Here is a 57,671-nt window from a genome sequence, read left to right on the forward strand (position 1 = left end):
CTTATATTCCTCCTTAGGTACAAATATAGGTAATTGTGAAATACCTATTAGAATTTCGCTATATAACAATAAATCTGAATAAGGCTTCTTTATAAAAATCGATAAAATAAGAATTAAAGTAGCGAGAATCATTGTTTTGATTTTTTTACCTTTACGATATTTAAATGGTAGAGGTTGTTTTTTTGTTATCCTAGGTGCATAAATTAGTAAAATAATTAAATTCAAAATAGCTAGACCTATTAGAATTCGACTATCAGGTCTAAAACTAACTATTAAATAAGGCACTAATATAAATGATACTATATTTTGAATATGACACAGTATTGCAGATTTTGCATGTGCGCCATGGGCAAACAACTTTAAAATAAAGTAGGTAATATGAACAGTGAGTGTATAGAAGAAAATGTTGCAAAGGAGCGAAATACCATAGGTTACAATACCTTTTGAGATATTATTATATGCAACTTGTATGCCTAACTTAACTTTCAAATAAGTAATATAATCTAAGTTATTTCGATTTCTGAGATAGCTAGCAAATTTTTCTATACCATTATCTATAAACTTTGCCATAGCGTTTCTCTCCTTACTCTAATTATACGAATTAAAGTAAGAACTGTGCATTTACATGCTTAACTGTTCATATTTAATTCCTAACTGTTATTAAAATATTTTCCTTATTGATTTTAACATAAAATAGAATACAGTTTAGAATAAAAAATTACGAGTTAGGGATTATGTGCCCACAAGGGTTGGCACCGTGTTTTAATAAAGATGTATCACAAAGAGATGATACAGAGTTACTTGAATTTCTAAGTGTAGACAGCGCTACTGATACAAACTAGGAATCAATACTCGAATCGTTCGGTTGTAACTGACTCTTCGTATAGTTTGAAATGAGAACGATATCATTTCTTTGAATATTTAACAAGGAGGTACAGGTTTATGACACAAGATATCGTAGAAACAGTAACTAAATTTGTTAAATTAATCGCAGAAACAGTTAAGAAATTCACTAAGTAAGCATTGATAATCCCTATTAAGACTGTAATATTGCTCAGTCGCAAGTCAAGTGTCATTACATTTGCTTAAGCAACAGCAAACAAGTATTAACATGTAAGCTATCGTAACATCATTCAATTTATCATTATAATAATCGGTAAATTCACTAAATTTTTTCATAATTAATAACATCCCCAAAAAATAGATAAAGAAAAAATAACTGTAAAACATTCCCTTAATAATCAAGCCGTGAGTCCCTCCCAAGCTCACGGCTTTCCCTATGTCTGAAGATGTTTAATCTGTGTAGTGTCGTTACCGATTACTATGATTTCTACTTATAAAGTTCCTTTCTTAAGTTCTCAAACACGGGTATAGTTTTCCGTTGTTGAGCCACTTCTTCCATATTTAAATCTAACTCAATTTGTCCTTCTTCGTGTTCTAATTCTGCTAATATTTCACCATTTGGATTAACGACAATTGAATGGCCTGCATATTCTGTTGATCCATCATTGCCACAACCATTGCTTCCTATGACGAACATATCATTCTCAATCGCCCTCGCTTGGAGTAGGGCACGCCAATGTGCTTTACGTGCTTCTGGCCACTGTGCGACATAGAAAGCAACTTGTGCACCTTTACGTGCTGGATAGCGTAATAGTTCAGGAAATCTCAAGTCATAGCAAATAATCTGAGTTGCTGACACATTGTCAGTTAGTTGAAATGCCTCAGGTACTTTGTCTCCAGCTTCTAGATAGTCAGGCTCTTGTAACATCGGCACAAGATGCACTTTATCGTAGTTATTGATGATTTCTCCTGATTGATTAACAGTAAATGCAGTATTGTAAACTTTATCATTTTTAATATTTGAGACAGATCCAGCTACAATTGCGACATTATACTCTTGTGCGAGTTGAGCAATAAATTGCAGACTACGTACTAAGTTGTGATCTGCTAGGTCATTGAGTTTTTCTAACGCATAACCATTGTTCCACATCTCTGGTAGTACAACGCATTCTGTGTTTGCTGTGACGTGTTTATCAAAGAGCTGTTTGATTTTACTTTCATTTTGTTGTGCATTTGCGGGTTCGATTCTAAATTGTAATACAAGCACTTTCACTTTTATCAGTCCTTTTATAAAAGTAATTATACATAATATACTAGAAAATGATAGCGTTTTCAAAATATAATAAATTCGACTTTGTTGAAACCATTGTGTTACAAAGATTTTACGATAAAATTAATTTTTTAAATTCATATTCAAAAAGTACTATTAACATAATAAAATATGTTAAGTTACAGATAAGAGCAACGTGAAAAATGGTAGAAAGAGAGGTGAGCGAGATGAAAAAATGGCCGCATAAATTGATTGCGACAGGTGCAATACTCACGTTAAGTACGTCGTTAGTAAGTAAGCAGGCGCATGCTGAAGGTGTGGCGGATCATCAAGTGGAAAATGCGCAAAATAATGCAAATGTGGTGAATCAATCATTATTTAAAGCAGCAGGTCAAAATGATTTAACTGAAGAGGGACAGGTTAGCGATAGACCAGCGACAAATGGAGCGGCTTACCATGATGGAGAAGTAATTGCCAATGAAAACGAGCAACTCGGATTTGAAAGCGAGCAGGCTGAAGGTTCGGCAACAACAGGAAATAATGAAAACCAAGATAATCATAATCAGCAATCTGCTACAAACTCGAAGGAAGAACAATCAAGTGATGAAAATCAAAACCAGCAAGGCGAAGATAATTCAGAAGAAATTTCTGCTGATAATCAAGAAAATGGTTCAGTTGATAATGAAAATGAGAGTCACAATGGCGAAGTAAATCAAGATCCAACTGATGATGAATCATCTAATGATGGTAGTCAAGACGAGGGCCAGCAAAATAACTCTGGTGACAGTAATCAGCAAGAGGATAATCATTCTAATAATGGTGCCGGCAAAGAGCAAGATGATTCTCAAGGTAGTGACAATCAAGATGGTTCTGATGACAATCAGAAAGGTTCTGACGAGGAGCAAAACGGCGACGATAACCAAGGCTCAGATCATCAAAACGGCAATGACGACCAAAACGATTCAGATCAGCAACAGGGCGGCAATCAGAATGATGGCAAACAAGACCCTGACCACAATTCACAAGGCGACGACCAAAAAGATGACAACCCTGATCCTGACAAAGATCAGAAAGACGACGACCAGCATAACAACTCAGGTAAAGATCAAAATGGCGATGATAATAATGATGACAATCATCAAGACAATCCTGGTCAAGGTGGCGACGATGATAACGGTGACAACCACCAAGACAATTCTGGACAACACCAAGGCGATGACGATGATCAAAAAGGCGATGATAACCAGAAGAACCATGATCAACCCGGAGATGGTAAACATGATGGCTCTTCTGATGATGATCCACAAGACCCGTCTGGTGGTCAACATTCTGGCGATGACCCTTCTCGTCCTGGAGAAGATCTGGGTCAAGGTAGTCAAGATCAGCCAGGTCAAGGTGGACATAGTGGCGGTCAAGACAAGCCAGGACAAGGAGATCAACCGGGGCAAGGCGGTCAAGGCAAGCCGAGTGACAAGCCAGGTCATGACAAAGATGATCGACCAAGTGACAAGCCAGGACAAGGAGATCATCAAGGTGGACAAACCGATCCAGATCAACCTTCTGATCCTTCACAACAAGGTGGTCACTCAGGAGGACAAGATCCTCAACCTAGCCAACCTTCTCAGGGCGATAAGCCGTCAGGTTCAGGTTCGCAAGGATCACAACAACATCCTAATCAACCATCTGGACAGCAAGGTGGGCAAAGTGGCCATGATGGACAACAGAAACCATCTTCACAACCTGGTGGACAGACAGGACAAGCGCATCAATCTGGACAAGGAACGACTAACCATCCACAAGGTGTGCCTCCTGCGCAACAACATCACAATGAACCAACGCGCGTAAATCATCAGCTGTCACATCAACAACGCCCAGATTATCAAGGCATGGTTCCACCTGCACATCATAATTCAAATCAGCAGTGGAGTTCTAATCAGAATGATTCAAATCGTAACCACTTCAATGGCGCAAACTTCACGTCATCAGCTAACCGTCCAACATCTCAGAACACACAACAGGATTCTAATCAACAACGCAGTCATTGGTACGATCGCTTTACAGGCCAACGTAATCAAGATTCGCAAGATAGCTCTATTCTTCAACGTTTTAAGTCTATGGCGACAGGTTCGTTAAAATACAACCCATTCGTTGTGGATCAAGTAAAAGAGTTGCACCATAACGATAATAAAGTGAGTAATAATGAAATTAATAATATCCTTAAAAAACAAAACTTCTCTGATAATCATTATTTAAACTCATTACAGAAAGAAACGCGATATTTTAAATTCCAATATTTTAACCCGCTCAAAGCATCACACTATTATAAAAACTTAGACCAACAAGTGCTTGCACTGATCACAGGGGACATTGGTTCAATGCCAGATTTAAAGAAGCCGCACGAAGGTGATGGTAAGAGTAAAAGTCAGTACGAATACCAGCAGAATAAAGACGACAAGATGACTGATACAAGCAAGGATCAAGATGCAGCGAATGAAGCGGTGAAATATAAACGCACGACAATCTCACTCATTACAGCGATGGTCGTCATCTTCCTCGGTACGATTATTGCTTACATTTATCGCTTGAGAAAACCTGAAGATTCATAAATAAAGAAACCATCTCTTCCATAAAGTTGAAGCGGAAGAGATGGTTTCTCGTTTTTTAAAAAATGAAATGTAAAATAAATAATGTTTGTTCTTGTAATGATTTGATTTTATCTGGACCAATCACAATTTGCATCAATACGACCGTACCATTCATCATCATATGAATCAGAATACTGACCCAAATGCGTTTCGTGTAAACATAGAAGCCAGCGAGAATAAATCCGAGTACGAAATAGGTTAAAAAGTGTGACGGATCGCTATGCGCAAATGAGAAGATTGTAGAACTTACGACTGCCGCAAGGATAAACGCTAATTTGTTGTAGCCGCGAATCATGTTGTAAATCTCGCCGAATAACACTTTACGGAAGACGAATTCTTCAAGCATTGGGCCTACGATAGAAATCAAGATGATAAACATTGGGAACTGACGCGCGATTTTCATCAAGTTCTCCGTGTTCTCACTCGACTGTGGTGCACCGAGAAGAATGTTGATAATGTTCGTGAGCATTTGCGCGATCATTACAGCCACATAACCTGCGACTGCCCATAGAATCACGTAACGTTTTTCTTCTCTAGGCGGGCGTTCAAGCCGTAATGGATTGCGAATGAAATTATGTAAGAAGATAATGATGATGGCAGCGATGATAAAGAGGATGACTTGCGTATACATATTAGCCGTCAAGAGTTCTTTATCTGACATGCCGTTATAGAAACCGAGCCCTTGTAAGATCAATGGCCCGAACTGTGCGAGTAAGTAAATAACAATCGTTAAGATTGAGACTGAGACACGTGACATAATGTACCTCCAATTTTTGTTTATAATTCATTTTATCGTAAAAGTGATTCAGGTACAAAATACGTGAGTGTTAAACTTGAAATGTTGACCAACTTTGATTAATATAAAAGTATGTTAGCACTCGAAAGGTGATAGTGCTAAACTTTTCCTGACGATGAGGAGGTAACAACATGTTAAAACCTATTGGCAATCGTGTTGTAATCAAAAAAATTGAACAAGAACAAACTACGAAAAGTGGTATTGTCTTAACAGATAGTGCGAAAGAGAAATCAAACGAAGGTGAAGTCGTAGCAGTCGGCTCAGGCCAATTACTCGATAACGGCTCACGCGTTGAACCAGAAGTTAAAGAAGGAGACAAAGTCGTCTTCCAAGAATATGCCGGTACAGAAGTGAAACAAGGCGACGATAAATATTTAATCTTAAGTGAAACAGATATATTAGCAGTAATTCAATAATTGAAGTAGAACTGGAGGGATCCAATAATGGCTAAAGACTTGAAATACTCAGAAGACGCACGCCAAGCAATGTTGAGCGGTGTCGATAAACTTGCGAATGCGGTGAAAGTAACGATCGGTCCTAAAGGCCGCAATGTCGTGTTAGATAAATCGTATACATCTCCACTCATCACGAACGATGGTGTGACAATCGCTAAAGAAATCGAACTTGAAGATCCATATGAGAATATGGGTGCGAAACTCGTTCAAGAAGTTGCGAATAAGACGAACGAAATCGCTGGGGACGGTACAACTACCGCTACAGTTCTCGCTCAAGCAATGATTCAAGAAGGGCTTAAGAACGTGACTAGCGGTGCGAACCCAGTCGGTATTCGTCAAGGTATCGATAAAGCAGTAGAAGTGGCAACACAAGCATTGCACGATATCTCTCAAAAAGTTGAAAATAAAAACGAAATTGCGCAAGTTGGCTCAATTTCTGCAGCTGACGAGGAGATTGGTAAATACATTTCAGAAGCGATGGATAAAGTAGGTAACGACGGCGTTATTACGATAGAAGAGTCTAACGGCTTTAACACTGAACTCGAAGTTGTTGAAGGTATGCAATTCGACCGTGGTTATCAATCTCCATATATGGTCACAGATTCAGATAAAATGGTGGCAGATCTAGAACGCCCTTACATTTTAATCACTGATAAGAAAATCTCATCATTCCAAGATATCTTACCGTTACTCGAACAAGTCGTACAATCTAATCGTCCAGTGTTAATCGTGGCTGACGAAGTTGAAGGCGACGCACTAACTAACATCGTGCTCAACCGTATGCGCGGAACGTTCACTGCAGTAGCCGTTAAAGCACCAGGTTTCGGCGATCGTCGTAAAGCAATGTTAGAGGACTTAGCGATCCTCACAGGTGCGCAAGTTATCACTGATGACCTCGGCTTAGACTTGAAAGATGCTACGATGGATATGTTAGGTACAGCAAATAAAGCAGAAATCACGAAAGACCACACTACAATCGTTGATGGCGACGGTAAAGAAGAAGATATCGACGCGCGTGTAAGCCAAATCAAAGCGCGTATGGAAGAAACTGAATCTGAGTTCGATATTGAGAAACTTCAAGAACGTCTTGCGAAATTAGCAGGCGGTGTTGCAGTCATCAAGGTCGGTGCTGCAAGTGAAACTGAGCTTAAAGAACGTAAACTTCGTATCGAAGACGCGTTAAACTCAACACGTGCCGCAGTTGAAGAAGGTATCGTTGCAGGTGGCGGAACAGCTTACATGAATATCTATGATAAAATTGCGGACATCGAAGCAGAAGGTGACGTGGCTACAGGTGTAAACCTCGTCTTGAAAGCGTTAGAAGCGCCTGTACGTCAAATTGCTGAAAATGCTGGTTTAGAAGGTTCAATTATCGTTGAACGCTTGAAAAATGCAGATGTCGGTGTAGGATTTAACGCTGCAGAAGACGAATGGGTAAATATGATCGATGCAGGTATTGTGGACCCTACAAAAGTGACACGTTCTGCATTACAACACGCAGCCAGTGTCGCAGCGATGTTCTTAACTACAGAAGCAGTTGTTGCTGAAATTCCTGATAAAGATGACAACGAAGGTCAAGCAGGAATGGGCGGCGGCATGCCAGGTATGATGTAAGAGTAGTGTAGGATGCTGGTGCGTCGGTGATTTGATGTGTGTGTCGAGCGCCGATTGAGTATAAATTGATTATATAAATTTGGGGGAGACGCTTTCCATAAGTTGATTGGACTTGTGGGAGGTGTCTCTTTTTGTGGTTGGGGGTAGGTAGGTTGGAACGCGGAATGCATATAGTATAAGGCGGAATTGTGAAATACCGAGGCTCAGGGTTAAGTACAAGTGTAAGTTGAGAGACATTTTAACTCATAGAGATATCGTGTGATTCCGAATAAAAGATTAAATATGTTAGTAGAGAGCGAATTAAAATTTGAGTTTCGATTAACAAGAGTAAAGCTAAAGAGGATGAAGTAAGTATTTGTGGAATTAGATAGATTTCGGTAAAGTGTATTGGAATATGTTATGTTTATTATAATATTTATAAATTTATCTTTGAGGTTTGAGCGTAGTGAAGAGAAAGACTTATTTATATATTGGAATTATAGCTCTAATTCTAATAGTTGCAGGGTCTTATTTAATATATAAGCATAACGAAAAAAAGAAATTTTATAGTGAGCAAAAAGATAGAATCACTACTTACATGAAACATAATGTTAAAGATTATAAGAGCATAACGTTCACTAATTTTAAAAGAAACCCCATGGATGGTTATGACATAACTGGTTATATAAATAACGATAAAAAACTTAAGTTCACAGCTGGTGTAAGGTCTACAGAAAATTATCAATTTGATAGTGATTTAATATATACTGATGAACTCGATAATTTATTCATTAAAAATCATAAAACTCTTACTCGAATTGAAAAAGAAAAGAAGTAGAAGTCTAGAATTGTTACAAAATCTATTTAATAAAACCTCCCGAGGAGTATATAGATAATAGATACGATTATCGGGAGGTTGTTTATATCAATTACTATACATATTTTGATAGTATTTTATTGCTTCTAGCTTTTGCTCAGCATCTTCTCCTTGATATTGCCCACGTTCTATCTCATACATTATTTGTTTTTCTCCTGAAGAGATACCATCACCAGTATTTTTTCTCCATTCTTGATCTGGCATATTCATATATGGATTGTTAGGGTCATAACCTGTGGCTTGTGATTGTTGCTGTTGGCTTGTTTGAGTCTGAGCTGGTTGTCGCTCAGATTTTTCGCTATTAGTTGTATCATTATTCTCATTTTGCGTTTGAGCTAAAGAACCTTCATTGTTTTCGTCACTTTTTGAGCTTGAAATATTAGTATCGTTATCTTGATTATCAGTAGTATTGTCTTTATCTTGTTGATTATTTTTTTGATCTTCTGATTTATTATTAGAATCTTCTCTAGAGTTTTTTTGTTCTTTTTTCTTATTATCATTTTTATGATAGTTATGTTGTTTAGTTGCATGCTCATCCTGATGGTTGTTCCCACATGCAACTAATATAATAGCTGATGCAGCTACTACAGTTAAAATCTTCTTCATATGAAACGTTCTCCTTGTATAATATATTTTTTAAACAGCAATAAGTTTGTTCTTTAGTTATTATACTACAAAATAAGTATAGTAACTATATGAATGTTATATTAATTTAAGTGAGAAATATTGTATCTATTTACTTATATGAATATATTAAAGAAATTAAGAAATGAAAGTGTCCGTTTCTTTCTTTATATGCTATTATAAGTATATTAACAAAGGAAGTGAGATATTGTGACACTTAAAGGTATATCGAAGTTACCTCTATTTATTAACGATAAAGCTGCATTAAAAATTTATAAGAAATTAGCAAGTTATTAATACAAAAATTGGCAAATTAAACAGTGAACTAGCTCATACTGTAATTAATGACAACTTCATCAACATCATGAGTATGCACGAATCATTAGAATCTACCAAGATTGAAGGTACGCAAGTTACTTTTGATGAAGTATTAGAAGAAAAAATGGATAAAAGACCAAGTAATGAAGTTAAGGAAGTTTTAAATTATATGGAAGCACTGCAGTATGGTTATGATCAAATTAAAAATTAGAATATGCCTTTAACTTCTAAATTGATTAAAACTCTCCATTCTATTTTACTAAAAGAAACTCGAGGTAAAGATAAACATCCTGGAAACTTTAGAAAGATACAAAATTTCATTGGACCTGACAATAAAATAGAGCATGCCACTTATATACCAATTGAAGCCCAGCTTATTGATGATTATATGACAAATTTAGAGTACTTTATGAATGGCGAAGCACATAGAAGTCTATCGACAAATGATAATCAAACTTATTTAAATTATGATGCTGATCCTTTAATTCGTAATGCCATTACCCATGCACAATTCGAATCAATCCATCCTTTTTTAGATGGTAATGGTAGATTAGGTCGTATTTTAATCATATTAATGCTTGTTAACGCAGGTGTAATTGATAAACCTGTATTTTTTGTAAGTAAGGAACTTGAACGTGAGAAGACACGTTATTATGATTTACTTAATGGCGTAAGAAGTAAAGAAAGTGACTGGGAAGGATGGATAAATTTCTTTCTACAAGCCACTGAGCGAATGGTAACTGAAATTCTTGATAAACTTTCTAAAGCCGAAGCATTATATACTCATGGTATAAAAATGCTAAATACGGAGTCTGAACGTATGATATGGTATTTAACCTTCCAAGAGCCTAAACTAACTGTTAAAAGAGCAAGCTTAGTTACAGAGTTTTCTCAACCTACTGTACGTAGAGTACTAAAGAAATTAGCGTCTTTAGATTTAGTTTATGAAGAAAAGAGTAAAAAACGTAATAAAAGCTATAATACCTATGAGCTATTAAGAATTATTGAGGGATAATGTAACTACTAAGATCACTCTATCGTGTACTACGAATACACTTATAACTCTTAGGGTATTTCCATAATAACGAGAATTTGTGAGAGGAGTGTATCGTCATTTATGGCTAAGGATACATTAAATGATGCTATAGAGTTAGGAATCAACCACTTACTCGAAGGTTATAATAATTGGGAAGTGGCTTCAGTGCTAGATAAAGAAAGTGAGTATTTTCCAAACACGCTACATTGGCAGTACGGTCACTTGCTCACAGTATTTGAACTTGCACTTTCAATGGTTGAACAGAACGAGGTCGAAGTAGGTCGTTACAACCAGCTCTTTGGTTATGGAACGCGACCTTCTGACTGGGGAGACGCAGAAGCTCCCGAAATCGATGACATTCTCGAGCATATCAAGACGTTACCTGAGCGAGTAGAAAATTTAACTTCTACTCAGCTTGAAACTGAGCTAGAGGAACCGATGATTGGATGCGAAACGTTAGGAGAGTTAATCGCCTTGAATGCCATTCACGTTCCACTTCACAATGGTAAAATTGAAGAAATGACACGTGTGTTAAAACAAATTTAAGACGTATCAATCCCAACATATACAAAAAAGGAGGGGCACCCCGAAGTGCTCCTCCTTTTTGAAATTTCATTATTGTAATTCGCTAATCGCTTTGGCAATTGATTCGAAGACATGAGGAATATCATCTTTTTCAATACAGCTAAAGGCGATACGAATATCAGTGTCATTTAAGGCAATGATACCGATAGAATAGTTGTCGATGAGGTGTGTTCGTAACGCTTCAGGTTTCACGCCTTTAACTTTAAGCGCCATGAAATAGCCAGAGTTAAAGTCATATGGTTGCCAGTAATCACTGAATTTCTCATCATACACAAGTTCCTTCGTCACTTCATAACGTGCTTTCAACGTCTCAAAGTTATGTTCTAACTCTTTATCAAGTTGATCGCGGTTCTCAAGCACATGTTTAACGATACTTTGTGAAGGTATAGGTCCACTTGAGATGTTACTGCGAATTAAACCTTTCACTTTTGCTTCAATGACTTCTTGCGCTTTAGAATCTTTAATACCGAATGTGATGAAACCAACACGTAAGCCCCATGCAAATAATTCTTTCGTAGCGCCATCTAAACGGATAGGTAATACATTGTCAGAATCAAGTTGCGTTAAAGCTGAGAATAATGAATATGGATACACATCTTCGTAGAACAAGCCGAAGTAGGCGTCATCGACTACCGCAATGATGTGAGTACCACGATCCGCTACACGCTTGATTGCTTGAACAATTTCATTTACTTCATCTTTAGAAGGTGTGTAACCTGTTGGGTTGTTCGGATAGTTTAAGACTAAGAAGATCTTCTCTTGATTACTTTGGTCTAGCGTTTCAACTAAAGCTTGTGTAGTGTAATGACCTTCATTATCAAAGATAGGGTACGTGTCAATTTGTGCACTGTGACGTGTACCGAATACGAGTTTATAGTTACCCCAGTTGTGACTTGGTAATAAGATCGTATCATTAGTATCCACGAATAAATCACCAACTAATGATAAACCGTGAGTTAATGCGTTCGTCACGATAGGTCTTGAGAAGTCATCTTTACTGAGTTCAGGGTTGTCTCGAAGCATCTTGTCTGTCCAAAGGTCGCGCAAGTCTTCAATACCTTGAGGTGGTGCGTATGGGAACACCTCGTCAGGTTCGAGTTCAGAGAAGACGTTGTATAAACTGTCAGCATACATTTTTCTATCTCTATAAGTAGCCATTCCGATAGTGGCATTGTATTCTGTAGATTTCGCTTCAGCTGATTGAGATAAAATGCCTTTCGGATAATACATCAATTTACCCAAGTCAGAAAGCATATCAGCAATTTGTGGTTGAGACTTAGTTAGTTGTTCATTTAAATCTAATGCTAAAGGGTTCATAGTTGTTCAACCTCTCTTCATCTAATTCATATTTCATCTTTAAGTTTATCTTGAAATGAGCTAAAGATAAAGTGATGTAGCGTGTTTGTCACTTTTAAAGAACAAATTATAATAAAATCGAACACGTGTTCGCTAATTTGTGTTAGAATAACGTTAGGCCGTCCTAGTCCTACATGGAATTTCGATATGTGGGAGGTGTAGTATAATGGAGTGGTGGCAAGATTTAATCATCACCATCCTTTCAGGTGGCATCCTCATTATCTTCCGAATTTGGTTAGAGAATAAATGGAAAGATAAATAGGTGGCCTTACACGTTAAAAAAACCCCAAGTCAGGTTGCGGCTGACTTGGGGTTGTGTAGTATAATTCGTGGACAACTTAATTGTAGCATTAGTGAAATAATACAGCAAGGTATTTATATAATTGTTTGTATTAAGTTGCGCGATAGACACATCGTCAGCTATGAATTAAAGAGTATTAAGATGATACAATAATGGTGATCGACTTAGTAAAGAGATGATGACTTTGTTATACTGATAATGTTTTGAGGTGAAATGATGAAACATTTAACGAAAATCTTTGTGACTTTAGCAATTATCTTATTTATAGTTGGTTATTACTTACAAGCGACAGATCATGAAAGTACAGGCATCAAACTGCTCATTGCCGCTATTATGTTTATGATTTGTGCTTTTATTAACCGTAGTAATGATCGCCGTAAGAAGCGGGAAGAATATTACCGTAAACAACAAGTGGAAAAACAACGTAAAAAGAAGTAAATAGTGAGAGAGTAGGTAATTCTCACTTTCTAAAATGAATACTTAATATAAGCACGTTCCGTAATCTTTGATTATGGAGCGTTTTTTGTATGTACAATCTTAGGGATTGAGTAGTAAATTGAAAAATGTTTAGGTGTACATGTTAATTTTTGACTGTGTATATACAGAATATGTACAGTCTAACTCCCGTAATAGCACGTTTTTTAACATAAATTTTACTCAGAGGGTTTACAATATTGTGTATAGTGTGTATGCTATGTATATACAGTTGATAGGGGAGGACGTTCATGAAAATACTTTTGAAAAATAATAGTGAACAGCCGATTTACGAACAGATAAAACAACAAGTGAAAGAGAACATCCTTAAGGGAATCGTTGCACCTGGGGAACATCTTCCTTCTATGCGTGAGCTCGCACAAGATTTAAGCGTCAGTGTGATTACAACTAAGCGTGCTTATGAAGATCTTGAGAAAGATGGCTTTGTCTATACCATTCGCGGTAAGGGCACTTTCGTTAAAGAACAAGATAGTAATATCTTGAAAGAGAAGCAATTTATAGTTATCGAATCCTACGCGAAATCAATGGCGAAAGAAGCTAAGACGATTGGCATGTCGTTATCCGAATTAGTAGACATTCTATCACTCATCTATGAGGAGGAAGAATGATGAATGCGATTGAGTTAAATAATGTGAGCTATAAGACGAAACGCTTTCAGTTAGACGATATCTCATTTAATGTACCTCAAGGATTTGTCACTGGTTTCATTGGGGCGAACGGATCAGGTAAGACAACAATTATTCGCTTGATTATGGATTTGTTACAAGCGGATAAAGGTTCAATTCGCTTATTTGGTAAATCCATGAACATGGATGAAGTAGGGATTAAAGAGAAAATCGGATTTGTCTATTCTGAACTCTATTTAAACGATAAGTGGACGATTAAAAAAGCTGAAAAAATGATTGCACCATTTTATAAAAAGTGGAATCACGATACCTTCTATGATTATTTAAACAAATTCGGTTTACCCTACAAAGCAAAAATTAAGACCTTATCTACTGGAATGAAGATGAAGCTAAACATTGCTTTCGCATTTAGTCATGATGCTGAATTATTCATTCTTGATGAGCCAACAGCAGGTCTTGACCCAATCGTTCGCAATGAAGTCTTAGATTTAATTCAGAAAGAATTGATTAACGAGAACAAGACAGTTTTGCTTTCTACGCACATTATTTCAGACTTAGAAAAGATTGCTGATTACTTAGTTTATCTTAAAGACGGCGATATCATCTTAGATAATTATTTAGATGAAATCATCCAAAACTACAAAATTGTGCGCGGACCTAACGATTTGCTTGATGATGAACTTAAAGATTTAACCATCTTCCATGAAGATAATAAAACAGGCTTTACTGCACTAACTAAAGAACATCAAGTATTTGAAGAACTCTTTGGTAATCAAGTGATGGTAAGCAATCCAACTATTGAAGAACTTATGATTTATTTAGGTAAAGGTGATATAGAAGGGAGCCACAGTTCTCATCAAAGTCAAGACGAGGTGGCTAGTGAATGAAACAACTCTTACTGAGAAATATCAAGCTTAGAAAAACTACGCTAATAATCTATGTTCTGTTGATAGCTATTTCACCTTTACAATGCCTAATACCAACTGGAAGTATCTTAGGAAATTGGTTAACTGGTATTTTAGCAACAATTCTTATTGTTATCGTTATTAAGGATTCAGCTCATTTGTTTCGTTTTCATAATAAATTAGGTAAAGACTCGTACTATTACCAAGCGAGTTTACCAGTAAGTAAATTTTCTTTGCTTAACGCTAATTTATTAACCATGTTGATTTTTACTATTATTGGAAGTTTGATCCTATTAGTTTATCAACCTACGGTGAGTACATCTGATGCAGAGATGGGAACAATAAATTGGATTACAACTTATATTACAATTAACTTCATAACAATACCAATCGCTTTTAAACGATATACAGAAGTTAAATCTGATAAAGTAAACTATCTAACATATATTATAACTATGAACTTTATTCTACCACTATTATTAATAATAATTATTCTAATTGTTGGTTTTGTGTTTATAGATACAGGTTTAATAAGTGAAAATGATGCAGATTATTTTGTTGAAAAAAGTGAACCATATTTTGATATTACACCAGTTATTATCAGTACGATATGGCTCTTAATCAACTACTACATTCAAAGTAAGAAAGTCAGAAATAAATAATACGAGAGGAGTGACCTTCCATGAAAAGTTTAGTCATCCGAAATTTGAAGCTGCGTCAGACAACGATTATTATTTATTTAATTTTAGCACTCCTCTCACCATTACAATTTTTAATTAGATATAAATTAGTTTATTCAATTTCTGAGCTTATATTCCCATTTTTGGTAGTCATATTTTACTTCCTATCCATCAAAGATTCAGCCCATATATTTAGAGTACATCATAAGTTAGGTGAACAAGCTTATTGGTTCTTTGGAAGCTTACCACTATCCAAGAAACAAATGTTGAATGCGAACTACATTACAATGTTGATTTTCACGCTAGGTGGAGCGATTGTATTAGGACTATATTCTATTCCGCTTTCTGTAATGAATGGAATGAATTGGACTTATGCTATTCCACTAGTATACGTAGCTGTAAACTTCTTCACCATACCATGTGTGTTTAGAAGATATACCGAAGTTAAACAAGAACGAATAACTTATTTATTCCATATATTAGCTATGTGCTTGCTACTGCCATTAGCAATTACAATGATTTACCTCGGTATGCGCGTATTTATTCTTGGATACCTAGATAACTACATTAACGTCTTTAATCCGTGGTTTAACTCAGGTTATCTTTTAGTCAGCGCTGTAATGTTGATTATTAACTATTTTATCCAACTTAAAAAAGTAAGTTAAAGGAGGAATTAGATGCAATTACAAGAAGTAACTAAGACATATAATGATAATACTGTCTTAGATAAGATTGACTTTGATTTCGGTAAAAGTCAGATTGTCGGTTTAATTGGTAAAAACGGTGTTGGTAAAACAACACTAATGAAAATTATGAACGGTAATATTGCGAATTATCAAGGTAAAGTAGATTTAGGTAAGAATCATAATATGGGGTATTTAATTGAAAATCCTAAGCTTTATGACAATAAAACAGGTCTTAACAACTTGAAACAATTCGCTCAAGTATTAGGGAAAGGCTTCGATAAAGGATATACTGACAAAATTATCGATGCATTCGGTATGCGTCCTTATATGAATAAAAAGGTTAAGAAATACTCCATGGGTATGAAACAAAAGCTAGCTATCGCAGTTTCTCTCATGAGTAAACCGAAGTTCCTTATCTTGGACGAGCCTACAAACGGTATGGACCCAGATGGTTCTATTGATGTACTTAAGACGATTCAGTCTTTAGTACAAGATCTCGGTATGAAAATCTTAATTTCTAGTCACAAATTAGAAGATATTGAATTGATTTGTGATCGTGCTGTGTTCTTAAGAGATGGTCACTTTGTGCAAGACGTGGATATGTCAGAAGGAGCGCCATCAGATAGCACCGTGCTTACTATTAATCCAGACGAATTTGGAACAGCGCTTGAATTATTAACTGAGAAGTTCAATGTTATACAATCTCATAAAGAAAGTGGAGAAATTATTCTTAAAGCTCAAAAAGATTACAAACCACTTCTAAAAGCTTTAGCATCTAAAGATATTTATCCAAAATACATTGAAACACGTAAAAGTTCTCTACGTGATACTTACTTTAGTATTAATCAGAGAGGTGATAAATAATGAATCCATTACAATTAGTTAAATATGATTTGTATAGCATAATTAAAAGTCCGTTAACATATATTGCACTTATCTTAGCTATCGTACCTCAGATTGGTATTACTTACATGTTTGTTCACCAGAATGATTCAGTACCATCTGGAGCTATCATTGGTATGGCAGCTTGGTTCTTTACAGTTACTGGATTATTATTCGTCATCAAAACGATTACGCGTGATTTATCTCAAGGTACGATTCAGCTCTACATGAACAAGACAAAGAACAGAATCGGTTATATTATCGCTAAGACAATTTCTATAGTATTAATCGCTGTGCTATTCATGTTAATCTTGACTATTTATACTCAAATCGTACAAGCATGTGTTGATACTGATTCAATCAAAACACATAAATACTTTGATTATTTATGGTTTATCATCCTAACTTACTTATTCTATGGTCTTTTCTTATTCCTAATTGCTTTAATTGTGCCAAAACCAGCATTGATTTTCACATTAGGAATTTTCTTAATTATCATCGTTCCTGTTGCAGATTCATTCTTACCCATGATTCCGCATTTCGGTGATAAAATCAAAGATGCACTTAAATATATACCATTTGGTTATATTCCTGAAAAAACGCAAGGAACAGACCAAACATTCTCAAACTGGCAATGGTTTATTACTCCAGCGTCAATCGTAGTATTATTTGTGATTAACTTATTCTACGGTGCTAAAAAAGATATCTAATAAGACATGTGGGTATGGGTGAATATTCATCTATATCCACTTTATTTATGTTAAATATCCCTTGAAATGGGATGCATCTCACATGCGCGTATGCTATATTTAAAGAAATAATATAATTTATTTGTCTATAATGATACATATAATTAACTATTGTTATTTTAATAATATATTCCTAGTTAATGGCGGTTTTAATATGGATAAGATTACTTTTCTTAACGAACTCGAACAAGAATTGCATCGTCTATCAAAGTATAAACGGGATTTAAAAATGTTCGAGTATGAACGATATTTTTTCGACGAAGAAAAAAAAGGAAAAAATGAATATCAGATCGTAGGGGAGTTACCTGCTCCTAAGCAAATCGCTAAAGATATTATGGTCAACGATGATTTGAAGAAAGCTGAATTTGAACCTACGATGAAGAATGTAATGCGCGCACTTTCTACATCCTTTAGTGTGAGTTTGCTATCATCAATCATTCTGCTAATACCTATAGTTACTATTGCAATTCTTTTTATTGGCTTACTTTTATTGGGATGCGGTTTTATTGTCACACCCCTTATCTTATTACTTAACGGAGTGATGAATGATAACCTTAGCATGGCCTTAAGTAACTATCTCTTCACCTTTGCATATGTAGGAATAGGGTTGATGATTATTGCTGTCGTCCTAAGTTTGACGCATGTACTCTATCGATACATTATTAAATATTTACGTTGGAATAACGATAAGATGAAAAGGAGAGCCTTAACATGAAGCGATTATTCATCATTGGATTGAGCCTTTTTATCATTTGCTTTCTAGCTGCTACCCTTGTTTGGTTTGGCTTTGAACATAAAAAGTTTCAAATTAACGAATATCAAAAAACGTTTCATCAAGATGCGGATGATCTTACGGTTAATTTGAAATCCCAAGTAAGACAAGACGTGACGATTAAGAAAGGACAACACTTTGCCATTCACTATAAAGGTAAAAGATATATTCGTCATACACATTCAAACAATCATTTAACAATTAGTGAGAAGGTAAATAAGAAAGATCGTTATGGTATGAACTTCAATCCATTTCGACTTAAGAAAGATAGTTTAGTTATTACTGTTCCTCCTAAAAAGCTAAGTTCCCTGAAGATACATAATGTTGATGGTGAGCTTACGATTAAAGATATTGCTACTAAATCTTTAAATTTGGAATCAACAGAATATAGTAATCCTAAACTCAATATAGAAGATTCTAAGATTGAAAGACTTAAGTATTTAACTACGCGATTAAGAGCTCACATTAGTAATTGCGAAATACTCGGTGGCAAGCTCAAGACAGACGAGGGCGAACTCAAATTGCATAAAACATTATTAAAAAACGTAGCAGTGATAAATCATGAAAATGATATCAATCTTACAGATATGCAACCATTGTGTAACTTTAAGGCATCTTCTGATAATGGAGATATCCATCTGAATTATCAACATAAACCGAAAGATACATCACTAAAGCTTAATCCTATATTTGGTAAAGAACATATTGATAATCAGTATTTTAAAGATTATAGGGTAGGGAACGGTAATAATAAAATCGAGCTTTATACGTATTATGGAGATATTTATATTAAATAAGATGAAGGTCCGAGTAAGGAGAATAACAAAATCTTTTCTCCTTAACTCGGTCTTTCTTTATTAGTGTGTCGCAAAAGTAAGATCTGTATCAATTGCTCCTTTGAGAGGAGATAGGTTAATCTCGTTTCCGTTTAACCAATCATTAAAGTTAAAGACACGTGGGGTATCATTTTCACCTAAAGTAATCCAAGCTTCTAAAGATTGAGGCTTATAGAGAACGGTATGGATGGTGCCAGACCAACTTTTAAATAACTTACTATAAATGCCATATTGCGGATCATTAAATAACTGAAAGGCATCATCTGGCTTCAAACCATGAGAAGTATGTTTCAGCACTTGATGTAAGCGTGCTTTCGATTCTTTAGTATAATTACGATTCTCATGAGTCAGTAGTTTAAAATGATTGGTACACGTTCTGTCATAACGTACTTCAATTGAACGTGGCGAAACTTCGATGATGGCATGGTTAAGGTGTTTATCCATAACGATATAGCTAAATGAACTACGATGCGGTATTTCTTTAAGAAATTGAATGGCTTCAGGTACATCTTTACAATACTGAAGAATAAGTCGACCAATCATATAACAAACGAAGCCGTTCTTAGGTTTCTTTCGATGCATAAAGTTGTAACCCATGACTAAACCTGCCTCGTTCATTCCATCCATGCGTCCTGTAATTCTTGACGTAGGGCCGATTTGAGCAAGACCGCTATCGTTTGGTTTAAAGAGTAAATATCGGCCGTCATATGTAGCTGGATGATAATCATAGTTTCTCAATAAATAATCATCACCGATGTAAACGGTACAGCCACTATCTTTCAAAACGGTAAAGCGATAATGTGCGAAATTGAGAAGCATCTGTCGTGTAGGCAAATTAAGTACATCTTGCATTCCTCTGAGTTCTTCCCAAATCTGAGGCGCATAGGTTTGGAAGATTTGATATGTTTCATTGATATCGATATCAAATCTCGGTGTTCGTTTACGCCATTCTTTTTCACGATTTTTCAAAATTTCAGTTGTTTGTAACCACTTAGCTGTTTCCACGCCTAAGTCATAATGAGACCCTTTGAACGTCATAATTTCAGATGAGACCTGTTGCACCGATAAAACCTCTTTCTTACAAAATTGTAATTATAGTGTAATTTGATATTAATGGTAAATTCTACACTGAGCATTTAAAATATAATCAAACTCAACAAAAATGTGGGAGTGATGATGATTTACCGTACTATAGTCAATGTCCTCAAGAACTGGTGGGCAAGATAAGAATCTGTTACTTTAGCTTACGATGTTAGACCCCACATATTCACCGAAGACGTATAAATGATTTGCGGATTTCAATTCAACTTTGATAGTATCACAAGGTGTTTGAAGTGTCAGTCAATCTAACTTCTATTGAGTAATAGAGAAATATAATATCTTTTTGCATAATTGAGATGAGAAAGGGTATATATTTATTGATACTTCGAAATGTGCTATCATAGTGATAGTGACGCAATATAAATACGAGGTGAACAAGACATGTGGAATTTTATCAAAGGTTTATTTAAATTTACATTCGGCACAATTTTAACACTTTCTTTACTTGCAGGTGTTGGTGCTGTAGTTTTCGCTTTTGTATTCAAAAAAGACTTTGAAGACATCGAAAACAAAACAAAACAAATCGTTTCTGATATTGAATCACATGATTAATCATGTGAATATCAACGGTTATAGCATTTGCTATAACCGTTTTTTCTATACTAAGCGAGAAAATGAATAGCAGTTATATCTAATAAGGAGAAAGTGAGTGGTTTATCGGAATGATAATCGCGACCTTTCAAACTCATATTCAACATATCAATATGTGTAATATGCAGTTCGACGTTATGTAGAGCACCGGCTTGATAGTATTCCATTTGCACAGGTTGCTCATCATGCAAGGCTTGATGCATCTTGCAATTCAATTCATTCAACTGATCCTCTGATAATGTTGGACGCTGAATCTTATCTTGATCAAGTATGTATTCATGAATACGTTCGAACTGTTCGGGTAAAGTAGCGAACGGTGCCCATTTGACCATACCTCGACCTTGCGGAATCTGAGAATCCAAGTATTCTCTAGGGATCTTGCGATAATCCGTCTCGTCTTTGTACTTATCAGGAATCATTGTAACCTCCACCTTTCACTCAATATTATAGAACAAGTGTTCGCATATAGCAAGTCTTTTCCTCTCAATTTCAGATAATTAATTTTACTCACAAAGAGCGAATTACCACTCTTGATAAACATCCCAGGCGTATTCACTTCACTAAAAACATTTCAGTGTTAATTCAAACGGGTATTTATTAGAATGAAGTTAACAATACATTGGAGGGTTCAATAATGACGCAAGGCTTTGTAGGTACGTATACGAAAGCGTCAGGCAAAGGTATTTATCGCTTTGATCTCGACGAATCACAAGGGACAATTTCAAATGTGGAAACTGGATATGAATTAGAAGGTTCAACATATATTAATCAACACCAAGATTTCTTGTATGCTGTGACGAAAGAAGAAGACGGCGAAGATTGTGGCATCACTAGCTTTAAGATTAAAGAAGACGGCACGCTCGGTTATATCAATGACTGTCTCGTTTCTCGAGGCAATGGTTGCTATGTAGAGGCGGCTTCAAATGGCGAGTACGTGTTTGAAGCATGTTATGGCGCAGGACTGGCTCGTCTCTATAAGATTAACTCTCAGTTTGGGCATATTGAAGGGCTCATGCATGAGTTAAAGCATGACTATGAAACAGGTCCTAAAGAACGTCAAGATGCGCCACACGTGCACATGATGAAAGAAACACCAGATCATCAGTATATGGTAGCGCTTGACTTGGGCACAGATAAGCTTGTGACATATCAGTTTGGTATGGATGGCTTGAAAGAATATGCTGTTTACGACTTTGAGCCAGGAGATGGACCACGTCATATCGCTTTCCATGAGGATGGTAAGCATGCATATGTCGTCCACGAATTGTCCAATTATGTGAGTGTGATGACGTATGAAGACGGTGAGTTCAAAGAGGTGGAACGCCATTTAACGATTCCTGAATCATTTGATGGAGATACGAAACTCGCAGCTGTACGTCTTTCTCACGACCAGAAGTTTGTCTATATCAGTAACCGCGGTCACGACAGCATCGCTATTTTCAAAGTAACTGAAGCTGCTGAAGGATTAGAGTTAGTGGATATTTTTAAAAGTGGTGGTAGTTTCCCACGCGATTTCAATATTAGTCCTTCTGATGATTATCTCGTTTGTGCACATCAAGAAGACGATTCTGTCCTTACGGTGTTTAAAAGAGATAAAGAAACAGGGGAATTGACGATGACTGATAATCAAGCTCATGCGCCAGAAGGTGTATGCGTACAATTCGTTCAATAATAAAATAAGAGTCTGGGACGTTGAATATGCGTCCCGGACTCTTTTTAAACATACCAAAGGTCGCGACGCACTCGCAACGAACGCTCGACCCGCTCTATACAACTAAAGTGAAGAGGGGAGCGTTAAAGTTGAGTGCACGCGACCTCATTTTATTTATTGAAAAATTGTTTAATATATTTAAATTTGCCTTTATAAGGCGGGAACATCAGTCCAGATTCCAATCGAGTGGATTTAAAGACATAAGATTTATCATGACTAAAAGTATCGAAACTATAACGACCATGATAGTGACCCATACCTGATTGACCCACGCCACCAAACGGTAAGTTAGGATTAGCCAATTGCATTACCGTATCATTGATCGCACCTGAACCAAAGGAAAGCTCGTTCAATACGCGATCAGTTACATTCTCATCTTCACTAAATAAATATAAGCTAAGCGGTTTAGGTCTAAATTTGATAATATCAAAAGCTTCATCTAGCTCGCCATACGTCAATATAGGGAGAAGCGGTCCAAAGATTTCCTCCTGCATAATCGCTGAATCAGTCGTCACTGTATCTAACAACGTCGGCGCAATAAATCGTTCTTCGCGTCGAGTCTCTCCACCCATAATAATTTCAGGTTCGTGAATATTGAGTAAATCATTTAAGCGATTGAAATGCTTATCATTCACGATACGACCGAAATCAGGGCTTTGAATTGGATCTTGACCATAGAATTCAGTAATTGTCTTTTTCAGCGCTTCGATAAGGTCATTTTTAACTTTCTCCTGAACGAGAATATAATCTGGTGCCACACACGTTTGACCGGCATTCATCATCTTACCAAATATAATACGCTCACTCGCGACCTTAATATTAGCGGTCTCATCGACGATCACTGGCGACTTGCCACCAAGTTCAAGTGTCACTGGCGTAAGGTGTTTACTTGCTGCCTCATAGACGATACGTCCAACTTTTTCGCTACCAGTAAAGAAGATGTAGTCAAAGTGTTGTGCTAGCAATGCTTGGTTGGTTTCAACACTACCTTCGATCACGGTAACGTAATGCTCATCGAATGCCTCAGTAATAATTTCTCGAAGCACCTGACTTACGTGTGGAGTGAACTCTGAAGGTTTCACCACTGCAGTGTTACCTGCTGCTATAGCTCCAATCAATGGCTCCATCACGAGTTGGAAAGGGTAGTTAAATGGTCCAATAATTAGAACACTGCCATAAGGTTCTTTCATAATGTAACTTTTAGAGGGGAACATGTAGAGCGGCGTATCTACTTGTTTCGTTTTCGACCAGTTTTTCAATTCTTTACGTGCATGTTTGATGCTTTTTAAGGTATAGCCAATTTCAGTCATATACGCTTCGATATTGCTTTTACCTAAATCTTCTTTCAGAGCTGAGAGCAGCTGATCTTCATAATGTTTAATGCTCTTACTGAGTGCCTTGAGATGTTTTTTACGGAATTTAATGTCTTTAGTGACATGAGTATTAAAGTATTGTTGATTTGCGCGAACGCGTGCTTCAATCGTACTCACAGTGAAGCCTCCTATATAAATTCTATATCTATGATGTGGGCAGGGGATCTCGCTACTTAGAAATCGCCTTGGGTAAAATGATCCATCGTCAGGCTCAGAATGATTCAAATAGCACTGCACCACACAGAAAATTATGTATTCTCCTCATATAAAGAAAAATTGTAAGAATAAGAAGAAAGTAGAATTTCAACTGAAATCCTACTTTCCATTACAACTGAGAAGTCACTTTCTCAGTTCTTTATATACCCTCATTTATTAGTTTCAAGCGCGTGTGCTAGTATCGCTTAGCTTAACGCGTCAGTAATTGGGGGTACGACTTGTTTCTTACGAGATACAACACCTGGTAAGAATGCAGTACTATTTTCTAATTGAACGTTAAATGCTTCGCCAACTTTGTCTTTATCTGCACCAGTCACTAATACTTTAGAGTCACTGTTAATGATGTCAGTTACGAGTAAGACGAAGACATCGTATTGTTGTTCTGCACTTACTTTGTTCATTTCATTCTCTAATTCTTCAGCACGGTCGAATACTTCATCGATATCTACTGTATTCACTTGTGCGATGCGTGTTACGTGATCACCCATGTTGAATGATTTCGCATCTAAATCGATAAGTTCTGCAGCTGATTTGTCCGCTGTAGAAGCACCTGCTTTTAACATTTCAAGACCATATTCTTCTAAGTCGACGTTAGCGATTGATTTCAAATCTTCAGCAGCATTGCGATCTTCGTCTGTGCAAGTTGGAGATTTGAATAATAAGCTGTCTGAAATAATACCAGAAATCATGAGACCTGCGATTTCAGGTTTGATTTCAAAGCCGCGTTCTTTGAACATTTTATAAAGAATCGTTGCAGTACAGCCTACAGGTTCAGCACGATAGTAAAGCGGTGCTGCTGTTTCGAAGTTAGCGATGCGGTGATGGTCAATCACGTGTTTGATATTTGCATCAGCGATGGAGTCTGCACTTTGTTGAAATTCGTTATGGTCAACTAAGATAACATCTTGATCTTCAAGGTTATCAGTGAGTAACTCAGGTGCAGACACTTTGAAGTGATCTAAGGCAAATTGAGTTTCTGGACTGATGTCGCCTAAACGGTAAGCTGTCGCATCAGTGTTTCCTGTTTGCTTTTCGAAATCTGCCATGATTAATGCAGATGAAATTGCATCTGTATCAGGGTTTTTATGTCCGAAAATATATGTTTTAGCCATTTGTTGATTCTCCTCTTCATACTTGTTTCTCATTTGTTAATATTTTAGCACGATTAGGACTTATTGTTCTACCACAGCACCTAAAGAATTTGCGAAATGACCTAAAGCCCACTTGTGACCATTGTCATCGAATGAAGCTACCCCTTTAGCTGGAATCGTCAATTTGTAGTTTAAATTATAAGCTGACACAGCTGTGTGTAGAACACAAATATCCGTACAGACACCGACGATTTCAAGCTCCGTAATACCACGTTCGCGTAACATCAAATCTAACGGTGTACCACTGAATGAGTCGTAGCGCGTTTTATCCAAATAGTGTACGTAATCGTTGTACTGAATGCGTTGGTAAATGTCGTTCACACGCCCATAAAGCTCTCTGCCTAACGTCCCTTCAATGTTATGAGGCGGGAAGAGTTGACTTTCAGGATGGAACGGGGCATCTTCGTAATGTAAATCCATCATAAAGAAGATGGTGTCTTGACTATTGTTGTACTCTTCAATGCGACTGACGATAAAGGGTTCAATCGCTTGGCCAGCCTCTCCACACGTGAGCGCTCCATTCGGCGCCACAAAGTCATTTGAATAGTCTACTACGATTAAAGCACGTTTCGTCATATAACATCCCCCTTGAGTTTAAGTGTAAATCGAGTTGAGTTAAGCATAACGCATTGGCTCAACAATTACGAGTGAAGTGAGCAGGTTTCATAAAGGCTTCAAATCTCCCGTGTTCACCGTGTTTGTGAGCTGTGTAAAAGGGTTATAAAGTAATGCTAATGATTTTACAAAAGGGGAAACAGGTTCATGATGATTAATGTTCGACAATTTGGAGTGAAAGGACACAATAAACTATTTGATACTATTGGCTTTCAACGTGCGCTAAACTACGCACGCAAGCATCCGGAAGTGACAATCTATGTACCGAAAGGGGTCTATCATATTGCGAAAGCACTCGTCATATACGAAGGTACGACACTTCAAATGGATGAAGAAGCAGTATTACAGCGTCATAGTAAAGATGCGTTGATGAAGAATGGTAAAGGCTACAAAATCTATCATGGTTACGAAGGTAACGGGCATATTCACATTTCTGGCGGTACGTTCGATATGAATGGTGCACGTTATCCTTACAATAATACGGCGCTCTGTGTTGGGCATGCGCGTGATATTCAGCTCAAGCACGTAACGTTTAAAGATATTGTGGGCGGTCATGCCATTGATGCATGCGGTTTAGACGGCTTATACATCGGTCATTGCGACTTTAAAGGGTTTACGGACGATAACGGCGATCGCTGGTTCTCTGAAGCGGTGCAACTCGACATTCAAGTACCAGGTGCTTTTCCTAAATTCTCAACGTGGGATGGCACAATTACGAAGAATGTCGTCATTGAACACTGCTATTTCGGCAATTCTGATACACTAGGTATGCGACCTTGGCATCGTGCTATCGGTTCTCACGCGAGTCGGTATAACAAGTTCTACCAAAACATCCATATTCGTCATAATTACTTTGATCATTTGCAAGCCTATGCTGTAACGCTTTTAAAGAATAAGGATACGTACGTGCATCACAATTACTTCGACCACTGTCGAGGTGGCATTCGCTATTTAGGTGAGAATAATAAAGGTAAAAATGCTGCGGATATGACCGGCCAAGTACGTGAAGCGCAGTCAGGTCAGAATTTGAATATCTTTGATAACGTGTTTATCGGTGCGATGAAAGATCCGGCGATATTGATTAAAAGTTATCAGAACGCGCAACATGATGGCGTACTCATCGCAGATAATCAATTTGAAGAAGCTGACAATCAACGCTTATATTTAAAAGGAGTTCAAAGACTACAACTCGATGTTCCAGAAGCATGTTCAGTAAAAACAGTTAACATCAACTAAAAAAGCTGTTACATATAAAGGTTTGCGCACTTGATAGAGGCAAATATCCAGTATAAGCAACAGCTCACATCTCATTCAGGTTATCAGCTATGAATCGGGCAACCTGAATGGGATTTTTTCTTGTAATGGAAGTTAGGGTCTCGCATTTCATTAGAATAACCATGGTGGTAATTTCGTGTTAAAGTTGGTGATAATGGTGGCGCTAACCAAGACCATTTACCAGTTACATCACGGTCGCGTTTGTGCTCATTCCGTTCAAACGTTTCAAATTGTTTTGCAGCTGTTAAATGGTCGACCATCGAAACACCATGGGCTCTGAATGAGTGATAGACGGCATAATTAAGTTCAACTAAGGCGCGGTCTTTGTTGAAATTTGTATTTTTTAAATCACCCAACTCGAAAGCATGCGCGACTTTCTCTAATAAATTATAGCGGTAACTATCTGTAAAATTACGCACACCGATTTCCGTTACCATGTACCAACCGTTGAACGGCACAGTAGGATAGGTAATACCGCCGATCTTCAAGTCCATGCTCGAAATAATAGGTATCGCATACCAACGCAAATTTAAGTCTTCTAGCTTAGGGTACTGAGGGTGAGAGATTGGCACTTCTTTAATAATTTCTGATGGATACTCGTGATATTTCACTTTGCCTCCAGGCATTTGATAGATGAGCGGCAAGATATCAAAGTCTGTATGTGGACCTTGCCAACCTAAATGCTCGGCAAGTTGCGTGACTTCACGTTCCATAGGGTCACCACAATCGTCATAACCGGCGTATCGAATCAGTTGATTGTTATAAATACGTGGTGGGTGGTCAGGATGATAGATCGTTATGTACGGTTTGATCTTACCATTATTCGTCGCTTGTACGATGTGGTCTTCAATTGACTGGATAAATGATGTTTCTTCAGCAATATCGCGTGCATCGACAACATTCAAACCATTCCAATGAGCACGTCCGATACAGCGATTGGAATTGCGCCACGCTACCTTTGCGCCATATGTTAGTTCTTCAGAGGTCTGCCAATATGTGCCCGTCTTTTGAATTTCTGCATAAATTTGTTCTAAACGTCGCGTCATTTCTTGTCTATCTTTACCCAGCTCGTGATACATGAGCTCGATGAAATCTTTCGCTTCTTTATACATATGAACACCTCACGTCTATTATATGATGTTTGATTGAGAAATCCTTGTGTTTTGATAACTGTTCATTTAAAAGTCATAAATCACGCTTTTATAAGAAAAGTGAACGTCTTTGAGTGATTAGCCTCATGCGATTTGTTAAACTAATGAAAAAAGAACGATTGGAGAGATAGAAGTGGGACGTTTTAAAGATGATACGCTCGTCTTACATAATGACTTGTATCAAATTAATATGGCTGAGACGTATTGGAACGATGGGATCCATGAGCGTAAAGCGGTATTTGATTTATATTTTAGAGAGATGCCTTTTAACAGTGGCTATGCCGTTTTTAACGGTTTGAAACGTGTCATTGATTATATTAAAAATTTTCACTTTTCAGAAGCCGATATCGATTATTTAAAATCTATCGGTTATCAAGATGACTTTTTAGATTATTTGAGAACGCTCCGTTTTACAGGTAATATCCGTGCGATGCGTGAAGGGGAATTATGTTTCGGCAATGAACCTTTACTACGTGTAGAAGCGCCATTAATTCAAGCGCAACTCGTTGAAACGATGTTGCTCAATATCGTGAACTTCCAAACCCTCATCACAACGAAAGCAAGTCGTATTCGTCAGGCTGCACATGAGGACAAACTAATGGAATTTGGTACCCGCCGTGGCCAAGAAGTCGACGCAGCACTTTGGGGTGCGCGCGCGGCATATATTGGTGGCTTTGACGCAACAAGTAATGTACGTGCGGGTAAAGTCTTCGATATTCCGGTTTCAGGTACGCATGCCCATGCTATGGTTCAGACGTATGGCGATGAGGTTGTGGCTTTCCGCAAATACGCTGAACGTCATAAAGACTGTGTGTTCCTCGTCGATACGTTCCACACATTGAAATCTGGCGTTCCTAATGCGATTAAAGTGGCGAAAGAGTTAGGAGATTCTATTAACTTTATCGGCATCCGCTTAGATTCAGGTGACATTGCTTATTTATCCAAAGAGGCACGTAAAATGCTCGACGAAGCTGGTTTTACTGATGCAAGCATCGTAGCTTCCAACGATTTAGATGAAAGTACGATTACGAGTTTGAAATCACAAGGTGCGAAAGTGGATTCTTGGGGTGTCGGAACGAAACTCATCACTGGCTATGACCAACCAGCTTTAGGTGCAGTGTACAAACTGGTCGCTGTTGAAGATGAGCATGGTGACTACGTAGACCGTATTAAGTTGTCTAATAATGCTGAAAAGGTAACGACCCCAGGTAAGAAGAATGTTTATCGTATTATTAATAAGAAAACAAATAAAGCGGAAGGGGATTATATTACACTAGCAGACGAAGATCCAAGAGCAGAAACACCATTAAAACTCTTCCATCCTGTGCATACGTACAAGATGAAATTTATTAAATCATTTGAAGCGAGAGATTTACATGAAGATATCTTCGTTGATGGCGAGCTTGTCTACGATTTACCTGATGAAGATGCGGCGCGTGCTTATTTAACAACCAACCTCGCATTATTATGGGAAGAGAATAAACGTCTCTTAAATCCACAAGAATACCCTGTCGATTTAAGTTCTCAATGTTGGCATAATAAACATGAACGCATTTATGAAGTGACGCAACACGTCAAAGAAATGGAGGAAGACCATGAGTGATATTCAATCTATCATTGTGAGAGAAATGAAAGTAAAGCCTCAAATTGACAGTCAAGAGGAAACAGAATCCATTTTACAATTTATAAAAAACTACGTTCAATCTCACGAATTTATTCAAAGTCTCGTTTTAGGTATATCAGGCGGCCAAGATTCGACGCTTGCTGGAAAATTGTGTCAGATGGCTGTAGAGTCATTACGTGAAGAGGGACGTGAGTGTGAATTTATCGCGGTGAAACTTCCATACGGTCAACAGAAAGATGCCGACGAGGTAGAGGACGCATTAGAATATATCCAACCTGATCGCACGATTACAGTGAATATTAAGCCTGCAGTGGATCAGAGTGTCGCTTCGTTGAAAGAAGCGGGAATTGAATTGACGGATTTCCAACGGGGTAACGAGAAGGCGAGAGAGCGCATGAAAGTCCAGTTCTCTATTGCCTCAAATACGTCGGGCATCGTTATCGGCACGGATCATTCAGCAGAGAATGTCACTGGTTTCTTCACTAAGTACGGTGATGGCGCTGCGGATATCGCGCCGCTCTACGGTTTAGATAAAAGACAAGGCAAGCAATTACTCCAATATCTCGACGCACCACAACATCTTTATGATAAAGTGCCTACTGCTGATTTAGAGGATGATAAACCACAATTGCCTGACGAAGAAGCATTAGGGGTCACTTATCAAGATATCGATGACTATTTAGAAGGCAAGCAAGTCCCTTGTGAAGCGAAAGCGAAGATCGAACAACATTATGTTCGTAATGCGCATAAACGTGAACTGGCCTACACGAGATATACGTGGCCAAAAAATTAATCAAAGACAAGTCATTCTGAGTGACAGAGAAACTTTCTAATTGGTAAAATGAGCTAAATTTATTTAACGAGAAGAAAGGAACATGCCCTCATGTCATTCATCAGTTCCAATCCTTGGCTCATGGTTGCTGCCATATTTGTCATTAACGTCTGCTATGTCACATTTCTTACGATGAGAACGATTCTAACTTTAAAAGGCTATCGCTATATGGCTGCAATTGTTAGCTTTTTAGAAGTGCTCGTGTACGTCGTGGGACTTGGACTCGTCATGTCTAGCTTAGATCAAATTCAGAATATCATCGCCTATGCGTTAGGTTTCTCTGTTGGTATCATTGTTGGGATGAAGATTGAAGAAAAGCTCGCTCTAGGTTATACTGTCATCAACGTAACGTCAGCTGAACACGAATTAGATTTGCCACGTCAATTAAGAGATGTGGGTTATGGTGTCACACATTACACAGCATATGGTCGTGATGGTGCACGTATCGTCATGCAAATCTTAACGCCGAGACGTTACGAAGCTAAGTTGATCGAAACGGTGAAGCAGATTGATGCGAAAGCGTTTGTCATCGCTTATGAACCACGTACAATTCACGGTGGATTCTGGGCTCGTGGCGTTCGCAGCCGTAAGATTAAACAATACGATACGGATGAAGTGGAAAGTATTTATGAAGAAGCAACAGAAGTTCAAAGTAGAGGATAATGAAACAATTCAAGATTGTTTAGCCCGTATGCGTGAAGCAGGCTATATGCCGGTGAAACGCTTTGAGAAACCCGTTTATCAAGAACAACCTGATGGCTCAATTGAAGTATTAAGACAAGAGATTCAATTTGTTGGTAAACGCATAGAAGAATAATTTTTGAGTTGAAGCGTGGAGGTTATTGTTGGTTTAACTAAGCAATGACTTCTGCGCTTTTTTGGTTCTTTAGTGGTGAGATGAAGTAACGAAATGAAATAATTGAGATATGATTCACATAGAGGTTGTAAACTTAAATTTATTCAAAACGGATAGAATGAATGCTGTTGAGGATGCTCTGATTTGACTTTCTACTTACAATTAACCAGAAAAATCTCAGACATTTCACAAAAGCCTTATACATTTACGATGATTTTTGGTAAACTAGAGTTGAAAGGTTCAAAGACGAACTATAATTATTGATTGTAAGTAAATATACATATTTTAACTGTAAAAATATTAAAACAAAGATAGGAGTTAATGTCATGATTGAACGTTATTCTAGAGAAGAAATGTCTCGTATTTGGACAGACCAAAATCGCTATGAAGCATGGTTAGAGGTAGAAATCTTAGCATGTGAAGCATGGAGTAAGCTCGGTTATATTCCGAAAGAAGATGTAGAGAAGATTCGTCAAAATGCCAAAGTAGACGTAGATAGAGCGAAAGAAATTGAAGAACAAACACGTCACGACGTAGTTGCATTCACGCGCCAAGTATCTGAAACACTCGGTGAAGAACGTAAATGGGTACACTACGGTTTAACTTCAACAGACGTAGTAGATACAGCATTGAGCTATGTAGTTAAACAAGCAAACGACATCATCGAGAAAGATTTAGAACGTTTCATCGAAGTGCTCGCTGAAAAAGCGAAAAAATACAAATACACATTAATGATGGGGCGTACACACGGTGTGCATGCAGAACCGACAACTTTCGGTGTGAAGATGGCACTATGGTATGCCGAAATGAAACGTAACTTTGAACGTTTCAAACGCGTGCGTGAGGAAATTGAAGTCGGCAAGATGAGTGGGGCTGTAGGTACATTTGCGAACATCCCACCAGAAATTGAAGCGCATGTTTGTAAAGAACTTGGCCTAGATTGTGCGCCTGTGTCAACGCAAACTTTACAACGTGATCGTCATGCTTATTACATTGCGACATTATCACTTATCAGCACTTCTTTAGAAAAATTTGCTGTAGAAGTTCGTAACTTACAAAAAACGGAAACACGCGAAGTAGAAGAAGCGTTTGCGAAAGGCCAAAAAGGTTCATCAGCGATGCCACATAAACGTAACCCTGTAGGTTCTGAGAACATCACTGGTATCTCTCGTGTCATCCGCGGTTATATCACTACAGCTTATGAGAACGTTCCACTTTGGCATGAACGTGATATTTCTCACTCATCTGCTGAGCGTGTGATGTTACCAGACGTAACAATCGCATTAGACTATGCGTTAAACCGTTTTACAAACATCATCGATCGTTTAACAGTTTACGAAGACAACATGAAAGAGAATATCAACAAGACATTTGGTCTCGTATTCTCTCAACGTGTGCTACTTGCGTTAATCAACAAAGGTATGGTGCGTGAAGAGGCGTATGACACTGTACAACCGAAAGCGATGGAGTCTTGGCAAACAAAGACACCATTTAGAGAGTTAGTTGAACAAGATAGTAAGATTACAGATTTACTTTCTAAAGAAGATTTAGATGAATGCTTCAACCCTGAACATCACTTGAATCAAGTGGATACGATCTTCCAACGTGCTGGTTTAGAATAAGATTTCTAGATTGAGTTAGTTGATATTTAACGTAAAAATGTTTACACTTTAACGTGTTAGTCCGTTAAATTGTTAAATATCATAAAACAGGGGTTGTTTCATAATGCAAATAGATAAGATTAAGGGCCAAGCACTTAATGAATTATTTGATGCGATCTTAACTTTAGAGAACCGTGAAGAATGTTACCAATTCTTCGATGATTTGTGTACGGTCAATGAATTGCAATCACTTTCACAACGACTTCAAGTTGCGAAGATGATTAAGCAAGGATACACATACGCGACGATTGAAGAAGAATCTGGTGCGTCTACCGCAACGATTTCTCGAGTTAAACGCTCGTTACAATGGGGCAACGATGCATATACAATGATCCTCGACAGAATGGATATCGAAACGATAGAATAGCGTACGAAGTAAGGGCTGAGACACCTATGAGTTTCAGCCCTTTATTATGTGTAGAAAGGATAGCAACGACTTAGAAACGTGGGTTGAAAAATGCTATAATGCAATGTATGTGAAAAGGAGAAATGACTATGTACGACATTACGAAATGGCAACATATATTTAAATTAGATCCCGCTAAGGAAATCAGCGATGATGATTTAGAAGCGGTTTGTATGTCGAATACGGACGCGATTATGATAGGTGGCACAGACAATGTTACAGAAGACAATGTCATCCATCTCATGAGTCGTGTACGTCGCTATCCACTACCACTAGTGTTAGAAATTTCTAATGTAGAAAGTGTTATGCCTGGGTTCGATTTCTATTTCGTTCCAACAGTATTGAATAGCACAAACGTTACATATCATAACGGCATCTTGCTCGAAGCTATGAAACAATTTGGTCACGTCATCGATTTCGATGAAGTGGTCTTCGAAGGCTATGTCGTGATGAACGAAGAGAGCAAAGTAGCTACGAAGACAGAAGCCAACACAGATCTCTCACTGGAGGACATCGAAGCGTATGCGCGTATGATCAACAATATGTACAAGTTGCCGGTAATGTACTTAGAATATAGCGGTACATATGGCGATGTTGAAGAAGTTAAGATGGCGAGTGAGATGCTAACAGAAACGCAATTATTTTACGGTGGCGGTATCTCAAGTTTAGAGAAAGCACGAGAGATGGCCGAGTTTGCAGACACGATTATCGTCGGAGATATTATTTATCAAGATATTAAAAAAGCTTTAAAAACTGTCAAAGTAAAGGAGTCACGTCATAAATGAATCCATTAGTAGCGAAGATGAACGATGAACAAAGCCAAGCGGTGCGTACTACTGAAGGCCCGCTCTTAATAATGGCTGGCGCAGGGTCAGGTAAGACACGCGTGTTGACGCATCGCATTGCGTATTTACTCGATGAAAAAGATGTTTCACCTTACAACATTTTAGCGATTACATTTACTAATAAAGCAGCGCGTGAGATGAAAGAACGTGTGGAACAGCTCGTGGGTGAAGAAGCACAAGTGATTTGGATGTCTACGTTCCACTCAATGTGTGTGCGTATATTACGACGCGATGCCGACCGTATCGGTATTGAACGTAACTTCACTATTCTTGATCCTACTGACCAGAAATCAGTGATTAAAGATGTCTTGAAGACTGAGAATATCGACAGTAAGAAGTTTGAACCGCGTATGTTTATGGGCGCAATTAGTAATTTGAAGAATGAGCTTAAAACGCCTGAAGATGCTCAAAAAGAAGCATCTGATTACATGGAACAAATGGTAGCTACAGTGTATAAAGGCTATCAACGTCAGCTCTTTAGAAACGAAGCGCTCGACTTTGATGATCTTATTATGACGACGATCCATTTATTCGAACGTGTGCCTGAAGTATTAGAGTATTATCAAAATAAATTCCAATACATTCACGTCGATGAGTATCAAGATACCAACAAAGCACAATATACACTCGTTAATATGCTTGCGAAGAAGTTCAAAAATCTATGTGTCGTAGGGGATTCCGACCAATCTATTTACGGTTGGCGCGGCGCGGATATTCAAAATATCTTGTCATTTGAAAAAGATTATCCAGAAGCTAAGACGATTTACCTCGAACAAAACTATCGTTCAACGAAGACGATTCTTAACGCTGCCAATGAAGTGATTAAGAATAACACTGAGCGTAAACCTAAAGGATTATGGACAGCGAACGTTGAAGGCGAAAAGATTCATTACTATGAAGCGACAACTGAAAAAGATGAAACAGAATACGTCGTGAAAGAAATCATGAAACAACGTAAAAAAGGTAAAGATTATAAAGATATGGCGATTCTTTACCGTACTAACGCACAATCTCGTGTGCTCGAGGAATCATTCATGAAATCGAATATTCCTTATGTAATGGTCGGCGGTCAAAAATTCTACGACCGTAAAGAAATTAAAGATTTACTCAGTTATTTACGTGTAATTGCAAATAGCAACGATGACATTAGCTTGCAACGTATTATCAACGTGCCTAAACGAGGCATTGGTCCTTCATCTGTTGAAAAAATTCAAAAGTATGCACAACAAAGTGACATTAGTATGTTTGATGCCTTAGCTGAAGTCGACTTCATTGGTTTATCGAAAAAAGTCACACAAGAATGTATTCATTTCTACGATATGATTAACAATCTCATTAAAGAACAAGAGTTCCTAGAAATCAGTGAAATTGTAGAAGAAGTGCTCACTAAATCGGGCTATCGTGAAATGTTGGAAAAAGCACAAACAATTGAGTCTCGTAGCCGTTTAGAGAACATCGATGAATTTATGTCTGTGCCGACAAACTACGAAGAAGAGACACCACTTGAAGAACAATCACTTATCAATTTCTTAACTGATCTGTCGCTCGTAGCAGATATTGATGAAGCGGAAATTGAAAATGGTGTGACACTCATGACAATGCATTCTGCGAAAGGTCTTGAATTCCCAATTGTCTTTATCATGGGCATGGAAGAATCGATCTTCCCTCATATTCGTGCGATTAAGAGTGATGATGATCACGAAATGCAAGAGGAACGTCGTATTGCTTATGTAGCGATAACACGAGCAGAGGAAGAACTTTATATGACCCATGCGACGTCTCGTATGTTGTATGGTCGCTCTCAATCTAATATGGTTTCTCGTTTTATCAATGAAATTCCAGAAGGTTTATTAGATGTAGAGAAGAAAGATCAACTCTATGGCAGTGGAAGCAAATTCCACTCTGCGACGAAACAACCTAAAAAACGTGGTTTTAGTAAACGTACCGTATCCCCACGTAAGAAACAGGTCGCTACGGATTGGAACGTCGGAGATAAAGTTGTGCATAAATCATGGGGCGAGGGTATGGTAAGTAATGTGAGCGAGAAGAATGGTTCGGTTGAACTTGATATTATCTTTAAATCTGCAGGACCGAAACGACTCCTTGCTCAGTTTGCACCTATTGAGAAGAAGGAGGACTAAAGCGTGAGTCAATTACAAGAACGTGTGGAGAAGTTACACGAATTATTAAATCAATATAGTTATGAGTATTATGTCCAAGATAATCCTTCCGTACCCGACAGTGAGTACGACAAACTATTGCGTGAGCTCATTGATATAGAGGAAGCACATCCAGAGTTTCGTTCTCCTGATTCTCCAACTGTTCGTGTTGGGGGTCAGGCGCAATCTACCTTTGAAAAGGTTAATCATGATACGCCGATGCTCAGTTTAGGTAATGCGTTTAACGAAGAAGAATTACATAAATTTGATCAGCGTATTCGTGAGCAGGTTGGTCAAGTTGAATATATGTGTGAATTGAAGATTGACGGCTTAGCTGTCTCTTTAAAATATGAGAATGGCCGCTTCGTTCAAGGCTTAACCCGTGGCGATGGTACGACAGGTGAAGATATTACTGAGAATTTGAGAACGATTCATGCGATTCCGTTAAAAATCAAGGAGCCGTTGACTTTCGAAGTTCGAGGGGAAGCTTACATGCCACGTCAGTCTTTTTTATCACTTAATGAAGAAAAAGAGGCTAAAGGTGAACAACCTTTCGCAAACCCACGAAATGCGGCGGCAGGTTCATTGCGACAACTCGATTCTAAACTCGCTGCGAAACGTAAGCTCAGTGTCTTCCTCTATAGTGTGAATGACTTTACGCACTTTAACGCAGAAACGCAAAGTGAGGCGTTAGACGAACTCGATCAACTCGGTTACAAGACAAACCAAGAACGTCAACGCGTGGATAATATTGATGAAGTCTTAGCATATATTGAAAAATGGACAGAGCATCGTGAAGAATTGCCATATGACATCGACGGTATTGTAATTAAGGTGAATAATTTAGAACAACAACAAGAGATGGGATTCACTCAGAAATCACCACGCTGGGCTATTGCGTATAAATTCCCAGCCGAAGAGGTTGTGACGACACTAACAGATATCGAGCTTAGTATCGGTCGTACAGGTGTGGTAACGCCAACTGCGATATTAGAACCCGTCAGAGTAGCAGGAACGACTGTATCGCGTGCGTCACTACACAATGAAGATCTCATTCATGAGAAAGACATTCGTATCGGTGACAGTGTCGTGATTAAGAAAGCGGGCGATATCATTCCAGAAGTGATTAAACCGATTCTTGATCGCCGTCCAGAAGGTACAGAAACTTATCATATGCCAACGCACTGTCCAAATTGTGGTCATGAGCTCGTGCGTATCGAGGGAGAAGTCGCGTTGCGTTGTATCAATCCGAAATGTCAGGCGCAGCTCGTTGAAGGTTTAATCCATTTCGTCTCTCGCCAAGCGATGAATATTGATGGTTTAGGTGAGAAGATTATTCATCAGCTTTACGAACACAACATAATTCGTGATATCGCCGACATTTATTATCTCACTGAAGAAGACTTATTACCTTTAGAGCGTATGGGCGCGAAGAAAGTTGAGAATTTACTCGAAGCGATTGAGCGCTCTAAGGCCAATTCACTCGAGCATTTACTCTTCGGTTTAGGCATTCGTCATCTCGGTGTTAAAGCGAGTCAAGTTCTAGCTGAGAAATATGGTTCGATTGACCAGTTATTCCATGTCACTGAAGATGAGTTAATGGAAATTCCAGATTTTGGCCACAAATTAGCACAGTCTGTCGTCACTTATCTGGAAAATGATGATATTATTGCTTTAATTAATAAATTAAAAGACAAAGATGTTAATATGGACTATAAAGGTGTCAAACGCACTGAGGTCGACGGTCATCCTGATTTTAAAGATAAAACTATCGTACTGACTGGTAAGTTGCATCAAATGACGCGTAAAGAAGCATCTAATTGGCTTGAGCTTCAAGGCGCTAAAGTGACAAGTAGTGTGACGAAAAAGACAGATTTAGTTATCGCAGGTGAAGATGCCGGTTCAAAACTCGACAAAGCGAAGAAATTCGATACACCTATTTGGTCTGAAGAAGACTTTGTAAATAAGCAAAATGAAATAGAGGGTTAGAGGAGATTGAGCATGAAAAGAACATTCATATTACTAATCTCAGCAGTGGTCATGCTTTCTGCTTGTGGTCAAGATAGTGATCACAAGAAAGAAGAAGGCAATAAAGAAGAACAGAGTAGTAAGAAAGATTCAAGTTCAGTAAAGCAGAAGGCAACGGATAAGGACGTGCAAGGTAATGACTACCGAACGATCTTGCCTTTTAAAGAAAGTCAAGCACGTGGTCTACTGCAAGATAACATGGCAAATAGCTATAACGGTCAAGACTTTGAAAGCGGCTTACTGGATTTGAGTAAGGAAGTCTTTCCGACTGATAAATATCTCTATCAAGATGGTCAATATTTAGATAAAGATACAGTAAACGCTTATCTAGACCCTAAGTATACGAAAGATGAAATCAAGAAGATGGACAAAGATGAGCGTAAAGAGAAGAAAGCGGATGAGAATTTAGGTTTGAATCCGTCTCATGAAGGTGAGAAAGATCCTGAGAAGATTGCTGAACACTCACCAGCCTATCTCTCTAACATCCTCGAACAAGACTTCTATGATAGTGGTGATACGAAAGGTAAGCACATCAAGGGCATGACGATTGGTCTTGCGATGAATAGTAAATATTACTATCAGAAAGAGAAGAACGGTGAAACGTATAGTAAGAAACTAGATTCGGATGAAGTGAAGAAACAAGGGAAGCAGATGGCAGGCGAAATCTTAACACGGTTGCGTGAGAATAAGGAATTGAAAGATATTCCTATTCACTTCGCGATTTATAAACAATCTGGTGAGAACGCCATCACACCAGGTGAATTTATGGCAGGTACGACTGTGGACGAAGGTAAGACGCGCATTAACGAGTGGAAAGATATCGACCAAACAACAGCATTGCTCCCTTCAGAAACGGCTGCTGATAAAGATGAACGCCTGAATAATAACTTTAAGCAGTTTAATGATAATCTACAATCTTATTTCAACAACTTCACACAAGCAGTAGGTACAGTGAAGTTTAATAAGAAATCACCACAACAGCTTTCTATCGACGTGCCAATTGATTATTACGGTAAGGCCGAAACGATTGGTATTACACAATATGTGACTGAGCAAGCGAAGAAATACTTCGATAACGTTGACGAGTATGAAATTCACATCAAGGATGGTAATAATCCGCAAGCGTTAATTAGTAAAAGTAAAGATGATGACGAGCCTCAAGTTCATATTTATAAAAATAGTAATTAACTTAAGTTAAGTCAGAGAGTATCGTGCTCTCTGGCTTTTTGTATTGGGTAAAAAGTGGTTTGGTAGGGTCCTACGAGTAAAATTGAACCTTACAATATTGAAAGATTGAATGAATCGAGGAGTTATTTCTTATATCATTAAAGGAAGTAAAGGAGAACCTAGAAATAAGAAAAGGAGGATCTGCACATGTTACTGCAAATACAAAATGTCAAGAAGACTTATGGTAGGGGTAACAATCAAGTTACAGCACTCAAAGATATGAACATTTCGATTGAAGAAGGAGAGTTTGTAGCCATTATGGGTGAATCAGGTTCTGGCAAATCGACATTACTTAATCTTATTGCGACTTTCGATAAAGAGACGGCAGGATCGATTATTTTAGATGGTCAACAAACGAGTCACTTAAAAAGTAAAGACATAGCGAGATTTAGACGCAATCAACTTGGGTTTGTCTTCCAAGATTTTAATGTATTACATACGATGAACAATAAAGATAATATTCTGTTGCCGCTCGTCTTGTCAGATGAAAAGGTCAGTGTGATGAATGCGCGTCTTCAAGAAGTCACAAATGGACTAGGCATTGAAGATATAATAAACAAATATCCTTACGAAGTCTCAGGAGGTCAGCAACAACGTGTAGCCATCGGACGTGCATTGATTAGTCGACCTCGATTATTGTTAGCCGATGAACCTACAGGCGCGCTTGATTCTAAAACCTCAGCGAATATTATGAATATCTTTAGAGACATTAATAATGAAGGGCAGACGGTCTTAATGGTCACACACTCTAACACAGATGCTTCTTATGCGAATCGTGTGTTATTCATCAAAGACGGTGTGCTTTATCACGAGATTTATCGCGGTGAGGAATCGCAAAGTGAATTTCAGAAGCGAATAGCTGATAGTTTAGCGATGATTAATGGAAGCGGGGTATAACTGATGACCTTTCGATTAATGTGGAAGCTCGCAATGCGTAACTTCGTCTCGCTACGGCGAATCATCTTTCCCTTTGTGATCTCAATGGCGATGATGTTCGCAATGCAATATATACTCTTTTCGCTTTTTAACAATGAATTTCTAGAGAAGAGAAGTGATACGACGAAGTTAATCTCAGTTGCAGGTGATTTCTTCGTCTCACTTCTTCTTATTATCTTTATACTTTATGCCAATCGTTTCGTAATGAAACAGCGTAAGAAAGAATTTGCGCTCAATATTATTTTAGGAATGGAGAAGAAACATCTCCGTTTAATCCTATTGATTGAAAGCATTGTAGAATATATCGTCACTGCAGTGTTAAGTATCATCGGGGGTTATTTGTTCGGACTATTATTGTTTGTCTTACTCAATAAACTCACTGAGAATAAGCACTTTACGACGATGGATTATCCGTTCGATGTACGAGCGATGTTGATTACTATTATCGCTTTAGCTGTGGTAATGCTCGTTCTGTTTATCATTAACAATGTCCAAATTTCTTTGCAATCACCATTAGGTTTATTACAAAGTGGTAAAAAGGTGGAGAAACAAAGGTCGAAGTGGGTTTTAGGTATAATTGGCTTTATTGGAGTAATACTCGTTATCATTGCTTATAGTTGCGCTTTGATGATTAATCCATTTTTAAATGAATATCATTTACTTGGGTTCTTGTGTGCCTTAGCCAGTGTCATATTAGGAACTTACTTGCTATTTATGTCCTGCAGCGTGCTCGTGCTTAGGGCCTTAAAAAGTATTCCTAGCATTTACTATCAAAAGGTGAATTTCTTTTCAATTTCAGGTTTACTTTCTCGCATGAAAGTCAACGCGGTAAGTTTAGCGAGCATTACTTTGTTATGTACATTCTTAGTCGTGACATTATCCTTGTCTTTAACAACTTATCGAGGCATCCAAAAAACGATCGTAAGCTTGCCTTCAGAAGATTACACGATAACGCAACTTGATGATAGTTCGTATGACAAACAAGTGAAGTCAAATGAGAAGATTATTCAAGATTTACGTCAATACACGAAGATTAAAGATATTAAAAATGTTAAAGAAACGACGATGATGGCCAAGGAAGATAAAGGGGAGATTCGAGAAAAAGGATCAGGCTCTGGAATAATAATGTTGAACTTGAAAACAGAAAAAGATTTCAATAGAGAAAACCATGAACACCTTCATTTAAAAAAAGGTGAAATAGGTATAGGTAGTAGTCTCGAGGAGATCGAAAAGTCTAAGCATTTAAAGTTATTAGGACATACGTTTCGGACGCGACATTTAAATGAGGATCACATTGATGGAGCAGGTGCACTTTCTTATGCGTACATTGTCGTTAAAGATCAAGATGTACTCAATAAAGTAACGCAACATGTCACAGATGATAACGCGTTAACTACGAATGCTGAAGCCAGATTTAATGTCAATAACTCACAAGCCATTGAACCGCATAAAGAAGACTTAGAAGATAAATATCAAGTTCAAATAGAAAGTAAGAAGGAAAGAAGTTCGCTTATGATTGATGTGTTTGGTGGATTTGTGTTCTTGGGAACGATTGTTAGTATTACTTTACTTATTGGTATATTCCTAATGATGTACTACAAACAGGTTTCTGAAGGATTTGAAGATCATCGGAACTATCAAATTATGAAAAAAGTGGGTCTTGATAAACCGCTTATCAAACGAATTATTCGTAAGCAAATTATATGGATCTTTGCTTTACCTATAGGTGTGACCATAGTACATTCGTTAGTCGCTAGTAAAATGGCATATCGTTTACTTGGTTCGTTAATGAAGATTAACTATAAGGATTATTTAGTGTCGAATCTCATTATTTTAGTGTTGGTTACTCTCATTTATGGCTTTATATATTTGATTACATCAAGTACTTATTTTAATACGATTTATCATGGTAGAAAGGACGACTAAATCGCTTTAAGTGTTACGATCGCCCGTAGACGCATATTTAAAGATGTATCTGCGGGTTTCTTTGTGGTTCAAAGCTGATAAACTAATTAAGTCTAAATAAGAACAATTCAGGAATCATTTTAGGCATCTTGTATGCTATTCAACTTCAAAGCTATGAGTATGCGTCTGCTTATAGATTTTCTCTATTAATTTTGATACAATTTTGTAATGAATGAGTAATTAAGGAGGCTTTTAAACTAATGGCAAGAGTGACACGTGATGAGGTTAAGCATATTGCGAACTTAGCTCGACTTCAAATTACTGAAGATGAAACAACTGAAATGCAAGAATCTTTAGAGAGTATTCTAAACTTTGCTAATCAAATAGATGAAGCGAACACTGAAGATGTTGAACCTACTTACCACGTATTAGACTTACAGAATGTCTTACGTGAAGATAAAGCGCAAGAGGGCATTCCTCAAGAGCTTGCATTGAAGAATGCGAAAGAAACAGAAGATGGACAATTCAAAGTACCATCAGTCATGAACGGGGAGGATGCGTAAGATGACGATTCGTTATGAGTCTGTAGAGAATTTAATTAACATGATTCACAACAAAGAGATTAAACCATCTCAAGTAGTCAGTGATATCTATGATGCGATTGAAGAAACTGACGCTACCATCAAATCTTTCTTAGCTTTAGATAAAGAGAATGCGATGAAGAAAGCTGAAGAGCTCGACGCATTACAAGAGAAAGACCAAATGGAAGGTTTACTCTTTGGTATTCCAATGGGTATTAAAGACAATATTATCACTGAAGGTGTTGAAACAACTTGTGCAAGTAAGATGTTAGAAGGTTTCGTACCGATCTATGAATCTACTGTAATGAACAAATTGCACAATGAGAACGCTGTATTAATCGGTAAACTCAATATGGATGAGTTTGCGATGGGTGGTTCTACTGAAACATCTTACTTCAAGAAGACACTTAACCCATTTGACCACGATGCTGTACCAGGCGGATCATCAGGTGGTTCTGCTGCAGCTGTAGCGGCTGGCCTCGTACCATTTAGTTTAGGTTCAGATACAGGTGGTTCTATCCGTCAACCAGCAGCGTACTGTGGTATTGTGGGTCTTAAACCTACATACGGTCGTGTTTCTCGTTTCGGTTTAGTTGCCTTTGCTTCTTCATTAGACCAGATTGGACCGTTAACTCGTAACGTGAAAGACAATGCCTTAGTATTACAAGCAATCTCAGGTGTAGACGAACATGATTCAACAAGTGCGCCTGTCGATGATGTTGATTTCACTTCTGAAATTGGACAAGACATTAAAGGTATGAAGATTGCATTACCTAAAGAATATTTAGGTGAAGGTGTCGAAGAAGAAACGAAAAAACTTGTGAAGAAAGCAGTTGAAACGTTAAGAGAACTCGGTGCAACTGTAGATGAAGTTTCACTTCCAAATACGAAATTTGGTATTCCATCATACTATTTACTCGCTTCTTCAGAGGCGTCAGCAAACTTAGCACGCTTTGATGGTATCCGTTACGGTTATCATTCACCAGAAGCTAAGACTTTAGAAGAACTTTACAAATTCTCAAGAAGTGAAGGTTTCGGTAAAGAGGTTAAACGTCGTATCTACTTAGGTACATTCGCGTTAAGCTCAGGTTACTATGATGCCTTTTACAAAAAAGCGCAAAAGGTTAGAACGTTAATCAAACAAGACTTCGAACGTATCTTTAATGACTATGATGTCGTTGTAGGACCAACAACACCAGGACCTGCGTTCAACATTGGTGAAGAGATTGACGATCCACTAACAATGTATGCAAACGACTTACTCACTACACCAGTGAATCTTGCTGGTCTTCCAGGTATTTCTCTACCTTGTGGCAAGTCTAAAGGTCGTCCAGTTGGTTTACAATTTATCGGTAAACCATTCGATGAGAAGACGCTTTACCGTGTTGCATACCAATACGAAACACAATTCAATTTACATGATGAATATGAACAATTATAAGGAGTGGAATTATGCATTTTGAAACAGTTATCGGACTTGAAGTCCACGTAGAATTAAAGACAGATTCTAAAATGTTCTCTCCATCACCTGCGCATTTCGGTGCAGAACCGAACTCTAATACGAATGTCATTGATTTAGCTTATCCTGGTGTGTTACCTGTTGTGAATAGACGCGCAGTAGATTGGGCGATGAGAGCGTCAATGGCGTTAAACATGGACATTGCTACTGAATCTAAATTTGACCGTAAAAACTATTTTTACCCAGATAATCCGAAAGCGTACCAAATCTCACAATTTGATCAACCTATTGGTGAGAATGGTCACATCGATATCGAAGTAGATGGCGAGACACGTCGCATCGGTATCACACGTTTACACATGGAAGAAGATGCTGGTAAGTCTACACACAAAGAGGGCTACTCACTTGTAGACTTAAACCGTCAAGGTACGCCTTTAATTGAGATCGTATCTGAACCAGATATTCGTTCACCACAAGAGGCTTATGCTTATTTAGAGAAATTACGTTCTATCATCCAATACACTGGCGTATCTGACTGTAAGATGGAAGAAGGTTCACTACGTTGTGACGCCAACATTTCATTACGTCCTTATGGCCAAGAAGAATTTGGTGTGAAGACAGAGTTGAAGAACTTGAACTCCTTCAACTACGTGCGTAAAGGTCTTGAATACGAAGAAAAACGTCAAGAAGAGGAATTATTGAATGGTGGCGAAATTCTTCAAGAAACACGTCGTTTCGATGAATCTACTGGTAAGACGATTCTAATGCGTGTCAAAGAAGGTTCTGATGACTACCGTTACTTCCCAGAACCAGATATCGTACCACTCTACGTTGACGAAGAATGGAAAGAACGTGTACGTCAAACGATTCCTGAATTACCAGATGCACGTAAAAAGAAATATGTTGAAGAGTACGAACTACCAGCATATGATGCGCACGTCTTAACACTAACGAAAGAAATGTCCGATTTCTTCGAAGGTGCTGTCGCAAATGGCGCTGATATCAAATTAACTTCTAACTGGCTTATGGGTGGCGTAAACGAGTACCTCAACAAACATCAAGTTGAGTTACAAGATACGAAGTTAACGCCTGAGAACTTAGCTGGTATGATTAAATTAATTGAAGACGGTACGATGAGCAGTAAGATCGCTAAGAAAGTCTTCCCAGAGTTAGCTGCAAACGGTGGCGACGCTAAGCAAATTATGGCAGATAAAGGCTTAGTTCAAATCTCTGATGAGGATACGTTGAAACAATACGTTAACGAAGCGTTAGACAATAACCCTCAATCCGTTGAAGACTACAAGAACGGTAAAGGTAAAGCGATGGGTTACTTAGTAGGTCAAATCATGAAAGCGTCTAAAGGTCAAGCTAACCCTCAAATCGTTAACAAATTATTGAAACAAGAATTAGATAATCGTTAATAAATGATTGTGACTGTCGATAGAGTGAAACGCTTTATCGGCAGTTTTTCTGTTGCTGAGAGTAAAATGACTTCGGGCGTTTTGTCATACTTTTAAAAAGCAATATGTCTGAAAATAAATTCACATCCAAGATAACATCAGCTTCCGCACGAAAATCTAAATACTTTGAAGAATAGTATATATCCTTTAATATAGAATATGAGTATATAAAATCGAGGTTGAAATTATGAGAAAACGAGCGAGAATAATATATAACCCCACATCAGGTAAGGAGATGTTTAAACGCGCTCTACCTGATGTACTCATCAAGCTTGAGAAGGCAGGATACGAAACGAGCGCTTATGCGACAGAGCGTTCTGGAGATGCGACGAAAGAAGCTGAACGTGCTTTAGAACAAGAATATGACTTGCTCATCGTAGCGGGTGGTGACGGCACGTTAAACGAGGTCGTGAATGGGATAGCTGAACAACCTAATCGCCCGAAACTAGGCATTATCCCAATGGGTACAGTCAATGACTTCGGTCGTGCCTTACATTTACCATCTAATATCATGAAAGCCGTTGATGTCATCGTTAATGGTCACACGACACAAGTGGATATCGGTAAGATGAATAGCCGTTACTTTATCAACTTAGCGGCAGGTGGTAAACTCACTGAGGTATCTTATGAGACGCCAAGTAAGTTGAAATCGATTGTCGGACCATTCGCGTATTATATTAAAGGTTTCGAGATGCTACCTCAGATGAAAGCCGTCGATATTCGAATAGAGTATGATGGTGAGATCTTCCAAGGCGAAGCGTTACTCTTCCTTCTTGGATTGACGAACTCTATGGCTGGCTTTGAGAAGTTGGTTCCGGATGCTAAGTTAGATGACGGTTATTTTACACTTATTATTGTTGAAAAAGCCAACCTAGCTGAATTGGGTCATATTATGACACTTGCATCACGCGGTGAACATACGAAACATCCGAAAGTCATTTATAAAAAAGCGAAATCAGTAAGTATTTCTTCGTTTGCGAATATGCAACTCAATGTGGATGGGGAATACGGGGGTAAATTACCAGGAAACTTCTTGAATTTAGAAAGACATATTGAAGTGTTTACGCCCAACGATATTCACAATGAAGAATTAACACACTCGTAAGGTCTGTATCACAAGTAATGTGGAATATTGTGCGTGTTGCTTAAAGAATGGCTATATTGGCAATACGGGTTCAATATATAGAGCAAGACAAAGGTTTGTCTTGCTTCTTCAATTCACGAGGTTAGGCAGTTGAGTCAGTACCTAACCTCTTTTCATGTGGAGTGAGAGTAAGATGATAGATATTAAGAAGAATGATATAAAGACAGGCACAGTTCAAGATTTGACGCATGAAGGTCACGGTGTAGTGAAGATTGACCGCTATCCTATCTTCGTACCCTATGCGCTTATCGATGAAGAGATTGAATACAAGATTATTAAGGTAAAGAAGAACTTTGCGATAGGGAAGTTACAGCAAGTGAATGTCGCGAGTGAGTCACGCGTAGAGCCGCCTTGCGTGTACTATCACAAGTGTGGTGGGTGCCAACTTCAACATATGGATTATCAAGCGCAACTTGCTATGAAGAAAGAGCAAGTCGTTAACTTGTTCCACCGTAAAGGGAACTTTGCGGATACACCTATCCGAGATGTCATCGGTATGGAAGACCCTTGGTATTATCGCAATAAATCTCAATTACCAGTAGGGCAAAACAAAGATGGGCATGTGAAGATGGGTTTCTTTAGACAACGTAGCCACGATATCATAGATATGGAAGAATGCTTGATTCAGCACCCTTCACAGAATGAGATTATGGTGGCATTGAAACAATGGTTCGATGAGCTTGGTGTAAGCGTATATGATGAACGAAGTAAGCGTGGTCTCATGCGTCATGTGGTAATTCGAAGCGGGTATTATACAGATCAACTCATGGTGATCTTCGTGACGAATGGTAAAAAGTTTAAACAACGCAATACGCTCGTTCAGCGCTTGACCTCTCAATTTCCTCAAATCATGAGTATCAAACAGAATATTAACACCTCTCATTCCAACGTAATTATGGGTAAAAAATCGATACTACTATATGGCGCAGAACAAATCGATGACCGTTTATCGGATGTAGAATTTAAAATTAGTGATCAATCCTTTTATCAAATTAACGCTTCCCAAACGGAAAAACTGTATCAGAAAGCGCTTGATTATGCTGATTTACAAGGTGAAGAAGTCGTACTAGATACGTATTGCGGTATCGGAACGATCGGTCTCTATATGGCGCCTAAAGCTAAACATGTGTATGGCGTAGAAGTGATACCTGATGCTATCGAGGATGCCCGTCTTAATGCGACTCGAAATGGATTCAACAATACGACTTTTGTCCCTGGTAAAGCGGAAGAAGTTATTCTAAAATGGAAAGAGCAAGGTATTCGTCCTGATGTAGTCATGGTGGATCCGCCGCGTAAAGGTTGTGATGAGCGCTTTATTCAAACGCTGCGTGAACTTCAACCTAAGAAGATTATTTATATTTCTTGTAATCCGGCGACACAACAACGTGATGTGACGCAACTCAAGGACTTATATGATCTCGTAGAAATTACGCCCGTAGATATGTTTCCACAAACGACGCATGTTGAGACGGTAGCGCAATTGGTGCGCAAATTTTAGAAAGACATTCTCTACAGTAGTTTGTAATTGAGCGTGTAGTGTACACACATCGCTATGAAGCTCACACTGTTGATATTATATAGATTTGGGAGGACGAGCAGTGGTCAAACTTAATTTCTTTAATAATAAAAAGTCTATCGAGCGCTTTATTCTCTTACAAGTTATCGTGGTGATGATGAGCATTCTCATTTGTTATAAAGGTGCGCATTTATTCACTCATGTACATGAAGAGAACTTTATCTTAAATATACTTTACGGCTTACTAGGCGCTGCTCTTATGGTTGTCGTTCATGAAGCGATGCACTTTGTCCTCTATAAAGCCTTTGCGAAAAAGGGGAAACCACAAATTCGCCAACGCTTTGGAATTATTACAAGCTATGTGCCGGATAAAGTATTTAAGAAGTGGGAATATATCACGATTATGATTGCGCCATTGGTAGTCATCACTTTAGGTTTATTCGTCGTTTTCGTCTTCTTCTCTTATTCAGCACTTATCTTTATCGCAAGCATCCACGTAGGCTATTGCCTCGTCGATATGTATTTCGTTGCGAGTGCATGGAATAAGCATGTAAAGTATGTGGAAGATAGTAGTGATGGCGTTATCTTTTACACGAAGGAAGATAAAGTGAAATAAATTTAAACGCTGCATATAAATATAACAACTTTCAGTTCCGATCACTGTGTCTGACGGTCATTTTAGTTACAATATAACTAAATGGCATAGGCGCGTATCGGAGCTTTTCTTGTGGCTACAGAAATGACTAAGACTAACATTAGCAAGGAGGTGAGTCATGTGGCAGAACGACGAATAATCCATATAGATATGGATTATTTTTACGCACAAGTAGAGATGAGAGACAATCCAGATTTGAAGGGTAAGCCGGTTATCGTAGGTGGTAAAGCGAGCGGGCGAGGTGTCGTTTCTACAGCATCCTATGAGGCCCGTAAATATGGTGTGCATTCTGCTATGCCCATGGCTCAAGCTCACAAATTGTGTCCTGACGGTTACTATGTGACACCTCGCTTTGATAAATATCGTGAAGCTTCACAACAAATTATGGCAATCTTTCGCAGTTATACCGAAATTGTGGAACCTTTGTCTTTGGATGAGGCATATTTAGATATTACGCATTTAGTCCGTCCTGATTTACCGGCTTCTCGAATCGCAGAGTTTATCCGTCGAGATATTTACGAGCAAACACAACTAACCGCTTCCGCAGGTGTCTCTTATAACAAATTTTTAGCTAAACTAGCGAGTGGGATGAATAAACCCAATAATCTTACCGTCATTGATTATAATAATGTCCATGAGATATTGATGAATTTAGATATCGGTGGCTTTCGAGGCGTAGGCCCGACGACAGAAGAGAAGATGCATGCGAACGGTATTTACACAGGTAAAGATTTGTATGATAAAAGTGAGAGAGAATTGATACGACTCTTTGGCAAGAAAGGGCATGGCTTATACAATAAAGCACGTGGTATTGACGAAAGTCCAGTCAAATCTGAGCGTATTCGCAAATCAGTAGGCACAGAAAGAACCTTTGCGACAGATATGAATGACGACGATCAGGTATTGAATAAGATTTGGGAGCTCAGCACGAAGACAGCAGAACGACTCTCTCGAATTCAGAAGTCAGGGAAGACAGTGACTGTGAAAATTAAAACCTATCGTTTTGAGACCTTTTCCAAACAGAGAAGTTTAAGAGACCCGATTCGCAATGAAACAGATATTTATAACATTGCGTATGAGTTGTATACCGATTTGAAAGATCCTGAAGTGCCGATTAGACTTGTTGGAGTGACAGTCGGCAATTTGGAACAATCGACGTATGAGAATATGAGTATTTATGATTTCTTATAGTAAGGCAGGTAGGGCAGACGTACCAGTTTAATAGTCCTTATCAGTCAGCTGTTTCCCATAAACTTGAAGCATATGATCTAAGCTGTCATAGTGTTTCAGCAGTCGAAATGTAATCATCGCACATGCTTTCGCATCGTTTAAAGCGTCGTGGTGGCCGTGGAAATCAAGACGATAGAAATCCATCATATGTTTCAAACCATAACGATAGTTGTCGACGGTACGACGTGCGAGCTGGCAGGAACAGAAATAGGTCATCTGTGGCGTCGGGATATTCTGCGCTTTCAAACTTGCATGAAGAACCGACATATCAAATGCTGCATTGTGTGCGACGACCGGTAAGTTGTCGATAAATTTGAGCATGTATGGGAAGACCTCATCAAAGGTAGGCGCGTCTGTCACTTGTTCAGGTTGGATGCCATGTACTGCAATATTAGTTTTAGAGAAATAATCTTTGGGATTTACGAGTGTGTAAAAACTTTCTACAATTTGATGCTTAACGACTTTCACCATACCGACGGAACAAACACTCGTACGTTTACCGTTTGCGGTTTCAAAGTCTAAAGCGACAAATGCATTGTCTGAATTCACCTTTGTACCTCCTTTACGTAAACAGTTATGCACTGAATTTAATCCTTTCGACATGATGAGTCAAGCGATAAATCTGTGGGAGCAAGACAGACTAGGCTTCATAAAAGCGGAAGCCTTTATGAAGTCAGACAGCTACTGCATAATTACTTATTTAGACCAAATAGTATTCAAATCTTTGCTTTCAACGGATCTAATAAAATGAGACTGACTATTCATCGAGGTAGCGAAGCGCAACTCGAAATGAGTTATCTGTCGCAATGGAGGATCTCACATACATCGTTACTTCGTCATAGAGATCAAATAAATAAGCACTAAGATGTGTTCTCAGAGAGATTGACATCTTAGTGCTTTATTTCGTTTAGATTGAATTTAATTTATCTTAATAAGGTTAAATTTACCTAATTATTCTTCGTCGAAAGAACGTTCAGCAAGTTCTTTTTCAAATAAGTATAATGTATTGCAGTCGTCACCGATACGTTTGAGGTAATCGATATGTGTTTCGAACATTGATTCCTCTTCAACTTGCTCGTCTAAGAACCAGTTTAAGAATGAAATTGTTGCATAATCTTTCGCTTCGTTTGCGATATCAGATAAGTTGTAGAAACGACGTGTAACGTCTTGTTCTTGAGCTAAACCGTCTTCGAACGTTTCAAGAATACTTTTGAACTCTGCTTTAGGTGCTGAAAGTGCACTGAAGACAGCGTGTTCGCCACGGTCGTTAATGTAATCATAAATTTTCTTACCATGGAATCTTTCTTCTTTCGCTTGTTGAATGTAGAAGTTTGCGAAACCTTCGTATGATTCCTTGTCACAGTAAGCAGCCATAGCCATGTATGCATGTGCTGCATAATATTCGTGGTTCATTTGTTCATTTAATGCATCTAATAACTTTTTATCTAACATGATTGTATCCTCCCTTTAGTTGTTAAGTGTAGTATAACATGTCTATTCTCAATTGCAAATTAAAATAATTCTAATCTGAGAGAATGAAAATCATTTTTAATTGAGAATGGTTTGGAAAGATAGTCGGTCGTGTTATAATATTTGAGTGATATAAGAGGAGGAAGAACATGAGACAATGGACGGCAACCCACTTGGCAAAGCTTGCGCGTATGGCAAGTAAGATGGCTGGAAAGAAGGGTACGGATTTACCCGGCCAAGTCGCGCGTCGAGTGGATAAAAATATATTAAGAAATTTAGCGCAAGAAGTAGATGAGGTTGTATTTATCAGCGGTACAAATGGTAAGACGACAACTTCAAACCTCATCGGTCATACACTAAGAGCAAATCATATTGATATTGTACATAATAATGAAGGTGCCAACATGGCAGCAGGTATCACTTCAGCCTTTATCCTTCAAAGTAAACCAGAAACTAAGATTGCTGTAATTGAAATTGATGAAGGCTCTATTCCTCGTGTGATGAAAGAAGTTACTCCTACTATGATGGTCTTTACTAACTTCTTCAGAGACCAAATGGATCGTTTCGGTGAAATTGATATTATGGTAGAGAATATTGCTCGTGCGATTAGTAATAAAGGGATTAAAATGTTGCTCAATGCAGATGATCCTTTCGTGAGTCGTTTGAAAATAGCGAGTGATGACCGTGTTTATTACGGTATTGCTAAGCATGCACATGATTTCGAACAAAGCACGATGAACGAGAGTAAGTATTGTCCAAATTGTGGTCTTTTACTTACTTATGACTACGTTCATTACAATCAGATTGGACACTATCATTGCGACTGTGGCTTTAAGCGTGAGCAACCTAAATATGAAATCTCAAACTTTGAAACGACACCATTTTTAAATATCAAAGTCGATGGCAGATTCTTGGATATGAAGATTGCCGGAGACTTCAACGCCTACAACGCGCTTGCTGCATACACTGTGCTGCGTGAACTAGGCCTTAATCACGAGTCCATTCAGAAAGGTTTCGAGACGTATACCTCTGACAATGGCCGTATGCAATACTTCAAGTCAGGTGCGAAAGAAGCGATGATTAACTTGGCTAAAAACCCTGCTGGAATGAATGCCAGTCTGTCAGTAGGTGAGCAGTTACAACACAAGAAAGTCTATGTTATAAGCTTGAATGATAATGCTGCTGATGGCCGAGATACTTCTTGGATTTACGATGCAGATTTCGAGAAATTGCAAGAACAAGATATTGAAGCCATTATCGTTACAGGTACACGTGCTGAAGAATTACAATTACGCTTGAAACTTGCGGAAATAGAAGTGCCTGTGATCGTTGAGAAAGATATTTATAAAGCGACAGCGTTAACGATGAAATATCCAAGTTATACAGTTGCGGTGCCGAACTATACATCTCTGGCTCCAATGTTAGAGCAATTAAATCGCTCATTTGAGGAGGAAACGAAGTCATGAATGAACTGACTGTATACCACTTTATGCCAGATAAATTAAATCTATACAGCGATATTGGGAATATTATTGCCTTAAAGCAACGTGCGAAGTGGCGTAATATTAAATTGAATGTAGTCGATATCAATGAAACTGAAGGTGTGACGTTAGATGAGTGTGACATCTTCTTTATCGGTGGAGGCAGTGATCGTGAACAATCACTTGCTACAGCTGAGTTGAGTAAGATTAAAGATACGTTGAAAGCTGCTATTGAAGATGGTATGCCTGGACTTACTGTTTGTGGTGGTTATCAATTCCTAGGGACAAAATATATCACTCCTGACGGTACTGAGCTTGATGGTCTGGGTATCCTCGATTTCTATACGACGTCTCAGAAAGAGCGTCTCACAGGTGATATTGTGATTGAGAGTGAAACCTTTGGCACGATTGTAGGTTTCGAAAACCACGGTGGACGCACACATCATGACTTCGGTACGCTAGGTCGCGTGACGCATGGTTATGGCAATAATGATACAGATAAAAAAGAAGGTATTCACTATAAGAATTTATTAGGTACTTACCTTCATGGACCTATTTTACCTAAAAACCATGAGTTGACAGATTATCTGTTGGAAAAAGCTTGTGAGCGTAAAAGCATTCCTTTTGAGCCACGTGAGTTGAATAATACAGAGGAAGAAGCCGCAAAACAAGTAATCGTTGACCGCGTGAAGAAAAGTAAATAAAAGCTAAAAAGTGGGGCTGACTACGAGCGTGTAGATCAGTCCCACTTTTCTTCTTAACTTGATATTAGCTCTATTGACTCTTATCCTAGAACCGATTGTGTAGAAAACGAAGTCTACCATTACTTCGCATATCGGCCGTCTAGAATGCGATAGATGAGTAAAATTTCGTAAATGATGTGACTTTTAATTTGATTGTCGTCAAATTCGTCTAAGCCTTTAACGGAACGTTTTAAGACAGAAGCGGAAGATTTCTCGCGCTCGAAGTGTCCTGTTGAGAAGATGTTGTTAATACTTTGAGAAATCTTAAGAATGGCTAGACGCTCTTCGCTGTTGAAGACAACTTGAACATTTTTAGGCAAATAAATAATGTTAGATAAATGTGTGATAAACAAGCGATTGGTATGTGAACGTGACGTAATGCGCCGAACTTGAATCCATTCTTTATCACGATGTTTGTGATAGCCTAGCTCATCCTTCTGGTAACTCAAGAGCGTATCGACACGATTATTCAAACTAATTACTTTATCTAAAGCACGTTCTGATGCGTCAGATTTAAATTTACCAATCAACAGTTGCTGCATACGGTTGCTATAAAGGCTATACATTTGCGACTCTGTCTTATTAATTAAGCTATCAAGCTGGGCGTAGTATTTCGGTGGTAAGACCATAAAGTTAACTAATCCTGCAGTCACAAGCCCTATAATCGCAGTTAAAAATCGTGAGAAGAAGTTATAGATAAACGCATCGTGGATACCTGGAATCATCGCTAACGCTGTCATGGTTGCTACAGTAGTACCGACTTGTAAATTAAACTTTGTACAGACAATGATAGTACATAGAGCAGTTAGCGCATATGAGAAAGGTGAATCATCGCCGAAGAAGTATGTAAAGACAACCGCGAAGACGACGCCGATAACCGTCGCAGGTAAACGTCTATAACCTTTATGTAACGACGCTTTCGCTGTCGGTTCGATCGTGACGATAGCTGTCAATATCGCAAAGATAGGGTTCATATGTAAAAGTAAACAGAACCAAGCGGTTAGAAAGGTCGCTAAGCCTGTCTTAATCGTACGCGCGCCAATTAAATTTTTGTACCATTTTTCTCGCATAGTGGATCTCCTAGCTTATATTGTGATTGATCTTTGATGTTACGTCGTTGAATGACGATATTTTAAGAAGACAATAACTCTTATTTATTATATCAAAAAAAGTTTGCTATAATAAGATGGACGATAAAAATGAGAAAAAAGGAACGGGATCAATTCATGATAGTAAAAACAGATGAAGAATTACAAGGATTGAAAGATATTGGATATATTTGTGCACTCGTTCGTGATAAGATGAAAGCCGCTACTGAACCAGGTATTACGACACGAGAGCTCGACCAGATTGCTAAAGATTTATTTGAAGAACATGGTGCAACTTCAGCACCTATCCATGACGAAGGTTTCCCAGGTCAAACTTGTATCAGTGTGAATGAAGAGGTCGCACACGGTATTCCTGGTAAACGTAAGATTCGCGAAGGCGACTTAGTTAACATTGACGTTTCAGCTTTAAAAAATGGTTTTTACGCTGATACAGGCATTTCTTTCGTCGTAGGTGAAAGCGATAACCCTATGAAACAGAAAGTTTGCGACGTTGCTTTAGAAGCTTTCGAACAAGCTATGACGAAGATTAAACCAGGCGGCAAATTGAGCCAGATTGGTAAGGCAGTACATGCGACAGCGCGTAAGAACGACTTGAAAGTGATTAAGACCTTAACAGGACACGGTGTAGGACGTTCACTTCACGAGGCACCAAGCCACGTGCTCAACTATTTCGATCCTAAAGAGAAGACGTTACTTAAAGAGGGCATGGTGATTGCGGTTGAGCCATTCATCTCATCTAATGCGACTTATGTGGTCGAAGGTAAAAATGATTGGGCATTCGAAACGACTGATCGCAGCATGGTCGCTCAAATTGAACACACAGTAATCGTGACGAAAGATGGCCCAATTTTAACTACTAAAATTGAAGACAACGAAGCTTAAGCCTTAAGTCTGAAATAGAAATCATTCCGGAGCCTATTATCCTGGCTTCGGAAATTTTTTATAATAGAATTTAACCTAGAATAAATCCGACTTCTAGAATAAATACAGAGAATAAAGTCGGCAAGCCACGTATTATCGTGTTTGCTGCAGAGGTGATTCTATGAATATATTATGGACTTATATGGATAAGATATGTAAACAATTATTAGATAAAAGTATGCGTGCGCGTTGGCAAGAACTGGATTATCGACTTCAAGACATTGAACGCTATATCCGCTACTTAGTATTGAAACAGGCGTCGATAAGAAAGTTAATTGACAGTCTATCGTTAACATTGGAAAATAAATATATCGACATTATCGAAAGTGCTAAAAATATTTCAGCATGTAAGATTGAAAGTGCAGATATTGAAGCAATTACGTCACAACTCAATCACTATGAAGCGACTTATGCTGAATTAGAATCGACGATTACAGCGCAACATCAAGAGAAACTATCGACTGAAGCGGAGTGTGACATGCTACAGCAATTGCGCTTAGGTCAATATGCGGTTTGAGTTAGGCGCTCGCGTCAGTAATCTTAGAGACTTAGGTGCTAGCTCTATCCATTTCTTATGGTGGATTTAAAGAGCATTCCATAGTGACGATACAATGCAACTTGTATCAAATCTCAATCTGCACTCCATCATTCATAAATGTTACGAAACACGTAGAAGAAAGGCGGCGAAATATGACACACAAATATATATCAACGGAGATGCTGATCATCTTTACTGCGTTGATGATTGTAGCCAATTTTTACTATATCTTTTTTGAAAAAATTGGTTTCTTACTCGTTCTATTATTAGGATGTATCCTCGTTTATGTGGGTTATCTCTATTTTCATAAAGTCAGAGGGCTGCTCGCTTTTTGGATAGGTGTTCTACTCGTAGCATTTACTTTGCTATCC

Annotated in this window: 58 protein-coding genes (1 of these 58 running past the window's edge); 44 read left to right on the plus strand and 14 right to left on the minus strand. The window is 38.1% G+C overall.

Translation table 11 applies throughout. The annotated features are described in order from the left end of the window. A partial coding sequence (locus CD126_RS08175; protein ID WP_103370298.1) for an accessory gene regulator AgrB occupies positions 1-570 on the minus strand: 570 nt, incomplete at its 3' end. A gap of 760 nt (positions 571-1,330) precedes the next feature. Next, positions 1,331-2,116: a carbon-nitrogen family hydrolase gene (locus tag CD126_RS08180; protein ID WP_049405856.1), complete on the minus strand. Its 786-nt coding sequence runs from the start codon at positions 2,114-2,116 to the stop codon at positions 1,331-1,333. Between the two features lie 224 nt (positions 2,117-2,340). On the opposite strand from CD126_RS08180, the gene CD126_RS08185 reads away from it, so the two are divergent. Continuing rightward, entirely contained in the window at positions 2,341-4,719 is a 2,379-nt protein-coding gene (locus tag CD126_RS08185) for an SdrH family protein (protein WP_142381358.1), read from the plus strand. Between the two features lie 55 nt (positions 4,720-4,774). Here the strand turns inward: CD126_RS08185 and mroQ are convergent, their stop codons facing one another. Next, a complete protein-coding gene (mroQ, locus tag CD126_RS08190; RefSeq protein ID WP_049405854.1) occupies positions 4,775-5,515 on the minus strand; it encodes an intramembrane glutamic endopeptidase MroQ in 741 nt (246 codons plus the stop codon). A gap of 170 nt (positions 5,516-5,685) precedes the next feature. On the opposite strand from mroQ, the gene groES reads away from it, so the two are divergent. The 3 genes from groES to CD126_RS08205 all read left to right on the plus strand — a co-directional run bounded on the left by groES (position 5,686) and on the right by CD126_RS08205 (position 8,440). Further along, on the plus strand, positions 5,686-5,970 hold the full coding sequence (gene groES / locus CD126_RS08195) for a co-chaperone GroES (protein WP_049405852.1): 285 nt from the start codon (positions 5,686-5,688) through the stop codon (positions 5,968-5,970). A 27-nt stretch (positions 5,971-5,997) separates the two neighbouring features. Continuing rightward, positions 5,998-7,623: a chaperonin GroEL gene (groL, locus tag CD126_RS08200; protein WP_049405850.1), complete on the plus strand. Its 1,626-nt coding sequence runs from the start codon at positions 5,998-6,000 to the stop codon at positions 7,621-7,623. A gap of 445 nt (positions 7,624-8,068) precedes the next feature. Then, the gene (locus CD126_RS08205) at positions 8,069-8,440 is read left to right on the plus strand and encodes a DUF1433 domain-containing protein (protein ID WP_049406475.1); all 372 of its coding nucleotides are present in this window, start codon (positions 8,069-8,071) and stop codon (positions 8,438-8,440) included. An 87-nt stretch (positions 8,441-8,527) separates the two neighbouring features. On the opposite strand, the gene CD126_RS08210 is transcribed toward CD126_RS08205, so the two are convergent. Continuing rightward, positions 8,528-9,085, minus strand: a complete 558-nt coding sequence (locus tag CD126_RS08210; RefSeq protein WP_103370300.1) for a hypothetical protein — start codon at positions 9,083-9,085, stop codon at positions 8,528-8,530. A gap of 373 nt (positions 9,086-9,458) precedes the next feature. Between CD126_RS08210 and CD126_RS12320 the strand changes: the two genes are divergently transcribed. The 3 genes from CD126_RS12320 (at position 9,459) to CD126_RS08220 (ending at position 11,003) form a co-directional block, all read left to right on the plus strand. Further along, on the plus strand, positions 9,459-9,632 hold the full coding sequence (locus CD126_RS12320) for a Fic/DOC family N-terminal domain-containing protein (RefSeq protein ID WP_232620137.1): 174 nt from the start codon (positions 9,459-9,461) through the stop codon (positions 9,630-9,632). 3 nt (positions 9,633-9,635) lie between these two features. After that, a complete protein-coding gene (locus CD126_RS08215; protein WP_232620124.1) occupies positions 9,636-10,436 on the plus strand; it encodes a Fic family protein in 801 nt (266 codons plus the stop codon). A gap of 102 nt (positions 10,437-10,538) precedes the next feature. Further along, entirely contained in the window at positions 10,539-11,003 is a 465-nt protein-coding gene (locus CD126_RS08220; RefSeq protein WP_103370301.1) for a DinB family protein, read from the plus strand. 69 nt (positions 11,004-11,072) lie between these two features. Here CD126_RS08220 and CD126_RS08225 read toward each other — a convergent pair whose 3' ends face one another. After that, positions 11,073-12,359 (minus strand): aminotransferase class I/II-fold pyridoxal phosphate-dependent enzyme, encoded by a 1,287-nt coding sequence (locus CD126_RS08225; RefSeq protein ID WP_049406468.1) that lies wholly within the window; start codon positions 12,357-12,359, stop codon positions 11,073-11,075. 205 nt (positions 12,360-12,564) lie between these two features. Between CD126_RS08225 and CD126_RS12480 the strand changes: the two genes are divergently transcribed. From CD126_RS12480 to CD126_RS08270, 10 genes are all read left to right on the plus strand, one after another. Further along, a complete protein-coding gene (locus tag CD126_RS12480; protein WP_088606353.1) occupies positions 12,565-12,660 on the plus strand; it encodes a Trp-rich small protein in 96 nt (31 codons plus the stop codon). A gap of 255 nt (positions 12,661-12,915) precedes the next feature. Next, a complete protein-coding gene (locus CD126_RS08230) occupies positions 12,916-13,137 on the plus strand; it encodes an SE1626 family protein (RefSeq protein WP_049406466.1) in 222 nt (73 codons plus the stop codon). A 287-nt stretch (positions 13,138-13,424) separates the two neighbouring features. Further along, the gene (gene pmtR, locus CD126_RS08235; protein ID WP_002471752.1) at positions 13,425-13,802 is read left to right on the plus strand and encodes a PSM export ABC transporter transcriptional regulator PmtR; all 378 of its coding nucleotides are present in this window, start codon (positions 13,425-13,427) and stop codon (positions 13,800-13,802) included. Further along, positions 13,802-14,707 (plus strand): phenol-soluble modulin export ABC transporter ATP-binding protein PmtA, encoded by a 906-nt coding sequence (gene pmtA, locus CD126_RS08240; protein ID WP_049406463.1) that lies wholly within the window; start codon positions 13,802-13,804, stop codon positions 14,705-14,707. Before pmtR ends, pmtA begins: the two co-directional genes overlap by 1 nt. Then, entirely contained in the window at positions 14,704-15,387 is a 684-nt protein-coding gene (gene pmtB, locus CD126_RS08245; RefSeq protein WP_049406462.1) for a phenol-soluble modulin export ABC transporter permease subunit PmtB, read from the plus strand. Before pmtA ends, pmtB (CD126_RS08245) begins: the two co-directional genes overlap by 4 nt. 20 nt (positions 15,388-15,407) lie before the next feature. Beyond that, positions 15,408-16,070, plus strand: coding sequence for a phenol-soluble modulin export ABC transporter permease subunit PmtB (pmtB, locus tag CD126_RS08250; RefSeq protein WP_049406460.1), 663 nt, complete (start codon positions 15,408-15,410; stop codon positions 16,068-16,070). A 12-nt stretch (positions 16,071-16,082) separates the two neighbouring features. After that, positions 16,083-16,955: a phenol-soluble modulin export ABC transporter ATP-binding protein PmtC gene (gene pmtC, locus CD126_RS08255; RefSeq protein WP_049406458.1), complete on the plus strand. Its 873-nt coding sequence runs from the start codon at positions 16,083-16,085 to the stop codon at positions 16,953-16,955. Further along, positions 16,955-17,683: a phenol-soluble modulin export ABC transporter permease subunit PmtD gene (gene pmtD, locus CD126_RS08260; RefSeq protein WP_049406456.1), complete on the plus strand. Its 729-nt coding sequence runs from the start codon at positions 16,955-16,957 to the stop codon at positions 17,681-17,683. Before pmtC ends, pmtD begins: the two co-directional genes overlap by 1 nt. A 193-nt stretch (positions 17,684-17,876) precedes the next feature. Further along, positions 17,877-18,437 carry a DUF1700 domain-containing protein gene (locus CD126_RS08265; RefSeq protein ID WP_103370302.1) on the plus strand — a complete coding sequence of 187 codons (561 nt, stop codon included), beginning with the start codon at positions 17,877-17,879 and terminating at the stop codon, positions 18,435-18,437. Beyond that, positions 18,434-19,291 (plus strand): DUF4097 family beta strand repeat-containing protein, encoded by an 858-nt coding sequence (locus tag CD126_RS08270; RefSeq protein ID WP_049406452.1) that lies wholly within the window; start codon positions 18,434-18,436, stop codon positions 19,289-19,291. Before CD126_RS08265 ends, CD126_RS08270 begins: the two co-directional genes overlap by 4 nt. A gap of 60 nt (positions 19,292-19,351) precedes the next feature. On the opposite strand, the gene CD126_RS08275 is transcribed toward CD126_RS08270, so the two are convergent. After that, positions 19,352-20,392 carry a C45 family autoproteolytic acyltransferase/hydrolase gene (locus tag CD126_RS08275; protein ID WP_103370303.1) on the minus strand — a complete coding sequence of 347 codons (1,041 nt, stop codon included), beginning with the start codon at positions 20,390-20,392 and terminating at the stop codon, positions 19,352-19,354. Positions 20,393-20,812: 420 nt separating this feature from the next. Between CD126_RS08275 and CD126_RS08280 the strand changes: the two genes are divergently transcribed. Continuing rightward, positions 20,813-20,983 carry a hypothetical protein gene (locus tag CD126_RS08280; RefSeq protein ID WP_088606350.1) on the plus strand — a complete coding sequence of 57 codons (171 nt, stop codon included), beginning with the start codon at positions 20,813-20,815 and terminating at the stop codon, positions 20,981-20,983. Between the two features lie 50 nt (positions 20,984-21,033). Here the strand turns inward: CD126_RS08280 and CD126_RS08285 are convergent, their stop codons facing one another. Next, positions 21,034-21,441 (minus strand): YolD-like family protein, encoded by a 408-nt coding sequence (locus CD126_RS08285; RefSeq protein WP_049406448.1) that lies wholly within the window; start codon positions 21,439-21,441, stop codon positions 21,034-21,036. A 215-nt stretch (positions 21,442-21,656) separates the two neighbouring features. Between CD126_RS08285 and pglS the strand changes: the two genes are divergently transcribed. Next, positions 21,657-22,694, plus strand: coding sequence for a 6-phosphogluconolactonase (gene pglS, locus CD126_RS08290; protein ID WP_049406446.1), 1,038 nt, complete (start codon positions 21,657-21,659; stop codon positions 22,692-22,694). 149 nt (positions 22,695-22,843) lie between these two features. Here pglS and CD126_RS08295 read toward each other — a convergent pair whose 3' ends face one another. From CD126_RS08295 to CD126_RS08305, 3 genes are all read right to left on the minus strand, one after another. Beyond that, positions 22,844-24,223, minus strand: coding sequence for an aldehyde dehydrogenase (locus CD126_RS08295; RefSeq protein WP_103370304.1), 1,380 nt, complete (start codon positions 24,221-24,223; stop codon positions 22,844-22,846). A 284-nt stretch (positions 24,224-24,507) separates the two neighbouring features. Beyond that, on the minus strand, positions 24,508-25,434 hold the full coding sequence (locus tag CD126_RS08300; protein WP_049406443.1) for a manganese-dependent inorganic pyrophosphatase: 927 nt from the start codon (positions 25,432-25,434) through the stop codon (positions 24,508-24,510). A 60-nt stretch (positions 25,435-25,494) separates the two neighbouring features. Beyond that, the gene (locus CD126_RS08305; RefSeq protein ID WP_103370305.1) at positions 25,495-26,049 is read right to left on the minus strand and encodes a cysteine hydrolase family protein; all 555 of its coding nucleotides are present in this window, start codon (positions 26,047-26,049) and stop codon (positions 25,495-25,497) included. Between the two features lie 186 nt (positions 26,050-26,235). Here CD126_RS08305 and CD126_RS08310 point away from each other — a divergent pair, with 186 nt between their 5' ends. After that, positions 26,236-27,324 carry a glycosyl hydrolase family 28-related protein gene (locus CD126_RS08310; protein ID WP_049406439.1) on the plus strand — a complete coding sequence of 363 codons (1,089 nt, stop codon included), beginning with the start codon at positions 26,236-26,238 and terminating at the stop codon, positions 27,322-27,324. A gap of 83 nt (positions 27,325-27,407) precedes the next feature. On the opposite strand, the gene CD126_RS08315 is transcribed toward CD126_RS08310, so the two are convergent. Beyond that, positions 27,408-28,475 carry a nitric oxide synthase oxygenase gene (locus tag CD126_RS08315; RefSeq protein WP_049406438.1) on the minus strand — a complete coding sequence of 356 codons (1,068 nt, stop codon included), beginning with the start codon at positions 28,473-28,475 and terminating at the stop codon, positions 27,408-27,410. Between the two features lie 172 nt (positions 28,476-28,647). Here CD126_RS08315 and CD126_RS08320 point away from each other — a divergent pair, with 172 nt between their 5' ends. From CD126_RS08320 to dinB, 19 genes are all read left to right on the plus strand, one after another. Then, the gene (locus tag CD126_RS08320) at positions 28,648-30,117 is read left to right on the plus strand and encodes a nicotinate phosphoribosyltransferase (RefSeq protein ID WP_103370306.1); all 1,470 of its coding nucleotides are present in this window, start codon (positions 28,648-28,650) and stop codon (positions 30,115-30,117) included. After that, entirely contained in the window at positions 30,110-30,931 is an 822-nt protein-coding gene (gene nadE, locus CD126_RS08325) for an ammonia-dependent NAD(+) synthetase (protein WP_103370307.1), read from the plus strand. Before CD126_RS08320 ends, nadE begins: the two co-directional genes overlap by 8 nt. A 90-nt stretch (positions 30,932-31,021) precedes the next feature. Then, positions 31,022-31,633: a DUF2179 domain-containing protein gene (locus CD126_RS08330; RefSeq protein ID WP_049406431.1), complete on the plus strand. Its 612-nt coding sequence runs from the start codon at positions 31,022-31,024 to the stop codon at positions 31,631-31,633. Further along, positions 31,599-31,787: an NETI motif-containing protein gene (locus CD126_RS08335; protein ID WP_002472951.1), complete on the plus strand. Its 189-nt coding sequence runs from the start codon at positions 31,599-31,601 to the stop codon at positions 31,785-31,787. Before CD126_RS08330 ends, CD126_RS08335 begins: the two co-directional genes overlap by 35 nt. Before the next feature lie 365 nt (positions 31,788-32,152). Next, on the plus strand, positions 32,153-33,448 hold the full coding sequence (purB, locus tag CD126_RS08340) for an adenylosuccinate lyase (protein WP_049406429.1): 1,296 nt from the start codon (positions 32,153-32,155) through the stop codon (positions 33,446-33,448). A 103-nt stretch (positions 33,449-33,551) separates the two neighbouring features. After that, the gene (locus CD126_RS08345; RefSeq protein WP_002472958.1) at positions 33,552-33,854 is read left to right on the plus strand and encodes a YerC/YecD family TrpR-related protein; all 303 of its coding nucleotides are present in this window, start codon (positions 33,552-33,554) and stop codon (positions 33,852-33,854) included. A gap of 128 nt (positions 33,855-33,982) precedes the next feature. Further along, positions 33,983-34,678, plus strand: coding sequence for a heptaprenylglyceryl phosphate synthase (gene pcrB, locus CD126_RS08350; RefSeq protein WP_049406426.1), 696 nt, complete (start codon positions 33,983-33,985; stop codon positions 34,676-34,678). Further along, the gene (gene pcrA / locus CD126_RS08355; protein ID WP_049406425.1) at positions 34,675-36,879 is read left to right on the plus strand and encodes a DNA helicase PcrA; all 2,205 of its coding nucleotides are present in this window, start codon (positions 34,675-34,677) and stop codon (positions 36,877-36,879) included. Before pcrB ends, pcrA begins: the two co-directional genes overlap by 4 nt. 3 nt (positions 36,880-36,882) lie before the next feature. Beyond that, complete coding sequence (ligA, locus tag CD126_RS08360) at positions 36,883-38,886, plus strand: NAD-dependent DNA ligase LigA (RefSeq protein ID WP_049406423.1); 2,004 nt, start codon at positions 36,883-36,885, stop codon at positions 38,884-38,886. A gap of 12 nt (positions 38,887-38,898) precedes the next feature. Further along, positions 38,899-40,113 (plus strand): CamS family sex pheromone protein, encoded by a 1,215-nt coding sequence (locus CD126_RS08365; protein ID WP_002472964.1) that lies wholly within the window; start codon positions 38,899-38,901, stop codon positions 40,111-40,113. A 186-nt stretch (positions 40,114-40,299) separates the two neighbouring features. Next, the gene (locus CD126_RS08370) at positions 40,300-41,049 is read left to right on the plus strand and encodes an ABC transporter ATP-binding protein (RefSeq protein WP_103370308.1); all 750 of its coding nucleotides are present in this window, start codon (positions 40,300-40,302) and stop codon (positions 41,047-41,049) included. 3 nt (positions 41,050-41,052) lie between these two features. Beyond that, on the plus strand, positions 41,053-43,014 hold the full coding sequence (locus CD126_RS08375) for an ABC transporter permease (protein ID WP_103370309.1): 1,962 nt from the start codon (positions 41,053-41,055) through the stop codon (positions 43,012-43,014). Between the two features lie 239 nt (positions 43,015-43,253). Continuing rightward, positions 43,254-43,556 carry an Asp-tRNA(Asn)/Glu-tRNA(Gln) amidotransferase subunit GatC gene (gene gatC, locus CD126_RS08380; protein WP_002472957.1) on the plus strand — a complete coding sequence of 101 codons (303 nt, stop codon included), beginning with the start codon at positions 43,254-43,256 and terminating at the stop codon, positions 43,554-43,556. A gap of 1 nt (position 43,557) precedes the next feature. Beyond that, complete coding sequence (gene gatA / locus CD126_RS08385; protein WP_049406419.1) at positions 43,558-45,015, plus strand: Asp-tRNA(Asn)/Glu-tRNA(Gln) amidotransferase subunit GatA; 1,458 nt, start codon at positions 43,558-43,560, stop codon at positions 45,013-45,015. A gap of 11 nt (positions 45,016-45,026) precedes the next feature. Continuing rightward, positions 45,027-46,454 (plus strand): Asp-tRNA(Asn)/Glu-tRNA(Gln) amidotransferase subunit GatB, encoded by a 1,428-nt coding sequence (gene gatB, locus CD126_RS08390; RefSeq protein WP_103370310.1) that lies wholly within the window; start codon positions 45,027-45,029, stop codon positions 46,452-46,454. Between the two features lie 226 nt (positions 46,455-46,680). Next, positions 46,681-47,598 (plus strand): diacylglycerol kinase, encoded by a 918-nt coding sequence (locus tag CD126_RS08395; RefSeq protein ID WP_049406418.1) that lies wholly within the window; start codon positions 46,681-46,683, stop codon positions 47,596-47,598. Positions 47,599-47,770: 172 nt separating this feature from the next. After that, entirely contained in the window at positions 47,771-49,135 is a 1,365-nt protein-coding gene (gene rlmD / locus CD126_RS08400) for a 23S rRNA (uracil(1939)-C(5))-methyltransferase RlmD (RefSeq protein ID WP_049406415.1), read from the plus strand. Between the two features lie 100 nt (positions 49,136-49,235). Then, a complete protein-coding gene (locus CD126_RS08405) occupies positions 49,236-49,769 on the plus strand; it encodes a DUF3267 domain-containing protein (RefSeq protein WP_049406413.1) in 534 nt (177 codons plus the stop codon). Positions 49,770-49,928: 159 nt separating this feature from the next. Continuing rightward, positions 49,929-50,999 carry a DNA polymerase IV gene (gene dinB / locus CD126_RS08410; protein ID WP_049406411.1) on the plus strand — a complete coding sequence of 357 codons (1,071 nt, stop codon included), beginning with the start codon at positions 49,929-49,931 and terminating at the stop codon, positions 50,997-50,999. 27 nt (positions 51,000-51,026) lie between these two features. Here dinB and CD126_RS08415 read toward each other — a convergent pair whose 3' ends face one another. Together CD126_RS08415 and ftnA are read right to left on the minus strand one after the other, a co-directional pair. Continuing rightward, the gene (locus CD126_RS08415) at positions 51,027-51,587 is read right to left on the minus strand and encodes a 3'-5' exonuclease (protein WP_186311602.1); all 561 of its coding nucleotides are present in this window, start codon (positions 51,585-51,587) and stop codon (positions 51,027-51,029) included. Positions 51,588-51,989: 402 nt separating this feature from the next. Beyond that, entirely contained in the window at positions 51,990-52,490 is a 501-nt protein-coding gene (gene ftnA, locus CD126_RS08420; RefSeq protein ID WP_049406407.1) for an H-type ferritin FtnA, read from the minus strand. A 167-nt stretch (positions 52,491-52,657) separates the two neighbouring features. Between ftnA and murT the strand changes: the two genes are divergently transcribed. Together murT and gatD are read left to right on the plus strand one after the other, a co-directional pair. Beyond that, on the plus strand, positions 52,658-53,974 hold the full coding sequence (gene murT / locus CD126_RS08425) for a lipid II isoglutaminyl synthase subunit MurT (protein ID WP_049406406.1): 1,317 nt from the start codon (positions 52,658-52,660) through the stop codon (positions 53,972-53,974). Next, positions 53,971-54,693 carry a lipid II isoglutaminyl synthase subunit GatD gene (gene gatD / locus CD126_RS08430; protein ID WP_049406404.1) on the plus strand — a complete coding sequence of 241 codons (723 nt, stop codon included), beginning with the start codon at positions 53,971-53,973 and terminating at the stop codon, positions 54,691-54,693. The genes murT and gatD overlap by 4 nt, the downstream gene beginning before the upstream one ends. Before the next feature lie 119 nt (positions 54,694-54,812). Here the strand turns inward: gatD and CD126_RS08435 are convergent, their stop codons facing one another. Next, positions 54,813-55,802, minus strand: a complete 990-nt coding sequence (locus CD126_RS08435) for an FUSC family protein (RefSeq protein ID WP_049406403.1) — start codon at positions 55,800-55,802, stop codon at positions 54,813-54,815. 156 nt (positions 55,803-55,958) lie between these two features. On the opposite strand from CD126_RS08435, the gene map reads away from it, so the two are divergent. The 3 genes from map to vraT form a co-directional block, all read left to right on the plus strand. Beyond that, positions 55,959-56,723, plus strand: coding sequence for a type I methionyl aminopeptidase (map, locus tag CD126_RS08440; RefSeq protein ID WP_002472950.1), 765 nt, complete (start codon positions 55,959-55,961; stop codon positions 56,721-56,723). A 160-nt stretch (positions 56,724-56,883) separates the two neighbouring features. Beyond that, positions 56,884-57,279, plus strand: a complete 396-nt coding sequence (locus CD126_RS08445) for a hypothetical protein (RefSeq protein ID WP_049406401.1) — start codon at positions 56,884-56,886, stop codon at positions 57,277-57,279. Between the two features lie 173 nt (positions 57,280-57,452). Continuing rightward, positions 57,453-57,671, plus strand: the 5' portion of a protein-coding gene (vraT, locus tag CD126_RS08450) for a cell wall-active antibiotics response protein VraT (RefSeq protein WP_002472955.1). 483 nt of this gene lie beyond the right edge of the window; the window shows 219 of its 702 coding nt (coding positions 1-219); it begins with the start codon at positions 57,453-57,455; the stop codon falls past the right edge of the window.

It is taken from the genome of Staphylococcus pettenkoferi (assembly GCF_002902685.1).
GTDB lineage: Bacteria > Bacillota > Bacilli > Staphylococcales > Staphylococcaceae > Staphylococcus > Staphylococcus pettenkoferi.

Coding starts and splice junctions, on each gene's coding strand:
- CD126_RS08365 (WP_002472964.1), top strand. CDS start 38,899: ATGAAAAGAACATTCATATTACTAATCTCAGCAGTGGTCATGCTTTCT.
- map (WP_002472950.1), top strand. CDS start 55,959: ATGATAGTAAAAACAGATGAAGAATTACAAGGATTGAAAGATATTGGA.
- CD126_RS08220 (WP_103370301.1), top strand. CDS start 10,539: ATGGCTAAGGATACATTAAATGATGCTATAGAGTTAGGAATCAACCAC.
- CD126_RS08305 (WP_103370305.1), bottom strand. CDS start 26,049: ATGACGAAACGTGCTTTAATCGTAGTAGACTATTCAAATGACTTTGTG.
- gatB (WP_103370310.1), top strand. CDS start 45,027: ATGCATTTTGAAACAGTTATCGGACTTGAAGTCCACGTAGAATTAAAG.
- mroQ (WP_049405854.1), bottom strand. CDS start 5,515: ATGTCACGTGTCTCAGTCTCAATCTTAACGATTGTTATTTACTTACTC.
- pmtD (WP_049406456.1), top strand. CDS start 16,955: ATGAATCCATTACAATTAGTTAAATATGATTTGTATAGCATAATTAAA.
- CD126_RS08210 (WP_103370300.1), bottom strand. CDS start 9,085: ATGAAGAAGATTTTAACTGTAGTAGCTGCATCAGCTATTATATTAGTT.
- purB (WP_049406429.1), top strand. CDS start 32,153: ATGATTGAACGTTATTCTAGAGAAGAAATGTCTCGTATTTGGACAGAC.
- CD126_RS08345 (WP_002472958.1), top strand. CDS start 33,552: ATGCAAATAGATAAGATTAAGGGCCAAGCACTTAATGAATTATTTGAT.
- CD126_RS08285 (WP_049406448.1), bottom strand. CDS start 21,441: ATGATTCCTGATAAGTACAAAGACGAGACGGATTATCGCAAGATCCCT.
- CD126_RS08315 (WP_049406438.1), bottom strand. CDS start 28,475: ATGTATAAAGAAGCGAAAGATTTCATCGAGCTCATGTATCACGAGCTG.
- CD126_RS08225 (WP_049406468.1), bottom strand. CDS start 12,359: ATGAACCCTTTAGCATTAGATTTAAATGAACAACTAACTAAGTCTCAA.
- CD126_RS08445 (WP_049406401.1), top strand. CDS start 56,884: ATGAATATATTATGGACTTATATGGATAAGATATGTAAACAATTATTA.
- CD126_RS08270 (WP_049406452.1), top strand. CDS start 18,434: ATGAAGCGATTATTCATCATTGGATTGAGCCTTTTTATCATTTGCTTT.
- CD126_RS08335 (WP_002472951.1), top strand. CDS start 31,599: ATGAAGAAGCAACAGAAGTTCAAAGTAGAGGATAATGAAACAATTCAA.
- CD126_RS08435 (WP_049406403.1), bottom strand. CDS start 55,802: ATGCGAGAAAAATGGTACAAAAATTTAATTGGCGCGCGTACGATTAAG.
- groES (WP_049405852.1), top strand. CDS start 5,686: ATGTTAAAACCTATTGGCAATCGTGTTGTAATCAAAAAAATTGAACAA.
- CD126_RS08375 (WP_103370309.1), top strand. CDS start 41,053: ATGACCTTTCGATTAATGTGGAAGCTCGCAATGCGTAACTTCGTCTCG.
- murT (WP_049406406.1), top strand. CDS start 52,658: ATGAGACAATGGACGGCAACCCACTTGGCAAAGCTTGCGCGTATGGCA.
- pmtC (WP_049406458.1), top strand. CDS start 16,083: ATGCAATTACAAGAAGTAACTAAGACATATAATGATAATACTGTCTTA.
- CD126_RS08230 (WP_049406466.1), top strand. CDS start 12,916: ATGAAACATTTAACGAAAATCTTTGTGACTTTAGCAATTATCTTATTT.
- rlmD (WP_049406415.1), top strand. CDS start 47,771: ATGATAGATATTAAGAAGAATGATATAAAGACAGGCACAGTTCAAGAT.
- CD126_RS08395 (WP_049406418.1), top strand. CDS start 46,681: ATGAGAAAACGAGCGAGAATAATATATAACCCCACATCAGGTAAGGAG.
- CD126_RS08265 (WP_103370302.1), top strand. CDS start 17,877: ATGGATAAGATTACTTTTCTTAACGAACTCGAACAAGAATTGCATCGT.
- CD126_RS08310 (WP_049406439.1), top strand. CDS start 26,236: ATGATGATTAATGTTCGACAATTTGGAGTGAAAGGACACAATAAACTA.
- CD126_RS08280 (WP_088606350.1), top strand. CDS start 20,813: ATGTGGAATTTTATCAAAGGTTTATTTAAATTTACATTCGGCACAATT.
- groL (WP_049405850.1), top strand. CDS start 5,998: ATGGCTAAAGACTTGAAATACTCAGAAGACGCACGCCAAGCAATGTTG.
- CD126_RS08330 (WP_049406431.1), top strand. CDS start 31,022: ATGTCATTCATCAGTTCCAATCCTTGGCTCATGGTTGCTGCCATATTT.
- pmtB (WP_049406462.1), top strand. CDS start 14,704: ATGAAACAACTCTTACTGAGAAATATCAAGCTTAGAAAAACTACGCTA.
- pmtA (WP_049406463.1), top strand. CDS start 13,802: ATGAATGCGATTGAGTTAAATAATGTGAGCTATAAGACGAAACGCTTT.
- gatA (WP_049406419.1), top strand. CDS start 43,558: ATGACGATTCGTTATGAGTCTGTAGAGAATTTAATTAACATGATTCAC.
- ftnA (WP_049406407.1), bottom strand. CDS start 52,490: ATGTTAGATAAAAAGTTATTAGATGCATTAAATGAACAAATGAACCAC.
- CD126_RS12480 (WP_088606353.1), top strand. CDS start 12,565: ATGGAGTGGTGGCAAGATTTAATCATCACCATCCTTTCAGGTGGCATC.
- pmtR (WP_002471752.1), top strand. CDS start 13,425: ATGAAAATACTTTTGAAAAATAATAGTGAACAGCCGATTTACGAACAG.
- nadE (WP_103370307.1), top strand. CDS start 30,110: ATGAGTGATATTCAATCTATCATTGTGAGAGAAATGAAAGTAAAGCCT.
- CD126_RS08370 (WP_103370308.1), top strand. CDS start 40,300: ATGTTACTGCAAATACAAAATGTCAAGAAGACTTATGGTAGGGGTAAC.
- gatD (WP_049406404.1), top strand. CDS start 53,971: ATGAATGAACTGACTGTATACCACTTTATGCCAGATAAATTAAATCTA.
- gatC (WP_002472957.1), top strand. CDS start 43,254: ATGGCAAGAGTGACACGTGATGAGGTTAAGCATATTGCGAACTTAGCT.
- CD126_RS08300 (WP_049406443.1), bottom strand. CDS start 25,434: ATGGCTAAAACATATATTTTCGGACATAAAAACCCTGATACAGATGCA.
- pcrA (WP_049406425.1), top strand. CDS start 34,675: ATGAATCCATTAGTAGCGAAGATGAACGATGAACAAAGCCAAGCGGTG.
- CD126_RS08215 (WP_232620124.1), top strand. CDS start 9,636: ATGCCTTTAACTTCTAAATTGATTAAAACTCTCCATTCTATTTTACTA.
- pcrB (WP_049406426.1), top strand. CDS start 33,983: ATGTACGACATTACGAAATGGCAACATATATTTAAATTAGATCCCGCT.
- pmtB (WP_049406460.1), top strand. CDS start 15,408: ATGAAAAGTTTAGTCATCCGAAATTTGAAGCTGCGTCAGACAACGATT.
- pglS (WP_049406446.1), top strand. CDS start 21,657: ATGACGCAAGGCTTTGTAGGTACGTATACGAAAGCGTCAGGCAAAGGT.
- CD126_RS08185 (WP_142381358.1), top strand. CDS start 2,341: ATGAAAAAATGGCCGCATAAATTGATTGCGACAGGTGCAATACTCACG.